The organism is uncultured Psychroserpens sp., from assembly GCF_947494225.1.
Lineage (GTDB): Bacteria > Bacteroidota > Bacteroidia > Flavobacteriales > Flavobacteriaceae > Psychroserpens.
This window is the reverse complement of the sequence record NZ_CANLUG010000008.1, coordinates 115,344-173,014: the sequence shown is the minus strand read 5'-3', so window position 1 is coordinate 173,014 and position 57,671 is coordinate 115,344. Positions and strand designations below refer to the sequence as shown.

Annotated in this window: 50 protein-coding genes (2 of these 50 cut by a window edge); 14 read left to right on the top strand and 36 right to left on the bottom strand. The window is 34.4% G+C overall.

What is annotated here, in order from left to right:
* Together Q0893_RS17060 and Q0893_RS17055 are read left to right on the top strand one after the other, a co-directional pair.
* On the top strand, positions 1-448 hold the final stretch of the coding sequence (locus Q0893_RS17060; RefSeq protein ID WP_299277936.1) for a hypothetical protein. The gene continues 653 nt to the left of window position 1, outside the view; 448 of the gene's 1,101 nt are visible here — the last part of the coding sequence; its start codon lies beyond the left edge, outside the window; the stop codon is at positions 446-448.
* A gap of 9 nt (positions 449-457) precedes the next feature.
* A complete protein-coding gene (locus Q0893_RS17055) occupies positions 458-1,069 on the top strand; it encodes a DUF6705 family protein (RefSeq protein WP_299277934.1) in 612 nt (203 codons plus the stop codon).
* Between the two features lie 16 nt (positions 1,070-1,085).
* On the opposite strand, the gene Q0893_RS17050 is transcribed toward Q0893_RS17055, so the two are convergent.
* The 12 genes from Q0893_RS17050 to Q0893_RS16995 all read right to left on the bottom strand — a co-directional run bounded on the left by Q0893_RS17050 (position 1,086) and on the right by Q0893_RS16995 (position 17,734).
* Positions 1,086-2,624: a YifB family Mg chelatase-like AAA ATPase gene (locus Q0893_RS17050; RefSeq protein WP_298903839.1), complete on the bottom strand. Its 1,539-nt coding sequence runs from the start codon at positions 2,622-2,624 to the stop codon at positions 1,086-1,088.
* Between the two features lie 106 nt (positions 2,625-2,730).
* Positions 2,731-4,065, bottom strand: a complete 1,335-nt coding sequence (gene preA, locus Q0893_RS17045) for an NAD-dependent dihydropyrimidine dehydrogenase subunit PreA (RefSeq protein ID WP_298903840.1) — start codon at positions 4,063-4,065, stop codon at positions 2,731-2,733.
* A 93-nt stretch (positions 4,066-4,158) separates the two neighbouring features.
* Complete coding sequence (locus tag Q0893_RS17040) at positions 4,159-5,481, bottom strand: FAD-dependent oxidoreductase (RefSeq protein WP_298903841.1); 1,323 nt, start codon at positions 5,479-5,481, stop codon at positions 4,159-4,161.
* Positions 5,482-5,484: 3 nt separating this feature from the next.
* Positions 5,485-6,351 (bottom strand): nitrilase-related carbon-nitrogen hydrolase, encoded by an 867-nt coding sequence (locus Q0893_RS17035; RefSeq protein WP_299277928.1) that lies wholly within the window; start codon positions 6,349-6,351, stop codon positions 5,485-5,487.
* An 11-nt stretch (positions 6,352-6,362) separates the two neighbouring features.
* Positions 6,363-7,748, bottom strand: a complete 1,386-nt coding sequence (gene hydA, locus Q0893_RS17030; RefSeq protein WP_299277925.1) for a dihydropyrimidinase — start codon at positions 7,746-7,748, stop codon at positions 6,363-6,365.
* 49 nt (positions 7,749-7,797) lie between these two features.
* Positions 7,798-9,312, bottom strand: a complete 1,515-nt coding sequence (locus tag Q0893_RS17025; protein ID WP_299277922.1) for a sodium/proline symporter — start codon at positions 9,310-9,312, stop codon at positions 7,798-7,800.
* Position 9,313: 1 nt separating this feature from the next.
* Complete coding sequence (locus Q0893_RS17020) at positions 9,314-10,999, bottom strand: NCS1 family nucleobase:cation symporter-1 (protein ID WP_298903845.1); 1,686 nt, start codon at positions 10,997-10,999, stop codon at positions 9,314-9,316.
* A 3-nt stretch (positions 11,000-11,002) separates the two neighbouring features.
* The gene (locus Q0893_RS17015; RefSeq protein WP_299277919.1) at positions 11,003-12,337 is read right to left on the bottom strand and encodes an aminotransferase class III-fold pyridoxal phosphate-dependent enzyme; all 1,335 of its coding nucleotides are present in this window, start codon (positions 12,335-12,337) and stop codon (positions 11,003-11,005) included.
* A gap of 55 nt (positions 12,338-12,392) precedes the next feature.
* The gene (locus Q0893_RS17010) at positions 12,393-13,862 is read right to left on the bottom strand and encodes a CoA-acylating methylmalonate-semialdehyde dehydrogenase (RefSeq protein WP_298903847.1); all 1,470 of its coding nucleotides are present in this window, start codon (positions 13,860-13,862) and stop codon (positions 12,393-12,395) included.
* Positions 13,863-14,091: 229 nt separating this feature from the next.
* Positions 14,092-14,913 carry a hypothetical protein gene (locus tag Q0893_RS17005; protein ID WP_299277914.1) on the bottom strand — a complete coding sequence of 274 codons (822 nt, stop codon included), beginning with the start codon at positions 14,911-14,913 and terminating at the stop codon, positions 14,092-14,094.
* Between the two features lie 78 nt (positions 14,914-14,991).
* Positions 14,992-15,975 (bottom strand): alpha/beta fold hydrolase, encoded by a 984-nt coding sequence (locus tag Q0893_RS17000; protein WP_299277911.1) that lies wholly within the window; start codon positions 15,973-15,975, stop codon positions 14,992-14,994.
* 10 nt (positions 15,976-15,985) lie between these two features.
* Positions 15,986-17,734, bottom strand: coding sequence for a CocE/NonD family hydrolase (locus Q0893_RS16995; protein ID WP_299278054.1), 1,749 nt, complete (start codon positions 17,732-17,734; stop codon positions 15,986-15,988).
* 272 nt (positions 17,735-18,006) lie between these two features.
* Between Q0893_RS16995 and Q0893_RS16990 the strand changes: the two genes are divergently transcribed.
* On the top strand, positions 18,007-19,146 hold the full coding sequence (locus Q0893_RS16990) for a sodium:calcium antiporter (protein WP_298903850.1): 1,140 nt from the start codon (positions 18,007-18,009) through the stop codon (positions 19,144-19,146).
* Positions 19,147-19,151: 5 nt separating this feature from the next.
* Here Q0893_RS16990 and Q0893_RS16985 read toward each other — a convergent pair whose 3' ends face one another.
* The 5 genes from Q0893_RS16985 to pabB all read right to left on the bottom strand — a co-directional run bounded on the left by Q0893_RS16985 (position 19,152) and on the right by pabB (position 26,209).
* Positions 19,152-21,089 (bottom strand): hypothetical protein, encoded by a 1,938-nt coding sequence (locus Q0893_RS16985; RefSeq protein WP_299277907.1) that lies wholly within the window; start codon positions 21,087-21,089, stop codon positions 19,152-19,154.
* 35 nt (positions 21,090-21,124) lie between these two features.
* Positions 21,125-21,751 carry a TerB family tellurite resistance protein gene (locus Q0893_RS16980; RefSeq protein WP_298903852.1) on the bottom strand — a complete coding sequence of 209 codons (627 nt, stop codon included), beginning with the start codon at positions 21,749-21,751 and terminating at the stop codon, positions 21,125-21,127.
* A 57-nt stretch (positions 21,752-21,808) separates the two neighbouring features.
* A complete protein-coding gene (gene ade, locus Q0893_RS16975) occupies positions 21,809-23,431 on the bottom strand; it encodes an adenine deaminase (RefSeq protein WP_299277903.1) in 1,623 nt (540 codons plus the stop codon).
* A 9-nt stretch (positions 23,432-23,440) separates the two neighbouring features.
* Complete coding sequence (tilS, locus tag Q0893_RS16970) at positions 23,441-24,721, bottom strand: tRNA lysidine(34) synthetase TilS (protein ID WP_299277900.1); 1,281 nt, start codon at positions 24,719-24,721, stop codon at positions 23,441-23,443.
* A gap of 186 nt (positions 24,722-24,907) precedes the next feature.
* Positions 24,908-26,209, bottom strand: coding sequence for an aminodeoxychorismate synthase component I (gene pabB / locus Q0893_RS16965; protein ID WP_299277896.1), 1,302 nt, complete (start codon positions 26,207-26,209; stop codon positions 24,908-24,910).
* An 85-nt stretch (positions 26,210-26,294) separates the two neighbouring features.
* Here pabB and Q0893_RS16960 point away from each other — a divergent pair, with 85 nt between their 5' ends.
* The gene (locus Q0893_RS16960) at positions 26,295-27,662 is read left to right on the top strand and encodes a DEAD/DEAH box helicase (protein ID WP_299277893.1); all 1,368 of its coding nucleotides are present in this window, start codon (positions 26,295-26,297) and stop codon (positions 27,660-27,662) included.
* Between the two features lie 218 nt (positions 27,663-27,880).
* On the opposite strand, the gene Q0893_RS16955 is transcribed toward Q0893_RS16960, so the two are convergent.
* From Q0893_RS16955 to Q0893_RS16930, 6 genes are all read right to left on the bottom strand, one after another.
* Positions 27,881-28,708: a hypothetical protein gene (locus Q0893_RS16955; RefSeq protein ID WP_298903857.1), complete on the bottom strand. Its 828-nt coding sequence runs from the start codon at positions 28,706-28,708 to the stop codon at positions 27,881-27,883.
* Between the two features lie 35 nt (positions 28,709-28,743).
* Positions 28,744-28,920, bottom strand: a complete 177-nt coding sequence (locus Q0893_RS16950; protein WP_298903858.1) for a hypothetical protein — start codon at positions 28,918-28,920, stop codon at positions 28,744-28,746.
* Positions 28,920-29,474, bottom strand: a complete 555-nt coding sequence (locus Q0893_RS16945) for a sigma-70 family RNA polymerase sigma factor (protein WP_298903859.1) — start codon at positions 29,472-29,474, stop codon at positions 28,920-28,922. The genes Q0893_RS16950 and Q0893_RS16945 overlap by 1 nt, the downstream gene beginning before the upstream one ends.
* Before the next feature lie 191 nt (positions 29,475-29,665).
* Positions 29,666-30,916 carry an alpha/beta hydrolase-fold protein gene (locus Q0893_RS16940; RefSeq protein ID WP_299277888.1) on the bottom strand — a complete coding sequence of 417 codons (1,251 nt, stop codon included), beginning with the start codon at positions 30,914-30,916 and terminating at the stop codon, positions 29,666-29,668.
* A gap of 1 nt (position 30,917) precedes the next feature.
* Positions 30,918-31,325, bottom strand: coding sequence for a MotA/TolQ/ExbB proton channel family protein (locus Q0893_RS16935; protein ID WP_298903861.1), 408 nt, complete (start codon positions 31,323-31,325; stop codon positions 30,918-30,920).
* 15 nt (positions 31,326-31,340) lie between these two features.
* The gene (locus tag Q0893_RS16930; protein WP_299277883.1) at positions 31,341-32,672 is read right to left on the bottom strand and encodes a serine hydrolase; all 1,332 of its coding nucleotides are present in this window, start codon (positions 32,670-32,672) and stop codon (positions 31,341-31,343) included.
* Positions 32,673-32,861: 189 nt separating this feature from the next.
* Between Q0893_RS16930 and Q0893_RS16925 the strand changes: the two genes are divergently transcribed.
* The 3 genes from Q0893_RS16925 to Q0893_RS16915 all read left to right on the top strand — a co-directional run bounded on the left by Q0893_RS16925 (position 32,862) and on the right by Q0893_RS16915 (position 35,290).
* Complete coding sequence (locus tag Q0893_RS16925) at positions 32,862-33,923, top strand: sensor histidine kinase (RefSeq protein ID WP_299277880.1); 1,062 nt, start codon at positions 32,862-32,864, stop codon at positions 33,921-33,923.
* Positions 33,916-34,632, top strand: a complete 717-nt coding sequence (locus Q0893_RS16920) for a LytTR family DNA-binding domain-containing protein (protein ID WP_298903864.1) — start codon at positions 33,916-33,918, stop codon at positions 34,630-34,632. The genes Q0893_RS16925 and Q0893_RS16920 overlap by 8 nt, the downstream gene beginning before the upstream one ends.
* A gap of 67 nt (positions 34,633-34,699) precedes the next feature.
* Positions 34,700-35,290, top strand: a complete 591-nt coding sequence (locus Q0893_RS16915) for a hypothetical protein (RefSeq protein ID WP_298903865.1) — start codon at positions 34,700-34,702, stop codon at positions 35,288-35,290.
* Here Q0893_RS16915 and Q0893_RS16910 read toward each other — a convergent pair whose 3' ends face one another.
* The gene (locus Q0893_RS16910) at positions 35,291-35,614 is read right to left on the bottom strand and encodes a hypothetical protein (RefSeq protein WP_298903866.1); all 324 of its coding nucleotides are present in this window, start codon (positions 35,612-35,614) and stop codon (positions 35,291-35,293) included.
* 169 nt (positions 35,615-35,783) lie between these two features.
* Between Q0893_RS16910 and Q0893_RS16905 the strand changes: the two genes are divergently transcribed.
* On the top strand, positions 35,784-37,511 hold the full coding sequence (locus tag Q0893_RS16905; RefSeq protein ID WP_299277874.1) for a tetratricopeptide repeat protein: 1,728 nt from the start codon (positions 35,784-35,786) through the stop codon (positions 37,509-37,511).
* 14 nt (positions 37,512-37,525) lie between these two features.
* On the opposite strand, the gene Q0893_RS16900 is transcribed toward Q0893_RS16905, so the two are convergent.
* The 6 genes from Q0893_RS16900 to Q0893_RS16875 all read right to left on the bottom strand — a co-directional run bounded on the left by Q0893_RS16900 (position 37,526) and on the right by Q0893_RS16875 (position 44,570).
* Positions 37,526-38,251, bottom strand: coding sequence for a DUF6090 family protein (locus Q0893_RS16900; protein ID WP_299277871.1), 726 nt, complete (start codon positions 38,249-38,251; stop codon positions 37,526-37,528).
* A 235-nt stretch (positions 38,252-38,486) separates the two neighbouring features.
* On the bottom strand, positions 38,487-40,271 hold the full coding sequence (locus Q0893_RS16895; protein ID WP_299277868.1) for a serine hydrolase: 1,785 nt from the start codon (positions 40,269-40,271) through the stop codon (positions 38,487-38,489).
* A 166-nt stretch (positions 40,272-40,437) separates the two neighbouring features.
* Positions 40,438-40,710: a hypothetical protein gene (locus Q0893_RS16890; protein ID WP_299277865.1), complete on the bottom strand. Its 273-nt coding sequence runs from the start codon at positions 40,708-40,710 to the stop codon at positions 40,438-40,440.
* A 6-nt stretch (positions 40,711-40,716) separates the two neighbouring features.
* Complete coding sequence (gene lpdA / locus Q0893_RS16885; protein WP_298903871.1) at positions 40,717-42,117, bottom strand: dihydrolipoyl dehydrogenase; 1,401 nt, start codon at positions 42,115-42,117, stop codon at positions 40,717-40,719.
* Between the two features lie 97 nt (positions 42,118-42,214).
* Complete coding sequence (locus Q0893_RS16880) at positions 42,215-43,066, bottom strand: hypothetical protein (RefSeq protein WP_298903872.1); 852 nt, start codon at positions 43,064-43,066, stop codon at positions 42,215-42,217.
* An 85-nt stretch (positions 43,067-43,151) separates the two neighbouring features.
* A complete protein-coding gene (locus Q0893_RS16875; protein ID WP_299277860.1) occupies positions 43,152-44,570 on the bottom strand; it encodes a serine hydrolase in 1,419 nt (472 codons plus the stop codon).
* 202 nt (positions 44,571-44,772) lie between these two features.
* Here Q0893_RS16875 and Q0893_RS16870 point away from each other — a divergent pair, with 202 nt between their 5' ends.
* Together Q0893_RS16870 and Q0893_RS16865 are read left to right on the top strand one after the other, a co-directional pair.
* A complete protein-coding gene (locus tag Q0893_RS16870; protein ID WP_299277857.1) occupies positions 44,773-45,825 on the top strand; it encodes a sensor histidine kinase in 1,053 nt (350 codons plus the stop codon).
* Entirely contained in the window at positions 45,818-46,504 is a 687-nt protein-coding gene (locus Q0893_RS16865; RefSeq protein ID WP_299277854.1) for a LytTR family DNA-binding domain-containing protein, read from the top strand. The genes Q0893_RS16870 and Q0893_RS16865 overlap by 8 nt, the downstream gene beginning before the upstream one ends.
* Here the strand turns inward: Q0893_RS16865 and Q0893_RS16860 are convergent.
* Entirely contained in the window at positions 46,501-47,127 is a 627-nt protein-coding gene (locus Q0893_RS16860) for a type II CAAX endopeptidase family protein (protein ID WP_298903876.1), read from the bottom strand. The two genes, Q0893_RS16865 and Q0893_RS16860, sit on opposite strands and share 4 nt — an antisense overlap.
* A 22-nt stretch (positions 47,128-47,149) precedes the next feature.
* Positions 47,150-47,611 carry an Lrp/AsnC family transcriptional regulator gene (locus tag Q0893_RS16855; protein ID WP_298903877.1) on the bottom strand — a complete coding sequence of 154 codons (462 nt, stop codon included), beginning with the start codon at positions 47,609-47,611 and terminating at the stop codon, positions 47,150-47,152.
* 164 nt (positions 47,612-47,775) lie between these two features.
* Here Q0893_RS16855 and Q0893_RS16850 point away from each other — a divergent pair, with 164 nt between their 5' ends.
* A complete protein-coding gene (locus Q0893_RS16850) occupies positions 47,776-49,002 on the top strand; it encodes an aminotransferase class I/II-fold pyridoxal phosphate-dependent enzyme (protein ID WP_298903878.1) in 1,227 nt (408 codons plus the stop codon).
* A 53-nt stretch (positions 49,003-49,055) separates the two neighbouring features.
* Here the strand turns inward: Q0893_RS16850 and Q0893_RS16845 are convergent, their stop codons facing one another.
* On the bottom strand, positions 49,056-50,078 hold the full coding sequence (locus Q0893_RS16845) for a metal-dependent hydrolase (protein ID WP_299277849.1): 1,023 nt from the start codon (positions 50,076-50,078) through the stop codon (positions 49,056-49,058).
* A gap of 102 nt (positions 50,079-50,180) precedes the next feature.
* Here Q0893_RS16845 and Q0893_RS16840 point away from each other — a divergent pair, with 102 nt between their 5' ends.
* Positions 50,181-51,857 carry a Na+/H+ antiporter NhaC family protein gene (locus Q0893_RS16840; RefSeq protein WP_298903880.1) on the top strand — a complete coding sequence of 559 codons (1,677 nt, stop codon included), beginning with the start codon at positions 50,181-50,183 and terminating at the stop codon, positions 51,855-51,857.
* Between the two features lie 106 nt (positions 51,858-51,963).
* On the top strand, positions 51,964-52,602 hold the full coding sequence (locus Q0893_RS16835; protein ID WP_298903881.1) for a peroxiredoxin: 639 nt from the start codon (positions 51,964-51,966) through the stop codon (positions 52,600-52,602).
* A gap of 62 nt (positions 52,603-52,664) precedes the next feature.
* On the opposite strand, the gene Q0893_RS16830 is transcribed toward Q0893_RS16835, so the two are convergent.
* Together Q0893_RS16830 and katG are read right to left on the bottom strand one after the other, a co-directional pair.
* Positions 52,665-53,132: an ankyrin repeat domain-containing protein gene (locus Q0893_RS16830; RefSeq protein WP_298903882.1), complete on the bottom strand. Its 468-nt coding sequence runs from the start codon at positions 53,130-53,132 to the stop codon at positions 52,665-52,667.
* 72 nt (positions 53,133-53,204) lie between these two features.
* Entirely contained in the window at positions 53,205-55,415 is a 2,211-nt protein-coding gene (katG, locus tag Q0893_RS16825) for a catalase/peroxidase HPI (RefSeq protein WP_299277844.1), read from the bottom strand.
* Positions 55,416-55,826: 411 nt separating this feature from the next.
* Between katG and Q0893_RS16820 the strand changes: the two genes are divergently transcribed.
* Entirely contained in the window at positions 55,827-56,063 is a 237-nt protein-coding gene (locus Q0893_RS16820) for a DUF2007 domain-containing protein (protein ID WP_298903884.1), read from the top strand.
* 17 nt (positions 56,064-56,080) lie between these two features.
* Here Q0893_RS16820 and Q0893_RS16815 read toward each other — a convergent pair whose 3' ends face one another.
* Positions 56,081-57,671, bottom strand: partial view of an ABC-F family ATP-binding cassette domain-containing protein gene (locus Q0893_RS16815; protein ID WP_299277841.1) — the 3' portion only. The gene runs 35 nt beyond the window's last position; only the last 1,591 of its 1,626 coding nucleotides appear in the window; the start codon falls outside the window, past its right edge — the gene reads right to left on this strand; its stop codon occupies positions 56,081-56,083.

Sequence of the window (57,671 nt, the reverse complement as noted above, 5' to 3'; positions counted from 1 at the left end):
TGAAGGAGGAAAATTAGCTACTGTTTTTAGCATGGAAGATATTGTAAAGACGGTTGGCTTTTATAAAGAAAAAAGTGTAGCTAATTTAGGAAACCTTATGAAAGCGGGAGGAAACATTTCTAATATTTTAGTCTCTCGAAGAGGGTTGTATGCATTGAGAGTAAATGACACTCAAAAGGCACTAGATTTTTACGATGCTATGACTGACCCATCTCTAAAAAATTCTGAAGGTCAAACTTTTCAAGAATTTGTCCTCAAGTCATTTGAAAGAGAAGTCATTAAAAAAACTCAACTCCAATGTGGGAGCTGTACTGAGGAACAAGAAGAAGCTCTTTTTGAATTAAACTTTACTAATTTCTTTAAAACACTTGACTCAGGTTTAAGTCTCTTTGTATCTTTAAGTACAGATTTCAACGGGGATTTTATTTGGGTCTTTTTAACTAATTAAAATACACTAATGATGAACACAAAAATATTAATTATAGCATTTCTTATTTCATGTGGAGCATATTCCCAAGAAACCATAGTGCCACTTGAAAACTTACTTGGCTACGAAAGTGAGCAAAATGAGGTAGTCTATTTTAAAGACGTAAATAATCTTTTAAATAAATATACTGGTAATTGGATATATGATGACGGTACTCATTATCTTAAAATTACTGTCACAAAAAAAGAACATCTTCCACAAGATTTTTTTGGTAAGTTATTAAACCCGAACTATGAAGATAATTTATCCATTAAGATGATATATAAATTGAATGGAGTTGAGCAATATAACACGACATCATTTGGGGCAACTACAGCTTTAATCAATGGAAACGTAATTGAATCAACAAATAAAATTTCATTAGAATATTACGAGCCGACTTCTAGCTGTAGAAGACAAAAACATGCGAACTTGACGCTTGAGTTCAATCCAAGTAATACCTTAGGAGGGAATGATACATTAGGATGGACTAGGACTAGTAGAATAAGTTATGTTTCACCTAATACAGAATGTCCAGATGGTACACTTGTGGATTCTTCAGATTTTATAATTCCTGCAAATTTAGTTCTTAGTAGAGAATAATAACATAATTTAACCCTTAACCCAACCAACCTTCTCTATCCATGCTTCGATACTGAATGGCTTCGGAAATGTGAGCTCCTGTAATAGTTTCCGATGCTTCCAAATCGGCAATAGTTCTCGACACCTTTAAAATACGATCATAGGCTCTAGCTGATAAATTTAACTGCTCCATGGCGTGTTTTAAAAGACTAAGCGAAGCATCGTCCAGTTTGCAGTAAGTTCTAATCTGCTTGGTGTTCATTTGCGCATTATAATGAACTGTATTAGAGGTTGCAAAGCGCATGGTCTGAACAACTCGAGCTTGAGTAACACGCTTTCTTATCTCTACCGAAGATTCTCCTTTTCGGTCATCAGATAGTTTATCAAAAGGAACAGGTGTTACCTCAATATGAATATCTATACGATCCAATAATGGTCCAGATATCTTGCTCAAGTAGCGTTGCATTTCAGCAGGAGAAGATGTGACTGGCGCATTCGGATCGTTAAAATAACCACCCGGACTTGGGTTCATACTAGCCACTAACATAAATGACGACGGATAAGTAACGGTAAATTTTGCTCTAGAAATAGTCACTTCTCTATCTTCCAAAGGTTGTCGCATCACTTCTAAAACCTCTCTTTTAAACTCTGGGAGCTCATCTAAAAATAAAACACCGTTGTGTGATAACGAGATTTCTCCTGGTTGTGGGTAACTCCCTCCTCCTACTAAGGCAACATTAGAAATGGTATGATGCGGACTTCTAAATGGCCGTTGCGCCATTAAGCCCGTATGGGCTTTTACACGACCAACAACAGAATGAATTTTAGTCGTCTCTAAGGCCTCATGCAATGTCATTGGCGGTAATATTGAAGGTAGTCGCTTGGCTAACATTGTTTTTCCCGCACCAGGAGGACCAATTAAAATAATATTGTGTCCTCCAGCAGCCGCTATTTCCATACATCGTTTAATACTCTCTTGGCCTTTTACATCACTAAAATCGAATTCTGGAAAATCTAAGTTTTTATAAAACTCCTGACGCGTATTGATAATGGTTTGTTCTAGGTCAATATTTTTATCAAAATAATCAATGACTTGTTTTATTGTATTTACTCCATAAACTTCTAAGCCATCAACAATAGCCGCTTCTTTTGCATTTTGTTTAGGGAGAATAAACCCCTTAAACCCTTCTTCTTTAGCCTTTACGGCAATTGGTAAAGCCCCCTTAATAGGTTGAAGATTTCCGTCTAGGGATAATTCACCCATAATGAGATAACGACCTAGATGCTCAGCTTTAATTTGTTTGGATGCTACAAGAATACCAATGGCCAAAGTAAGATCATACGCCGATCCTTCCTTTCGTAAATCGGCAGGTGACATATTGATAATTATTTTCTTTCCTGGAATTTTATAACCGTTATTTTGAAGTGCAGCGGCAATTCTAAAGTTACTTTCCTTTATTGCATTATCAGGCAAACCTACCAGATGATAACCAATACCTGAATCGACATTAACTTCAACGGTTATTGTTGTGGCTTCAACACCAAAAACAGCACTACCAAAAACTTTTTTGAGCATACACAGAATATTTTTCTAAATATAGAAAATATTCTACACAAAATATCAAAATCAAATCAAAATATAAAAGTCAGTAAATTCAGAGTATTAATTACAGGTTCATAACTTAGCGCTTCTTCTTTAACGCATCTGAAGGTTCAGGTACAAAATGCCCTTTTCCTCCTGCTCTGTCATCATCAAAACTTACAGGAATATCATCATTAAGCGTACGCTCATTCCAAGTGATACTCTGTGTACCATCATCTTTCTTAACCATTGTGATACAGTCTTCAACAGGACAAACCAATGAGCATAAATTGCAACCCACACAGTTCTCTTCAATGATACTAGGAATCCTATTGGTAGGATCATCAGATAGTGCTATAGCCTGATGTGCACCATCATCACAAGCAATATAACATAGATCACATCCAACACACTTATCGGCATTTATTTCAGCAACTACTTTATGTTTTAAATTCAAGTGTTTCCATTCGGTTACATTAGGCAACGCCTTGCCAGCAAAATCATAAATAGTATTGTATCCTTTATCTTCCATAAATTGACGCAAACCTGCTTCCATTTCACGTACTATTCCAAAACCATAATGCATTACTGCAGTACACACCTGAACAGAAGTTGCCCCGAGTAAAATAAACTCCACAACGTCACGCCAAGTTTCAATACCTCCAATACCTGATAGTGGCACTTTACTTATTTCAGGATGTTGCGCTAAATCTTTAAGCATGTGCATTGCAATAGGCTTAACCGCTGGTCCGCAGTAACCTCCATTAGTTCCTTTACCATCAACAATAGGATATGGAGCATATGAGTCTAAATCAATGCCCACAATACTCTTAATTGTATTTATTAATGAAATAGAATCTGTTCCTCCCTCAACTGCAGCTAGTCCAGGATCTGTGATATGCGAAATATTTGGTGATAATTTTGTGATTACAGGAATATTAGCAGCCTCCTTGACCCAACCAACAATCGTTTTTAAAACATCTGGTTCTTGACCAACTGCAGAACCCATTCCGCGTTCACACATTCCATGTGGACAACCAAAATTAAGTTCAATGCCGTCTGCTCCGGCATTTTCAACGTCTTTTATAATTTGTTCCCATTCGGCTCTGCTTTCTACCATTAAAGACGCAATAACCGCATGGTCAGGGAAATATTTTTTAACCTCTTCAATTTCTCTTAAGTTGTCGGCCAAAGGTCTATCTGTAATAAGTTCAATATTATTGAAACCCATCATTCTGGTATTTCTATAATTCACAGAACCATAGCGACTTGAAACATTCACAACTGGAACGCCCAAAGTTTTCCATACAGCTCCTCCCCAACCCGCTTCAAATGCTTTCATAATTTGATAGCCTGAGTTTGTTGGTGGTGCCGACGCTAACCAAAAAGGGTTTGGTGCTTTTATTCCTCCGAAATTTATTGATAAATCAATCATATTATTTGCTTCTTTTGACTTTCCTGCGAAAGCAGAAATCTATATTATTATGTGTGTCTATTCCATATCAAATATCGAATGACAATCCTTATTCTATTTGTTTAACCAATTGTGAATGCCTTGAGCAGCCATTTTTCCATCGTACGCAGCGTTAACAACCTCAGCTCCTCCATTTATAGCATCTCCTCCAGCAAAATACTGGGGATTTGATGTTTGAAACTCATTGTTAATTATAATTCTAGTTTTATTATCTATGTCTAGGCCATCTATTAAGCTATACAAGTGGCCTTGTTTTGCCTGTCCAGTAGCCTTAATAACCAGATCACAACGTACAACAAATGTGTTATTCATATTCGTTTGTAGCTTACCTTCAATGAGTTCTGTTTTAGCAAATTTTACACCTTCAACAGTTCCATTACCTACAATTGCAATTGGTGTCACATTAAACAAACTATCAACACCAGCACTAATCGCGAGGTCATATTCAAAACCATAAGCTCCCATGTTTTCTTTAGAATTTCTATAAGCCAGAACTGTTTTACGTGCTCCCATTCTAGCGGCTTCGGAAGCAGCATCCATAGCCGTATTTCCACCACCAATAACAACAACTTTGGCAGGCACTTTAACCTCGTGATGCTTCATTCTCAATTCTTCAATAAACTCAACCGCACCAACAACGCCTTTTTTATCTTCCCCATCCAATCCTAAATGTCGCGTTGCTCCTAAACCAACACCAATAAAAATAGCATCATACTTCGTTTCGAGCGCTGCCAATTCATTTTTTGACGTAATGGCATTATTGTATTTAATATGAAACCCCAGTTGATCTTGCAGATATGCAACTTCCTTCAAGACTTCTTCATTTGTAATCTTATAAGGCGCAATACCATAAACTGTTAATCCAGATGGTTTTTCTTTAGCTTCAAAAATATCTACATCATAACCTAAAGTGCGGGCTTCACAAGCACATGCAATTCCTGCTGGTCCAGCCCCAATAACTGCGATCTTTTTACCATTAGATTGACCTGCCTTAAATAGCTCTTTTTTGGAATCTATTGATGTATTTGTAGCATAATTTTGAAGTCTACCTATTTGAATTGGAGGCACATCTTGATGATTATATACGCAAGCACCTTCACACAATACGCCTGTTGGACATACAACACCACATGCATTACCTAACCAATTAGCATCAAAAATGGTCTTAGATGCTCCAGTAATATTATCTGTATGGATTTGCTTTATAAACAATGGAATGTCGATACTTGTAGGACATGCTTGAACGCATGGTGCATCATAGCAAAATAAACAACGTGATGCTTCGTAATACGCCTCAGTATCGTTCATTAAGGGTTTCTTCTGTTTGAAATTCTTATCGAATTCCGCTTTTGTTGTTGGTCTTTTATATTCTGCCATATTCTATAAATCTGTTAATCTACCATAAGTTTCTGGGCGTCTATCTCTAAAAAATTGCCATATAGATCTTACTTCCTCTATAAGATCTAAATCAAATTCGGCAACGAGCAATTCGTCATCATCGCGTGATGCCTCAGCAAATATTTGTCCTCTGGGATCCACAAAATAGGATTGTCCGTAAAACTTTCCTAAGTTCCATGGTTTCTCTTCACCAACACGATTTATACATCCCATAAAATAACCATTAGCCGCCGCATGAGCAGGTTGTTCCAATTTCCAAAGATATTCGCTCAATCCAGCCACTGTTGCCGACGGATTATAAACGATTTCTGCTCCATTTAAGCCTAAGGCTCTTGCTCCATCAGGAAAATGCCTATCATAGCAGATATAAACACCAACTTTAGCGTACTTAGTTTGAAACACTGGGTATCCCATATTTCCAGGTTTAAAGAAGAACTTTTCCCAAAACCCTGTTGTATGTGGAATATGATTTTTTCTATACTTACCTAAATAGGTTCCATCAGCATCAATTACTGCTGCTGTATTATACAACACACCAGGTGATTCCTTTTCATAAATTGGTACTACAATTACCATATTATGTTTCTTCGCTAATACTTGCATTTTTTCAGTTGTTGGACCAGGAACCGGCTCTGCAGATTCATACCATTTTTTATCTTGTCCTGGACAGAAATACGGCGTGTTGAATATTTCTTGCAAGCATAATATTTGAACCCCTTGTCGTCCTGCTTCTTCAATATATGGAATATGCTTATCATACATTGCATCCATAATTTCTTGAATGGTTCCTTCTCCTTCCGTCATTGGAAGGCTCATTTGTATCAATCCTGACTTTACTTTTCTTGGCATAATATATCTTTCTAAATTACTGTTTTTGATGTTTTTCCTCGTGGAATAAATTGTCCGTGCCCTGCACTTAAAAGGCATTCTTCATTTTCAATAGCGACTTGCCCTCTTAAAATTACCGTTTCCGTTTTTCCCGTGACTTTTTGACCTTCATAACTTGAGTAATCACAGTTCATATGGTGGGTCTCGACTGAAATAGTATGTTCCTTCTTAGGATCGAATATGACGATATCTGCATCACTGCCAATAGCTATCGTTCCTTTTCTAGGGTACATACCAAAGATTTTTGCTGCATTCGTAGAACTTACTTCAACATATTTAGTTAGTGAAATTTTTTCTTTATGTACACCTTCGGAAAACAATAATTCCATACGATGCTCAATAGCTGGATGCCCATTAGGTATTTTTGAAAAATCATCTTTACCCATTTTCTTTTGTTCCCACATAAAAGGACAATGATCTGTTCCTACCACCTGAACCAAACCCTGATTAATTCCTGACCAAAGTGCTTCCTGATCTTTCTTTTCACGTAAAGGTGGGCTCATAACCCATTTTGCACCTTCAAAGTCATTTTCGTAGAGCGATGCGTCAAGCATTAAATATTGTGTACAAGTTTCTACAAAAACCTTCTGATTACGTTGGGTTGCTTTTCTAACAGCGTTTAAAGCACCTTCGCATGTCATATGAACAATATAACCTGGACAGCCTGTATAGTTTAACATATCAGCAAAACGTGCGGATGCTTCGGCCTCGGTTACTTCTGGCTGGGACAAATAATGATACAATGGCGATAAGTTTCCTTGCGCTCTATTTTTAGCGATTAACGAATCTATCATATCACCATTAGTAGCATGCACTGTTACCAAACCACCATGTTTTTTTACAACCTTCATGAGTTGCACCATTTGACCATCATCAATCATTAATGCACCTTTATAAGCCATAAACGTTTTAAAAGAAGAAATCCCTTCATTCTCAATCATGTCTATAACTTCTTTGGCTACATTAGTATTAAAATCGGTCACAGCCATATGGTATGAGTAGTCTCCAATAGCCTTTCCATTTGATTTTTGCTGCCAAGTCTTTAATGCATTGTGAAGCGTATCACCCTGAGTTTGCAATATAAAATCTATAACCATAGTTGTACCGCCATGCAATGCCGCCCTTGTACCCGTTTCATAATCATCACTAGAATATGTGCCCATAAATGGCATATCAAGATGTACGTGCGGATCAATCCCACCAGGAAACACCAGTTTGTTGGTGGCGTCAATCACTTTATCTGCTTGATAATTTAAATCTTTTCCAATAGCAACTATTTTCTCATCTTCGGTATATACATCAGCAATATAAGTTTCTGATGCAGTAACAACTCGACCATTTTTTATTAAAATTGACATTTTCAGTATTGCTTTTATAAATTAATCTTTGTCTTAAATTTACGTGTTTTTAATTAGTATTGTCACTATTTCCCTGACTTATTGGTTCTTTCTTGGCTGAAATTTTGCTTATAACAATTCCAACGATTATTGCCAAAACAAATGATGGTCCTAATTCCCCAAGTTTCTCGAAATAGACGCCTATTGTTTCCAAAGAGGTAAATCCGAACTTGAAAAGGGGAACTGATAAAAAGCCAGTTATCATAGAAGCAATTGCACCTTTTTCATTGAACTCTTTCCAAAACAACGATAAAATAATAGTCGGGCAAAACGTGGCTGCAATGCCAGACCAACCAAAAATAACAAACCAAAAAATTGTTCTTTCTGGTGTTGTGACGGCCACAAGCATTGCTATTAATAGAGCGAATATTGCTAATAAAAATGTGATAACTTTTGATGTTCTAGCGAGCTGTTTTTCAGTTTTATTGGGTTTAAATATTTGCTGATAAAAATCTCTAGATATCGCACTAGAAGCAACAACCAGCAACGAATCTATAGTAGACATGATTGCCGATAAAACCGCTGCTATATAGATTCCAATTAAAGTAAGTGGCATTATTCTTTCGACCAAAAGAGGAAGCACATTTTGTGCACCATTACCTAAAACCACTTCTGGATCTGCATCTACAGATGTTAGAAGATACCGTCCAAAAATCCCAATAAGTACTGCACAAGAATCTGTTAGTATCGTAAAAACTACAGCCACCCATCTTCCTTTTTTTATTTCGGCAGTGCTCTTTATAGACATAAATCTCACGAACAACTGAGGAGATCCCAAAAAACCTAAGCCAATGCATAAAAATCCTAATATCGTAAAGAAATTTATAAGGTTAAAGCCACCTTCACCCCAAATATTTAAAAACGAAGGGTCTAAGGCTAGTAATCCCTGGGTGATTGAAACATCGGAGGATATTGAATAATAAGCAACCAATGGTAATCCAACCAACCCTAAAAGCATGATAAGTCCTTGAAATAAATCAGACCAAGCAACAGCCACAAAACCGCCCGAAAAAATATAGGTTAAAACAATAAAAAAGCCTACGATTGCTCCTGTAAAATAATTCCAACCTAGAAATGATTCAAAAGCAGAACCTGTAGCATCAATTTGGGCACTCACATAAATGATGACAAATAATGACAAAGCTGTTGCTGCAACAATTCGCAGTGTATTCGTTTTAGATTTAAATCGACTTACTAGATAATCTGGGATTGTTATTGAATTGTAACCATCGGAGAGCTTTTTGAATTTTTCGGCCATAAAAAACCAGGAGACTGTTACTCCAATTACTTCTCCAAGCACAACCCAAAAAGCCGAAACACCAACCATGGCTCCTAAACCGGTAAGTCCTAATAGCAACCAAGCCGATTCTCCTGTAGCTCTTGCCGAAAAAGCAACAACCCAAAAGTTTAATTTTTTTCCACCTACATAATAATCCTTGGTCGTTTTAATTTTTTTAGAGGCAACGTATCCAATTAAAAAAAGAATTGAAAAATAAAGGAATAATATGATGTATTTCGTAATCATCCTAACGCTTTTTTTTCATTAATAGATAGTACAACACAAATGAAATTATAAACCCTGAAAACCATGAAATGGCATAAAGGGAACTCATTGCAGGAATCCATTTTCCGCCTATTGCAACAAATGCTCCTATAATTAATGAGAAAATTGCAGCTTTATTTATTCCGCTTCCTCCATATGCATAAACTCCGTCTTCCTTATAGAGGTCTACAATTTGAATTTGTTTCTTTCTAATGAGGTAATAATCACAAACTAAAATTGCCAAAACAGGTCCCAAAACAGCACTAACATCAATTAGCAAACCTTGAATCTCATTTAGCAATAACCACGGAAAAATTAAAATTCCTATGATTCCAGTAATAAAACCTCCACCTCTAAAACTTATTTTTTTAGGAAATATATTAGAAAACGCATTTGCTGGTGCAATTACATTTGCTGCAATATTTGTACTTAATGTAGCTATGATCATAAAAACTTGAGCAATTACCACAACCCAAACACTATCAAACTTTGCAAGTAAAGCAATGGGGTCCCAAGGCGCATCGTTAGCTATTAGAATGTCATCAAAATTTATTACTGCCGCGCAGGTTACAAAAATGCCAACAAATGAGTATAACATCATTGTACCAGGCAAGCCTATAAATTGACCTTGTACTTGAGCTTTTTGTGATGACGAATATCTTGTAATATCGGCAATACTTAAAGACATAGTTGCCCAAAATCCAAGCATTGCGGTCAACCAAATAAGATATTTCCAAATTTTACTTCCAAAAGAAGCCTTATCTACTCTTGTTGATACACTTGCAATTGAAGATGTTGTTACATCATTTCTTAATTGAATCTCATAGGTATCGCTTGTCTTAACCTCTCCAATTGCCACATCTGTTTCAGAAAGCCTGTTCCAACCTAACCCATTTCCATTCAATATCAGTTGGTATTCCTTTGCTTTGGCAACACCTTGTTTATCTTTAATTGGATTAATATGTATGAAGTTATTTTTGGCGCTTTGTTCATTATGATAAATTTCAGCAACCGGAACTTCTAATTGTTTTCCTTGCTCTAATACAATTCCAAATCCACCAGCGTTCGAATATCCCCATCCAATTAATATTAAGCCCATTATAATGAGAATTGGAGCAGAATATTCTTCCAGCCACTTGATGCTCTCTGTTCCCTTCCAAATGAAAAACATATTAAAAAGCCAAAAGATTCCAAAACACACGAACTGACCGACAGAAAGCCCGATTGCCGCTTCAGTCCCTGAAATAGCAATAAATATTGAATACATCGCCATTCCACCCAACCAAGTATTGACACCAAACCATCCACAGGCAACCAAACCTCTAATTACAGAAGGAATATGAATGCCTTTAATTCCAAATGACGATCTCCCAATTACAGGAAAGGGCACACCATACTTTACACCAGCATGTCCATTAAGTACCATTGGAATGGTAATAATTAAATTTGCTACACCAATGATTAAGAGTGCTTCAATCCAATTTAAACCCGTTTTAATCATATATGAAGCCAAGAGATATGTAGGAATACAAACAGCCATACCAACCCAAATAGCGGCCAAATGCCATTTACTCCAGGTTCTTTGATTTAGTGGTACAGGTGCAAGATCTTTACTATATAAAGGCGAACTAGAAACGTCTTCTTGTAATTCTACTATATCTTTACTCATAAATTAATTACAGTATTCGTCAGCAATAGCAATAGCTTGAGAAATAATTTTTAAACCTTCATCTACTTCCTCTTTGGTTACATTTAAAGGAGGAGCAATAAAAATCCAATTCCATCTTACGAATGTGAACATTCCTAATTCTCTAATTTTTGAAGCCATCCTAAGTGTTGGTTCCATTTCACTTGGCTTAGCATTCCAAGGTGTTGTGGGTTCCTTAGTATTTCGGTTTTTAACGAGTTCTATGCAACCTAATAATCCTGTATTTCTAAAGTCACCAATTGACGGATGTTTCATTTTTAATTTTTCCACTTCCGTTTCAATGTATTGTCCCATTTCAGCGGCACGATTAACTAAGTCTTCTTCTTCTATAATTCGTATATTTTCTAGAGCGGCCGCACATAGTGTTGGATGCGCTGAATATGTTAGTCCAATTGTCATAGGAACCTCATTAAAATATTCTGCAATTTCATCGGTTACTACAAGTCCGCCTAACGGTAAATATCCTGAAGTCAATCCTTTAGCAAGACACATAAAATCTGGTGTCACACCATGATGATCAATTCCAAACATTTTACCAGTACGTCCAAAACCACTCATGACCTCATCATCAATCATCATAATACCATAGGTATCACAAAGTTCACGAACACGTTTTAAGTACATAGGAGGATATTTTAAACATCCTGAAGAACCAGATTCGCCTTCAAATAGTATAGCCGCAACGTTATCGGGGTTTTCAAATTGAATGACCCTTTCTAAATGCGCTAATGCCCTTTCTCCACATTCTTGCATTGAAGAAGAATTCCATGGACAACGGTAAGCATAAGGGTTTTCTACATGCACTACATTAGGCATGGCCTGACTATCAACAGGAAATCGTCTAGGATCTCCTCCTGCAGTAATTGCACCATAAGTTGCGCCATGATATGCTCTATAGTGCGTAATAATTTTATGTCGCCCTGTATACATTCTAGCCAATTTAATTGCATTCTCAATGGCTTCTGCTCCTCCAAGAGTGAAGAATGTTTTTGTTAAGTTTCCAGGTGTAATCTCTGCAATTTTTTTTCCAAGTTTTCCTCTCACATCTGTAGCCATTCCAGGATAAACATAACTTACCTCTTTCATTTGTCTAGCCACAGCTTCTGTAATTCGTTGATCACCATGTCCAATATTGACATTCATTAGTTGAGATGTGAAGTCTAAGTATTTTTTACCATCTCTATCATACACATATGAGCCCTTTGCATGAGATGCATTTATTGGATTTAGCCCACCTTGTTTTCCCCAAGAAAATAAAGTGTAATCTAAATTATCTTTTATAATTTGATTATTATTCATTAAATGTAAAATATTGATTAACAATGAGTTAAAATAATTTATTTTAACAATTTAATTAACTCATCCAATTGGTTTGTGCTTCAGGGTTCCACTTCGTTGTGGTCTTTTTATTTTGTGTCCAAAATTCGATTGAACTACGACCAGTAATGTCACCTACACCAAATTTAGATTCGTTCCAACCACCAAAAGAAAAAGGTTCACGAGGCACTGGAACTCCAATATTAACACCAATCATTCCAGCGCTTGCGCGCTCCATTACTTGTTTAGCCAAGCCTCCACTTTGGGTAAAGACGGCAGCGGCATTTCCATAATTAGAACCGTTTTCAATTTTAATCGCTTCATCTAAATCTTTAGCGCGAATAATTGAAATGACTGGACCAAAAATTTCTTCCCGAGCTACAGACATATCTGTTGTCACATAATCTATAATTGTAGGTCCAACATAAAAACCGCCCTCCTTACCAGGCACTGTGGCATGGCGTCCATCTACTAATATTTTAGCCCCGTTTCTTTCAGCTTCATCAATATAACCTTCGATACGTTCTTTAGCTTCTGCCGTTATAACAGAACCCAGATTATCACCAGGAACAATGGTTTTAGCCTCATCAACCATACGATCAATAATGTGCTGCACTTTATCTACGCCAACCATTACAGAGGCAGCCATACAACGTTGTCCTGCACAACCAGACATAGAAGCCACTACATTAGATGCAGTCATTTCTGGATTTGCATCAGGCAATACTAAAAGATGGTTTTTAGCGCCACCAAGAGCCACACAACGTTTCAAATTAGACGTTGCTCTTTTGTATACAATTTTAGCAACCTTTGTAGATCCTACAAATGAAACTGCTTCAATTTTTGGATGATCACAAATAGCTTCAACGACATCTTTGCCTCCATTTACAATGTTAAAAACACCATCAGGAAGCCCAGCTTCTTTAAGAAGTTCTGCCATTCGAACGGTACTTAATGGTACCAATTCTGATGGTTTCATAACCATGGTGTTTCCTAAAACCAAGGCATTAGGAATCGTCCAGTGCGGCACCATATTAGGGAAGTTAAAGGGTGTAATAGACGCCACAACTCCTAAAGGTTTGCGTTCTATTCGGCATTCTACACCTTTACTCACTTCTTGTACTTCATTAACAACAATTTGAGGCATAGACACGGCAAATTCACATAACTCCATGCTTTTCTCAACCTCTGCTTTGGCTTCACCATAGGTTTTACCGTTTTCGAGTTGTACTAAATTTGTAAGTTCGTCAATGTGTTGCTCTAATAGATTTCTATATCTAAAGAATATTTGAACACGTTCTTTAAAGGTCATTCCTGACCATTTGGGAAATGCGTTCTGTGCCGCTTTCACTGCAGCATCAACATCTTGAGTTGTAGACATTGGTATTGAAGAAATTTTACTACCATCTAACGGACTTAAAACATCCATTGAATTTTGTCCATTTCTTTCAAATTTACCGTTAATATAATTTTTTACTTCGGAAAGTGTATCACTCACATTCATCATCAGCTTATCAGATTAATTTTATTAATATTTAAACAAAAAATAAGAATGCCATAAAAATCACAATATAACATTGCGGATTTTTAATCACACTCTAATCAAATATATGAAATATATATTAAAACAAAGGTTTTACTGAGGTATCATTAATTATTTAAAACCTACATTGAATAATTATCAAAAAACCTAAATCAGTTATTAATTTCCAAAGCACACTTAAACCAAGTAATTACTAGCCAATTACACCATCAATAATCGTTTCTAAATTGTGATTCTCTGTAATTCCATTAAGCCAACTCGACGTGTCTTCATGCATTAAAAAGGAGTTTAAAGCTTGGCTTACGGCATGTTTACTCGTTACTGGTAAGCCCTCAACTACAGTTTCTAAATTATCCAGCAACTGTAAAGGTGTAACTTTATCTTCACTAAGTTTAAACGCAATCTTACCAGTAAGGTCTAAAAATTTCAAGTAGTTTACTTTCGTTGTTATAGGTGTGCTAATATTTAATCTCTCAAACACTTCTCTAGTTGAGGCTCTGGTTTGAGGTCCTGAGACACCATCTATAATAATTGATTTTCCGTAGATATATCTAAGCACCATTTGTAAGTATAATGTTTCAGATTGGGAAGACTCATGATAATCAACGATAACACTTGTATCAAAATGCCAGTGATCGGCATGGTTTGGATACAAATGATTAAGTACAATACCAAAGTGTTTTCGTAAAAACGATTCCATGCCTAAGTACAGTTCTTTATGATGAATAAAATTATTGGTAATTAAAGTGAAATCATCCCAAAAAACAGCGTCTAAATCAAAGGCTTTTCCTAAACCATGCTGTCCTGGTTTGTTAACCAATATCCCTGCACTTGTAATAACATTAGGCTTTCCTAAAGGACAATGTGCAAATACTTCATCGAAAGCAGTTTTGAGTTTTTCAAGAAACTCATTTTCAACTTTAAAGTCCTGCTGTTTTCCTATAGTTCCGTATGGATGTTGCGGTAATCTTGCATAATGCAAAGCAATACCATTAATAGTATTAATTGTTTTCATAAGTAATGATTTAAAAGATTAATAATCTATTAATTAGTATTATAAGGGAGAACTTAAATTTACAAAAACTTTTTAAGTTTAAAGGCTCTGAGTGCTGGTTAAGTTTATTTTTTTTATGAAGTCAAAAGCACGTTTTTCATTGTAATATATGTTCCCTTTTTGAATAAAACCTACATGCCCTCCATGCTCTGGCATTTCTAGATAAATATTTTCATTTTCTTTCGCTTCTTTAATTGGAAAACATTCTGGTGTTAAGAAAGAATCATTAAGTGCATTAATAAGCAATGTAGGTGTATTTATGTGCTTTAAAAATTGTAGACTGCTACATTGCTCATAATAGTCTTGTGCATTTTTAAATCCATGTGCCTTAGACGTATAGACTTCATCAAAATCACGTAAGGTTTTAATGGATTTTAAGGACTCATGAGTTATTTTGTCTGGAAATCTTTCTGCTTTTTTCTTGAGCTTATCAAGAAGGTGTCTTAAGAAGCGATTAGCAAAAGCCTTGTTCTTCAACTTATGCAATTCTACCGAAGAACTTATGAGATGAACAGGAACAGAAACGGCAATTGCAGCTTTCACCTGACTTGGAATATCTCTTTTCTCACCTAAGTATTTGAGTGTGATATTTCCGCCTAAACTAATGCCTTTAATATAAATTTTAGAATACCCTTTTTGTTTAATACAATGTTGTACAACATCATCAAGATCATTTGTTGCTCCAGAATGATAACTATTATAAAATCTATTATCCTCTCCACTACACCCTCTAAAATTTACTGCTACTGCATCTATACTATTTTGATTAAAGAGTTTTGCTGGGCCTGTAATATAAGGTCGCTGCCCATGTCCTTCTAACCCATGAAGTAGAATAATGACGGCATTAGAATTATCATTGGCATAACTCCAATCCAAATCTAAAAAATCGTTATCGCGAGTGTCTATGCGTTCACGCTCTTGTGTAAGTCCCTTAACCTTTCGGAATAAACCAGAATACACTGTAGCAAGAAACCCGTTTTTAAACAAAAACGGAGACTTAAAAGTTGACTCTACTATTGGCATTAGGCGTTAGTTATTTTAAAACCGTGAACTCGATTGAAGAATCGTTATAAACCTTATGAGTTTGCGCCTTAAAATCTTCTTCTTTTGCCTCAAAGATATTGTCTACATAAGTTTGCGGATTTGCATCTATATAAGGGAAAAACGTACTTTGAATTTGCACCTGAATTTTATGTCCTTTTTTGAACGTATGAAACACATCCTGAAGTCCTAAATTTACAGCTGTTTTCTTATTAGGAACGAAAGGCTCAGGGCTACTCATACTATTTCTAAAACGACCTCTAATAGTTTCACTTCTAACGAGCATATGATAATTGCTAAGTTTTAAATGATCTTGCACATCTTCATTGTCTTCAGGTGTTTCGATATCAGGTGGAAACACATCAATCACTTTTACAATCCAGTCTGCTGCAGTTCCTGTTGTAGACACATTAAGTTTCGCTAAAATATCTCCAGCAAGGGTAATATCATCCTCTAATATTTCGGTCTCAAACACTAAAACATCTGGGCGTCTAGCAGCAAAACGCTGGTCGTCTGTCATAAACTTACGTGGTGTAAACACCACTTTGATATCTTCAGAATACGGAACTGGCTTTTTAGGATCACTAACAAAATCGGATGTTGCTATCATGCGATTAGCGCGTTTGGTCAAACGTTCATAGGGCTGCATAAAATAGCTTTCTTTACTTGTATTTGCAGGAGGCCAAGTTTCAAAACTCACCCATTCCATCTTACCTGTATCAAACATATGAGCCTCTGGCAAATCTACTTTTCCGTTGGCATCACCTTTAAGGAAATGGTTAAAGAAAGGAGTTTCGATATCTTTCTGAAAGTAATCTGAAATGTTATCTCCAAAATAAACATTACCAATCACTTGTCGTTCTTTTGTTCTTGCCCAATCACCATGACTCCAAGGCCCGAACACTACGGCATTAAAGTTATCGCTATTCTTTTCAATACTCGAATAGGTATTGAATGGCCCATACAAATCTTCGGCGTCAAACAAACCACCAACAATAAGCGTTGCGGGTTTAATATCTTTTAAATGTTGTATGATTCCTCTGCTCTGCCAGAATTCATCATAATTTGGATGCGCTTTTATCTGCTCATAAAATACATTATCTTCGTCATAATATTTATCAAGATTGCTTAATGGTCCTGCATCTAAAAAGAACTGATACTGATCTTCTGTACCTATATCTGGGAATTCATACCAAGCCTCTGTTGTAGGTGTTTCTTTCATATAACCAAAAACCGAAGTAGCTCTCCAATAGCTCAATAAAAAAGCCCCATTATGAATAAAATCATCAAAATAGAAATCACCTATACAAGCCTGTGGCGAAGCAGCTTTTAACGCAGGATGACCAGATAACACAGAGTATGTGGCATAAAACCCTGGATAAGAAATACCATATGTGCCCACATTTCCGTTATTGTTATCAATATTATTGATGAGCCATTCTATCGTGTCATATGTATCACTTGCCTCATCTGTTTGAGTGCCTGTTTTATTTGGAATAAAAGCCCTCATGTTATCATAAACGCCTTCACTATTCCAACGGCCTCTCACATCTTGATACACCATGATATTACCTTCTTCCATAAGGTACTTATTTGGTCCAATTTTTTCGCTGAATTCATTTTCGCCATAAGGCTTACAACTGTAAGGCGTGCGTTTTAATAATATGGGATATGCTTTAGAAGCGTTCTTTGGTGTATAAATGGTTGTGTGAAGCTTTATGCCATCACGCATTTCTATCATCACCTCTTTTTTATCGTAGTTATCTTTTACATAAGTATTTTCTACTTTTTCCTTTTCAATGTCTTTTACTTCAGACGTTTCGGAATGCTTACAATTTATAAGTGTACTTGCTATAAATACAAGAAAAATTAATCGTTTCATACTGGCTGGTGATTTTTAATGTTTAAAGATAATCTATTCTAAATTTATTGAAAGCCTAATTTAAGATTAGATGAATTAAAATAAAAGTTAATCTCATTTATTAGTTTAAATTTGCCAAACAATTTTAATCTATGGCAATGCTCTCTTCTCTTGGTTTAATTCTTATAACTTGTGTTGTTATTTGGCGCGCTTGTGATGGTTTTGAAATGGCTTCTAACTATTTAGGTCGACATATGAAAGAAGGGATTAAAGGCGCGACTATTAATGCAATAGGAAGTAGTTTACCTGAACTTTTCACGACATTGTTTTTTCTATTTGTACTAAAAGATAAGGATGGATTCTCTGGAGGTATTGGAACAACTGCTGGAAGTGCTGTTTTTAATGCAATGATCATTCCAGCTGTTGTTATTTTGGTGGTCATAGGAAAAGGGATTTCGTCAAAAATTGAAATTTCTCAAAAAGTAATCTTACGCGATGGTATTGCATTAATACTAGCCGAATTAGCTTTAATATTTGTTATTACTGGGACCTCTTTAAATTGGGGTCATGGATTAACTTTGATGCTTCTATACATTGTATATGTGAGTTACATGCTATTAAGTCAGGGGTCTGGAGATGTAGAAAATGAGTACGAAGAAGAAGCCGATGGTGGCAATAGAACCATAGCACTTTTTAAGGGCGATTTAGCCACAACCATTCTTGGCGATTCTAAAATTAATACAACTAAAGCTATTTTATTATTAGTTATCTCAGTGTTTTTTATTGGAATAGCATGTTTTTGGCTAGTTGAAGCCTGCGAGCAATTTGGTACTGCCATTGGTATGCCAATATATTTTGTATCTGTAGTATTAGCCTCTGCAGCAACGAGTGTACCAGATACTATAATTTCGTATAAAGATGCCATGAAAGGGAATTATGATGATGCCGTTGCAAATGCCTTAGGAAGTAACATTTTTGATGTATGCTTTGCGTTAGGGTTCCCTCTTTTTCTATTTACACTAATTTATGGTCCTATAGAAATGAGTGCCGAAACTATAGAAAACGTAGGACAGCTTAGGGTATTATTACTTCTCCTAACCATAGTGGTGTTTTTAATTTTTGTGTTTGCAAAAAAAGGAATAAAGCGATCACATGCCAAATTACTTATTACACTTTATATCGTTTTTGTTGCGTATTCAATTGGTAAAGGCATCAATTATGATCTTCCAGTTATTAGAGAAATCTCGGCCTTCTTATCGGCAATATCACATTGGTTTACATCATTATTTTGATGATTCTATAATTCGTCCTCGCTTAACACGATTAGGAAATCATTTTCGTTGAATTCAATATCCATATTTTTATCTGGATTTAAAACAATGCCAAAATTATCTTCGAGTGATTTACACTGTGCTCCTTTTCTAATACCTAAGCATATTTCATCTCTTTGCTGTGCACAAAATATGGCATCTGCAAATTTGATGTTCTGTGGAAATGTGTCAAAATACAAACTGACAGGCTTGACATAAATCTCACTACCATCTTCAGAAAAGATATCGTCATAAAAAGTCTTCATTAAAGATTCTTCACTCAATTGTGCCAGAATCATCGTGATTAACTTGTTACTAATAATAAAATCATCCACATTAGTTTGCGTTATTATTTCTTGATTCTCAGAATTTAAAACCTGCGTAATAATATGCAAACCATCGTCTTCACTTACTACTTTTCGTAACAACAATAAGATAATCAAGGTGTCTGAATCAATTTTATCGGCAGATTGTTCTTCCATACTTTGAGAAAGAATAACTATTGTATTATAACTTCCAGGATTCATAGCCTCTACACTCTTTAAATCCAATGGATTTGCATCATGCAGTTTAATATTAAAATCTGAAAATTCTGAAGAAATCTCTGTTATGGTATCTTTTAATTCATCGGTTGGCCCATTAAACATAATATCAAAATCAGAATCTTCTAACAAGTAATCTGTTGCTTCTTCAATAAATACTTCGGCCACTTTGTGCCAGCCTAAAATAAGAATACGTTTTTTCTCTTGTTCTAAACGTTTATCTATAATTCTCTTGTCTTTATTTGGAAAATAATATTGTTTATTTTCATAAGCTATTGTAGAGTCGTCTTCAGCTAAAATAACGACACTATCGCCATCTTTGACAACGGTTTCTTTTGGAGGTCTCAAAACTAACCCGTCTTCATCAGAGTAAATCCCTAGAGGAATCCCATCCTTTAAATAATAGCTCAAATCACTAAATAAGACATTATTCCAGTTATCCTCGTAGAAATAGACCTCGCAACCATCAAAAGACAAAATCTCTTTATAAACAGTGTCTAACCCACTAGTTAAAGATGTCTGAATAAGTAGTTTACCCATGATATTCCAGCTATCAATAGCAATAATATTATCGTCCTCGAAGAAACTTATGATATCTCTTTTTTCTTTCGTAAATATTTCAGCAATTATAGGTAATTCATTCGTTCCATTTTGACATGCAGTAATGGCTAAAATCGACTTAACAGATTGCACATCACTAGCTACTTTTTTGTCAATTGTAGCACTTTCTGAGCAATTAGCTAAAATAATGACAGATCTCGCCTGCTCTAGGTTTATACGCTTTAACTCGTTTATATTTGCGTAATCACCTTGAGTTGTAATGACCTCAGTAGTCATCATATCAGGAAGACGCTTTGTGATTAGATTATCCATGGTTTCTTTATCCTCTCCAGATAAAATAACCACTGAAGCCTTAGATTCACTTTCGTTTGCTAAAATAAGTTCTCGTATAACATCAACAACGCGTTCATTCCAACCTAAAATTATGGTATGATTGTTTTCTATGACTTTGCCTCTTCCTTTTCTGAAATCATATAGCATGGTATCTAAGGCCGTAGTTATGAAACCAATTAGCATAGACAGTAAAATGACACCAGTTAAACCCGAAAGTACTGTTAGCACCTTAAGATATGTAGGAGCTTCGTTATCTTGATTCATATTTCCTGGATCTGTCATTTCCAGAAAAGTGACCCATATATCTCTAAAAACATTACCTGTGTAATTGAGGCTTGGAAAAATATGTATGAGTAATAAACGTAATCCAACGAGGACTATAAAAACGACAATAAATATAATGAGAAGGCTTTTAAATATAGACGAACCGCCTTTACTTAAAAAACGTTCAGCCTTATAGTTTAAACGTTCTCTAAACGAATTTTTCATAAATGATTGGTTGATGGTTGATTTTTAATAAAGACTTAGTTGAGTTGTTCAACAAACTCGGCCATAATACCTTTAATATGAGCCGAAGACATCTCCATTATAGTTCCCATATCAAGAATCATTTTTCTTTCAGATTCGTCAAAATGACCATCAGAATAAGCCACATCTAAAGCACATTTAATTAAAAGTTCTTTACCATGCTCATTTAAAGCAGGACCAACGTGTTTCAAGTAAGTAGAAATATCACTACGATCTGCCTGCACTTCTTTAATATAGTCATCTAATTGAAATGACGACATATCATTATGTCCATACTTATTGATAATGGCAAGAACAGCCACTTTCTCATTATTATCAATAACACCATCTGCAAGCATAATTTTAACCATAACATGTCTAATGGCCTGTTCATACATTGCCATAAATGCCTCTTTATCGGTAGATTTAGAAGAATCTAAAACACGTGTAATGAATGTTCCTTTACAATGATTACATTCCACATATTCGCCCTTATTTCCTAATGGGATTAACGGAATAAAATAAAGCGTAAAAAACTGAGTCACTTTTCTATGTCTATAGCCGCGATCTGCCTCGCATTGTGGGCAATCAAAATTTCCAGTAGCTTTTGTAGAACGAACTCCACGTGTTCCAAATATGATCATAAGTTAGGTTTTTAATAATAGTTTAGATTCTAAATATAATAATCTTAATTAAATTATCTAAACTTCTAAACTTACAAACTTAAAGTCCTTGCCATTGAAAAGCCCCTTATCACTAAGTTTTAACGCAGGAATAACCAACAAAGCCATAAACGACAATGTCATGTATGGTGCATTTAAAGTACTTCCTAACGTTTTTGCTTTACAATCTAAGATAGCATAGTCCTTTCCAATGGTCTCCCCATCTTGATCACTCATGATTCCTGCTATTGGAAGCGGCACGATATTGGATTCAGAATCAGAAACAGCACAAATTCCTCCTTTATTTTCTATAATAAGATTAACAGCTTTGCATATCATTTCATCTGAAACACCTACTGCAATTATATTATGAGAATCATGGCCTACAGAAGATGCTATAGCGCCTTCTTTTAATCCGAAATTTTTAATAAACGCCAAAGCAGACTTATCATTATTATAGCGGTTAACAACCGTCATTTTTAGGATATCTTTTTCTACATTAGATATCAAATTACCTGCTTCAACCTTGGCACTTTCTATTAATTCATTAGTAACTAACTGCCCTTCTAAAGCCTCAATCACTCTAATCTGTTTTGCGTTTGAAGCCACCCGAAAATCCAAAACTTCTTTTTTCTGAGTGTTGAAATTATTAAGCACTTCAAAGTCTATAGGTTTTATATTTGATTGACCGTTTTCACTTACCAATTGGCCATCTATATACGTTTGAAGCACCTTAAACTCTGTTAGATTTTCAACAACAATGCAATCGGCTTCATCTCCAACCTCAAGTAATCCAACATCAAGATTATAGTGTTTAACAGGGTTAATACAAGCTGCTTGTAATACTTTAAAAACATCAATCCCCTTAGAGACAGCTCTTGCGCAAAGTTTATTAATATGATTAATAATTAAATCATCTGGATGTTTATCATCACTACAAAACATGATATGATCATAATACTCGGGAAGTAAATCAATTAGTGCTTCAAAATTTTTAGCAGCACTTCCTTCTCTAATTAGGATTTTCATTCCTTTTTGAAGCTTCTCTAAGCCTTCTTCGTAAGTAAAACATTCATGATCGGTAGAAATACCAGCAGCAATATATTTTGTAATATCGTCACCAAGTACGCCAGGCGCATGACCATCTATTGGTTTTTTATAGTGTTTGGCCCAAGCTAATTTTTTAAGTACCTCATCGTCATCATATATGACTCCTGGGTAATTCATCATTTCGGCTAAATATTTAATATCGGGATTAGCCAAAAGTTGTTTAATCCCATCAGAATCTATAACAGCTCCTGCCGATTCAAACGTAGTTGCAGGCACGCAAGAAGGTGCTCCAAAATTGAATTTAAAAGGCGTTTTTTTTCCATTCTCAATCATAAAATTAACACCATCAATTCCTAAAACATTTGCAATTTCATGAGGATCAGACACTGTTGCGACCGTTCCATGATTTACAGCTATACGTGCAAATTCACTAGGCACCAACATAGAACTCTCAATATGAATATGAGCATCAACAAACCCAGGCAATATATAATGTTCTACATCATGTTCTTTCTCTTCTATAGCAACAATTTTTCCTTCTGAAATAGAGACTTCCCCTTTAAAAATGCGTTTGTTTTTTATGTCGACTATTTGACCTTGAATGCGTTTCATAGAATTATTTTAATTTGAATCTAATGTAATCTGTACAATATTGGTAGTTTTATCTCTAACTTTAAATCTCTCATCTCCGCGTTTTCCAATAACCCAAACAATGGCACCTTTAGAGCAAAGTAGCCAAATATTTTCTTTATCTACGAGAGATAGTTTTTCATCTTTAAAGTACTTACTAAGTTTCTTTTTACCATCCATTCCTGAAGGATAAAAAACATCACCTTCTTGCCATTGTCTTAAATTCAAAGGAAATGTCAAGGTATCTTTATCCACAAAAATAGAAGTGCTGTCTGTTTTTATAGGAGTATCAGCTTTTTCAAATACCAACTGACCCAACGGCATATTAAAGTGTAAGTCGTTTTCACGAATCTCGAATGAATTTAAACTTTCAGAAGGTATTTCGGTTAAAATAAGATGATTTCTATCCTTTAAAAGTCGGTGTGTTTTTGAAAATAATTGTTTACCCGATTGCGCATCCAGTAAATTAGTCACATCATTCCATTCTGAAAACCCATAACCACTAAACAGTTCGTATAAATATGCTTTAGGATTACTCAGTTCTTTAAATTCTGAAATTTTAAATTGTATATAATTATCGGTCTCACCTTCAACTGCGTTTTCAGTGAAAGCCTTGATTCCATCGTCAACGATATCGACAGTATCCTTTAAATTGCTGATGGTTTGTCTGAAATTTGACAATAATTCCGGATTGGTTTCTTTTAAAACAGGAATGACATGATGACGCAATTTATTCCGTAGATATTTATCGGATGTATTACTACTATCTTCTCGCCACTCAATTCTGTTGTCGCTGGCATACATTTCTAATTCTTCTCTTGAAAAAGGAAGCAATGGCCTTACAATATTACCATTAACTTCAGGAATGCCAATCAACCCATTTAAACCTGTTCCTCGTGTTAGATTAATTAAAACAGTTTCAAGATTATCGTCGGCATGATGTGCTGTAAGTATATAATCAAATTTTAAATCTTCGGCTAAATCAGAAAACCAATTGTAACGCAGTTCCCTTGCTGCCATTTGAATAGATAGTTTTTGCTGCTTAGCATGATTTTCGGTATCAAAATGCTGTGTAAAGATTTCCAAATCCAGTTGATTGGCTAAAGCTATTACAAAGGTTTCATCTGTATCGCTCTCGGCACCACGTAAATTAAAATTACAATGCGCTAGTGTTATATTTAACTTAAGCTGATGACATAAATGCACTAACATCACACTATCCAACCCACCAGAAATAGCAATGAGGATTTTGGCTTCATGTAGAAACGGCATTGTCTTTTTTATATGTAGGTTGAAACGATCTAACATCAAATTCACGACTATTAATTGAATTTATAATAAAAATAAAAGCACCAAACCAATTAAACTAAAGCACCATACAAATAGTCAATCATATTTTATAATTATATTCAAATATACCAACAGATTTTTTGTCCCCGAAGGTTAGCAAAGCTAAACTTAATTTTCCAAGACCTCACGCATGGCTTTTGCCTTGACTAAACACTCCTCATACTCCTTTAAAGGATCACTCTTTGCTGTAATTGCTCCTCCAACCGAATACGATACATACTTATTGGTTGCATTATATAAAATACTGCGAATAACCACGTTAAAATCGAAATCATCATTAGGAGAAAAATAACCCACTGCTCCAGAGTAAAGCCCTCTTTTTGTTGCTTCTAAATCTTCGATTATTTTCATTGCTGAAATTTTAGGTGCTCCAGTCATGCTTCCCATTGGAAAGGTTGTCTTAATCACATCTACAGGATGTGTACTTTCATTTACTTTTGAAGTCACTGTCGAAATCATTTGATGTACCTGATCAAATGTATACACCTTGCATAGTTCTTCTACCTTAACACTTCCTTTGGTTGCTGTTTTTGATAGATCATTTCGTACTAAATCAACAATCATTACATTCTCACTACGCTCCTTTTCATCTTCAGAAAGCTGTTGCCTCAACTTTGCATCTTCTTCTTTATTTTTCGAGCGTTTTGCTGTCCCTTTTATAGGCTGAGAAGTAATCTTTAAACCTTCTTTTTTTATATATCGTTCTGGTGAAGCCGACAACAAATACTTGTCATATACTCTAAAAAACGTTGCAAATGGAGGTTTTGAAATTGCATTAAGTTTGTCATAGGTTTCAAGGGGATTAAGCGTTGTGTTTTCAGCGTAAAACTCCTGACAAAAGTTGGCTTCATAAATATCTCCTCTGTGTATATGTGTCAACATCGTATTCACTTTTTCAAAATACTCATCTTTATGTATTCTTAGCTTAATTTTTATCTGCTCTCCTTTGAGGGAAGCTGTGTTGGTATTAAACAAAGTTTCAGCACTTATTGATTTTAAATCATTATCTATGTCATCAGCAACTACGTTTAAATAGTGTACTTCAAGAAGATCACCTTTTAAAAAAAAGAGTTTCTTAGGCTGAAAAAAGAACAACTCAGGAAATTGTAAACCATCAAAATTTTGAGAAGACAAGTGTTCAACATCATTTTTTAAGTCATAAGAAAAATAACCAAAAATCCAATCATCTACTGAAGACTGATACTCTTTAAACTGATTAAAGGCGTCATAATAATCTGTTTGAAACACTGTAAATGCATCTACGGCCAAAACCGCGTCATAACTAGCATACTTTTGATCATAATCATTACTATCTAACCAAACAACTTCATCAAATTGCTGACTCCATATAAGGAGTTGCTGCTTAAAAACTTTAGGGTTAGGGATGTGATGTGTAGTGTGTGTTCTCAATGCAATACTAATGTATGCAAATAACCGAATTAAACCTGTCAATAACAAGTCTGTTTTTCCGAAGTAAAAAAATTACCTTTGCACCATGGAACAGCAAATCTCTTTTACAGATTTAAATCTAAACACACCACTTTATAATGCATTGGGTGATTTAGGTTTTGAATACCCAACTCCAATTCAGGCACAAGCATTTAATGTTGTGGCATCTGGAAAAGATGTTGTAGGTATTGCACAAACTGGTACAGGTAAAACATTTGCTTACATGCTACCAATTTTAAGACACCTTAAATATTCGACTCAAGATAATCCTAGAATTTTAGTTTTGGTACCTACTCGAGAGTTGGTCGTACAAGTGGTTGATGAAATTGAAAAGTTGGCAGCTTATATCAATTTAAGGGTTTTAGGCGTATATGGTGGGACAAACATAAACACTCAAAAGCAAGCTGTTGCACAAGGGCAAGATGTTATTGTAGCGACACCAGGGCGTTTATTTGATTTGGCTGTAAGTCGTGTTTTACAACTAAAGTCTATCCAAAAATTAGTGATAGACGAGGTTGATGTGATGCTAGATTTAGGCTTTAGACACCAACTTCTCAATATTTTTGATGTACTGCCCGAGCGTCGTCAAAATATTATGTTTTCGGCAACAATGACTGAAGATGTTGACGATTTAATAAGTGATTTCTTCATTAAACCCCAACGTGTTACTATTGCCGTATCTGGAACGCCACTTCATAATATTAAACAGCAACGTTATGACGTTACTAACTTTTATACAAAAGTTAATCTCTTAGAATACTTACTTCACGATCCTGGCACCTATAATAAAGTGCTCGTATTTGTGGCTTATAAAAAATTAGCCGATATGCTTTTTGCCGAGCTTGAGGAACGCATTCCTGATCAATCTTGCGTGATTCATTCTAACAAAACGCAGAACTACAGGTTGAGAAGTATAGAACAGTTTAGATCTGGTGAACATCGTATTTTAATTGCTACAGATGTTATGGCTCGTGGATTAGATATAGAACACATTAGCCATGTTATTAATTTTGACACTCCAAAATATCCCGAAAATTATATGCATCGTATTGGTAGAACTGGTCGTGCAGAACATGAAGGACATGCCCTTACGTTTTCTACGGAAAAAGAACAGGAAGATCTCCAAACTATTGAAGATTATATGGGTATAAAAATTGAGCAACTTAATTTTCCTGACGGTGTTGAAATTTCTAAACAATTAATTGAAGAAGAGCGTCCTCAAATTAGAGAACGTAACAATCCTACTAAACAGCGACAAGATGAAGATGCTCCAGGACCAGCATTTCATGACAAAAAAGATAAAAATAAAAAAGAGAATCTCGGCGGTTCTTATAAGTTTAAAATTGCGGCTAAATATAAGAAGCCTAAAACTAGAGGTGATAAAAATTATAACAAGAGAAACAAACGTAAATAGTTTAATCTTTCAATAGAACCAGCTGTTTCTAATCACAATCATCACATTTACAAACACTTAAACATTCTCTAGCATTTCTTATAAAAATTCGATTATTTTTACACGGCATTAAGGTAATGTGGTAAAAAAATCCCTTTCCAAATACATGGAAAGGGACTATAGAAAACCCAGTAGACTAGATCGTGTAATTGACATAATTAATCTATAACCCTAGATATCTAGTCTACAACCTTAATGTGGTTTTCTACGATATCTTTAACAGGTACAACAAGTTTACCTTCTTCATTTTTTAACACTACTGAAATATTTTCGATAGCATCAATTTCATAAATTTTATTTTGAAATTCTATCTTCTTTCCTACTTCAAACGTCTTTCTGGTATAAAATGTTTTCAACAAACTGCTCATAACTTCCTTTGCTCCTAACCCAAAGGCTATGGCGAAAGCTAACAAGAAAGCAGCCAAAATCATTGTAAAATTACTTGTGATTATATCGGTATCTACGCCTGCTTGATTTAGAGCTGTAATGGAAATAAAAACAAGCAATAGAAAAAAGACAATCTGGCTTATAATTTTTGCACCAGATAAATCCATGGATTCAAAAAAGGACCTCAATCCCTTTTTAACAAAGTTTGCAAACAACAAACCTCCAGTAAAAATGACAAGAGCAACAAACAATTGCGGTAAATAACTTAAGAAGTTACTAATTTGTTCTGAAATGACTTTTAAATCAAGCATATCAGAAACTATAATAAGTAACATGATATAAATAATCCATTTCACAAACGAACTAACAATCTTTATGGTATCAAATTTGAGCGTCTTTCCTTCTATAAACTCAATTTCATTTAACTTATCATCTAATTTGTTGGCTTTTGCCAGCTTAAGTGCTTTCTTAACGATTTTAACGACAATTTTTGCCACTAACCATCCAATAATTAAGACAACTAATGCGAAAACAACATTCATAAAAACTCTTGATATTTCAGGCCACATACCCGAAAGAGAATCCATCGCTGCATTTTTGTAATTTGTAATTTTATCCATGATTTATTAATTATTAATAGCTTGATTTTAATTCTTTATTTTTTATCCCTTTTGCTCATTACTGTTTCAATAACATCTCCTAAATTATATGAAAATAGCTCGGCCAATTCCATTAATAATTTTGCAATGGCAATATCATTCATAACCTTAGACTTCAATTCCTGCGGAACTGACTTCAATGGCTTATCTATATCTCTGAAAGGATTTTCCATTAGTTAAGGTTATTAGCATATACGGTTAATAATTTATCTTTAGCCCGTTTAATTCTCATTTTAACGGCACTTTCTCCAATTCCTAAAACACTTTCAATCTCCTTTATAGAAAGGTTATCTTGATATTTTAGTAATAGTATCATCTTTTCATCAGGTGATACAAGTTCTAATGCTCTTTTGAGTTTATCAACTCTCATATCGCTAAAATCTGATGATTCATCATAATCTTCAGAAATATTTTCAATATCTGCATAATCTACAGACTGTTTTTCAAATTTCTTAGCGGTATTTCGTGTCACATAATTTACGCAATGATTATAAGTAAAGGCATATAACCATGTAGAAAATTTAGACTTTCCTTTAAAACTAGCGAGCTTCACAAAAAGTTTCAAAAACACGTCTTGTGTTAAGTCTTTTGCTTCGTCTTCATCTTTTGCAAAACCGTAACATTTATTGTACACCAAAGTAGCGAAACGATCATACAAAACTTCAAAAAGTAATGTATCATTATTCTTTACAATAGCACTTACCAGCTCTTCGTCTGAAAGTTTCATAATGTTACCAGAGGGTTGCAATAATCTATAGATTGGTTTTAGTGGTTTGTTTTAAGACACCAACATTAGTATTAAGTCACATTTTTTTTAACTTAAATGTTAAATTTATAAAAATTAACATTGGAAAACCTATAACCTGAGTATAAAAAAAGCGAACCTTTTAAGGTTCGCTTTTAATCTTATTTTGTTTTTTACTTTTTCAAAGCGTCTAGCTTTTCCTTGTAATAAGAATTGCCACTTATGGCAAACGCTTTTTCCACAAACTCAATGGCCTTGATTTTATCCTTTTGATCTATATAATAGTCAGCCATGGCATCATAAGCATTTGCACTTTCGGGATAATACGAAATCGCTTTATTAAAAAATAAATAGGCTTTTTCTGGTTGCCCCATTTGTAAATTCATATAGCCATAACCGTTAAAAAGCTCCTCAATCATTGGAGGTACTTTATAGCCAAAGTTTTTAGCGTAGATCTTTTCTTGATTGTCCAACAATGTTTGTAATAGTTCTACTGAACTCTCAGGGTTATTATACGTTTGTGGTGCTTTAAACTGATACCACTTAAATAACTCAATTAATCCATCTCTCATAGCAGGTAATGGTACTGTGCCATGTAAATCTTCTGGATATACTTTCCAACTGAAATTTAATTTATTTTGCTTTTGCGAGTTTGCAAATTGAGAAAACTCTACAATAGAACGTGCAAACAGGCTATACTCTGAAGTATCCTCCATGATATTATCCATAGTAACCGATGCATTTTGCATATGCAATTGCTCGGCTGCTAAAGCAACAAAAAGACCTTTACCATCAAATGAGTTTGATTTTAATTTCGATTTGGCTTCTTTCAATAATTTTTGATTGTCCCATTCAATACTAGGATCGATAGCTATATAATTCGTAAATAAATGGGGATGATGAATTAATGTATGAATTGTAAATAAACCCGCATACGAATGTCCAATTAAAGTTCTATAATTCGTTGTACGATGCGTTTTATTTATTTGAGGTATTAATTCCTCTTCGATAAAAGCAACAAATGTTTCTGCACCACCAGAATCGGTTTGCATAGGTGATCCACGGTTTGATTCTACTTTTGAAATGGTTAAATCTCGAGTTCTATTCGTTCTATTCGAAATCCCTACTAAAATCATATGAGGCATATAATGTCCCCAGTAGTTATCATATACAATCTCTAAATTCGATTTTAATGAAAAACCATCTAGTAAATAAACTACCGGATATTTTATTTTACTTTTTGGGTTATAATTATCGGGATATTTCACCCAAAACTGTTGATAACTATGTAAAGACTTAGAATAAATGCTATCAATAATTTCATTGCTATTTTGTGCTAATTCATTGGCATTAGATTGTGCACTAGCAACAGAATTAAAAAGGATAAGAGCAATAAGGACTATATAACGGGTAATTTCTTTCATATTATTTGTCATTTGTATTCGACATCATTCTTAATATTATAATTCCAATTCTGGCAACAACAAATGTAAACAAGCCAAATGAAGCGGTCAACAACGAAATTTTAAGTCCGCCTGCAAATATAGAAGGGTCAGGATCTCCCATTGCCTCTACCGAATCAAAGGCAGTAATTAAGCCTATAATGGAAGCCAAGAACCCCATAACTAAGCCTAGCAAACTCGCATCTGAGGCCAATTTCAGCATTTTATTGGAAATCTCTAATGATTTTTTAACATTAGCAAATCCTCTAACAAGAAAAAATAACGATGCCAATAAGCAGATTAAAATTAGGGTCATAAATAATGGTCCGCCATCAACAAACATATTAGCTGTAATTGATAGACTTTTCGATGTCATTGTAAGTGTGTTCATAATGTTTAAATTTAGTTATAGTTTTTTAAATAATAATGGTTTGTTATCTCCTCTTGTAAATTTAACCAAGCCTGTTTCGGGATAAAAATCAAGCACAACACCTAAGCTATCAAACGTGAATTGATGCTGTTTGGTAGGTGTAAGCTCTTTAAGGTTGCTTTGTTCTGGCGCTCCAAGTAAGACATTTCCCTTTGCCTTAAAAACAAGTTTATAGGGCACTTCTTCACAGGCGTATTCGCCCACATACTGTTTTACCTGTGCTTCGGTAAGGTCTATTCTTGTGAAATTTGGAAGTATAATAGGCTGTCCATGACTAGCTGCAAACGCCGCCAACATGATTCGCATTTTACTAAAATCTAATCCATTGGCCACTAAGGCAATTGTGGTTTTAGTTAATGGAACATGTACAAGCATAGACTGAAAGCCGTCAATACCACCTTCACTTGCATATAAATCAACGTTGTTCATGTTGGCATAAAAAAGACCATGACATGTATCATCATTATTTGTCTTTTTCATAGCTTCAAAGCTAGAGCCAGACATTAATTTTCCTTCAAAAAGTGCATTCATGAATTTTGACAAATCTTTAGATGTAGATACCACAGCTCCGGCGCCTCCAGGATTAGACATATCGGTTTCAGGATGAAGGTTCCAAGCTTTACCTTCAAAAACATAAGATTGGCTTTCATTAGCCTTTGCGCCTATTTTACCACCATAATAGGTATTCTTTAACCCTATTTTTTTTAAGATTCTACGCTGGAGACACTGTGGATATAAGTCTTTGTCTAGTGCTTCAACGATATACCCAAGTAAAAGATAATTTGTATTGCTATATTCGGTTTTTTCACCAGGATTAAAATCTAATGAGTACTTTTTAATTCTTGCTAACATTTCACCCTTTGTTGAATGTTTCAGCATCCAATCTCCAAAATTAGGATCATTAGTAATGTTATACAATCCGCTACTATGATTTAAAAGGTTTGAAATTTTAATATTTTCAGAACCAGGAATTTTTGGGTAAAACATTGAAAGCGGTGTATTTAACGTTATGCGTCCTTCATCAATTAACTGAAAAATCATAACAGCTGTAAATGCCTTAGATATTGAGCCTATTCTAAATTTAGTCTTGTCATTGTTTCTTATGCCTTTTTCAACATCAGAAAGCCCAATAGCTCTGTTATAAACCTCTTCATTGTTTTTGGTAATTGTCATGGTAGCCATGAGTTTATCGTGCTTATCAAGGATGTCAAAAAATGAATCGAGCTGTTGATAATTTTGCTCTTGTGAAAAGCAAAGATTAGATAAAAGCAGGCTAATTAGGGTTATCTTTTTTAGTAAGGATATCATGATCTGTTGTTTTTTGATTATGAGCCAAAACTAAAAACAAGAATCTATCAAAATTAACTTTTGCGACCAACAACCTTTTTAAAGCTGGATATGACATCAATGTCAAAACCCTTATTAAATTGGTCGTTCATCTCTAATTAATACTAATGAGGGTAAAATTGTATTATTATTGTATTGAGAATATTAAATATGTTTACAAAACAGTTCATTCTAAAAAAAATCGGACAAATCCTTTTGCACCTCCTCTTTTGGGTTGCTGTTCTATTTTTCTACACCTATTTTTTTGGGATTAATGGTTCTAAATTTGACGACACATTGCAATTTTCTCTTTTTCTTATGCCAATAACGATAGCAACTACGTATGTAATAACCTATAAATTAATTCCAGATTATCTTATTACAAAACAGTATTGGCGTTTTGTACTATATAGTTTTTACACACTTATCATTTCAGTATACCTATTAATGGTATCCATTTTTTTTAGTTTGATCTACCTATCAAACTTTGAATATGATGATATGAATCCTGCCACAAAAAACCTTATTTTCATTAGTACTGCTGTATATTTAGTTGTTATTATTGTGAGTGGGTTTAAACTCTTAAAACTCAATTTAAAACAGGCATCGAATACACGGTTATTAGAAACAAAAATTTTGGACGCGCAACTTAAACTTAAGGAACAAGAACTTAATTATTTGAAGATGCAAATTCATCCGCATTTTCTCTTCAACACGCTCAATACCATGTATGGTTTTGCCTTAAAAAAAGCAGATCAAACTCCAGACATGATATTAAAACTGTCTAATCTACTAGATTATCTTCTATATCAAGCCGAGAAACCTTTTGTATTACTTTCGGAAGAAATAGCACATATTAAAGACTACATAGCCCTTGAAAAGATGCGATTTAATGATACGCTCAAAGTTAATATCAATATTTCAACCACTTCAGAATCCATTACAATTGCACCAATGCTTCTTATCCCTTTTATTGAAAATAGCTTTAAGCATGGGGCGATCATCAACGGAATATTAAAAATTGACATTCAGTTATCAGCCACATTAGAGGAGATACATTTCAGCATAAAAAACTCAAACGCTGAAGGTACGTCATCCAAGTCTGGTATAGGCTTAGAAAACATTAAGAAAAGGTTAGAGCTTCTATATTCAGAAAAACACGAGTTATTTATAAATAATACGCCCAACACGTTCGATGTAGAACTCCGACTAAAACCAGTAGGACATGCATAAAACACATCCCATAAATTGTTTGGTAGTAGATGATGAAACTATTGCAAGAGAAATTATTGAGACACATCTCTCAAAAATTGAAAACGTAACAATAGTTGCAAGCTGTAGTAATGCTATTGAGGCTTTTAATTATATAAGCAATCACAATATTGATTTGGTGTTTTTAGACATTAACATGCCCGAAATATCTGGAATATCATTTGCTAAATCTATCAATGCCAATGTCAAAGTAATTTTTACAACAGCTTACCGAGATTACGCTGTTGAAGGTTTTGAACTTAAAGCTGTTGACTACTTGCTCAAACCCATTTCATTAGAACGTTTACAAAAAGCGCTTAATAATTATTTTGAAATTTACGGAAAACAGGAAGCGCAGCAGACCTCATCTATTGAGAAATCGAATTTTATGTTTGTACGTTCTGAGCGCAAAATGATTAAGATTGATTACAACGCCATTATTTATATTGAAAGTTATAGTGATTATCTTAAAATTCATATCGAAGACAAAACAATAATTACAAGAGAAACTATTAGTGCTATTGAAGCTAAGCTACCCAAACAACAGTTTATAAGGATTCATAGGTCGTATATTATTTCAATAGCTCACATACAATCCTTTACAAATGAACACATTACCATAAACAAAAAAGCATTTCCAATTAGTCGAACTTATAAAAAAGAAGTGTTAAAGCATTTAGAAAAATTTTAAAAGTTATTCAATAAAAACGTATATTAGACGTTGCCTTATAAATCACTTTTTTGAAAAAGTCCGCTAAATGAAAGAATACCTACACAAGACTATTCCGAACTTACAGCCTTTTGATTATTCACGTCATCATGATGATTTGTTTATCAATCAGCAGTGGGTTTTAGTGAATGGTATCTCTAAAAAGAAATCTGTTTACACCTTTAAGAAAGATAATATACTCGAAATATCTAGGAAACAATCGGTTATTGAGACCTCATGGACTATTAATATTCAAAACATCTTTTCTATTGAAACCGAAGACGGGCTTATTACAGTTAAAGCCTACTTTAAAGACGATGATGTCCTTGTTCTTAATCATCAAAACAAGAAAGAATTTGCATTATTTATTAATACAACGAAGTATTCAGAAGATCTAAATTCTGTAGAGGATGTTCAAACATTTTTAAGAGAAAAATACAAACAAAAAGTCACCAACTTGATTTATGATCACGAGTTCTATTATATTGAAAAATCTAAGGAATTTGGTCCATTTACAGTTGAGGAGCTCTCAGAAAAAGTAAATAATGGAGACATCAGTGTATACTGCTTTGTTAGGGATGTCAACGAAGATGATTACAGTAAACGACTTCGGATTTATGATCTTATAAAAGAGCTGTAATTACTTAGGTTTTAATGTCATCACGTACTTATAACTTTGATTAAAATAATCTACAAGAAGTTGAGTTTCACTATATAAAGATTCAGGCACTTTTACATAATCTCTCATCACTGCGCCATAAGACCTATATTCTGTGGCATTATATTTTTCTTTAAATGCTTTCTGAGATTCTTTAGATAGCCGAATACCTATTTCTGCATCTTTATTTAATAGTGTAAACATATAGCCATTGGCAGAAGTGTAAATCATTTTTTTTCCTTTTCGCTCAAAATCTGGGCATTGCGCCACAATGCTATCGTAAAATTCAAGTTGTTCTTCCCACATATTACTATACTTATTGGATTTAAATATACAAAAAGTAATGCTTCAATATCTCCTTTTATCACCAACTATAACTCATTTCATCCCAACCACACAAAACTCGTTGTAAGCAAGGCTTCTCTATCCTACTTTAGCGATTTATATAGCATTGCTAACTTTAAATAATACAAAGATGAAAAACATAATTTTTTTTCTGCTTTGCCTCAGTATTTGTTTTGTTTCCTGCAAAACTGACAAATCAAACCAACAAGACATTATTACAAAAACACCTCCATTGGCTAAATATACCTGCGCTCCAAGAATTACGGATGCCGATTGGTATAAGATTGATAATAAAGCACCTCTTTTTGAAGGTTTAGGACACCTCAATTATCCTATTACAACGCATAACGATTTGGCACAAAAGTATTTTAATCAAGGTTTAACCTTGGCCTACGCTTTTAATCATGCCGAGGCCGCACGATCGTTTTTCTATGCTACCAAATTAGATCCTAGTTGCGCTATGGCATTTTGGGGCTATGCCTATGTGCTAGGACCAAACTACAACGCTGGTATGGAAGATGACCATTATGAGCGCGCATACAATGCCATTCAAAAAGCGAAAGAATTATCTACAAACTGCACTGAAAAAGAGAAAGCCTTAATTAAGGCTATGGCAGAACGTTACGCTCCTAAACCTCCAGAAGACAGATCTCAATTAGATATCAATTATTCAAATGCATTAAAGACAATTCATGCCAATTATCCAGAGGATTCAGAAGTCTCTACAATGTATGCAGAATCTGTAATGAATCTACATCCATGGGATTTAAATGAAAAAGATGGCACCGAAAAACCGTGGACTCCAGAAATTGTATCGCTTTTAGAAACCATTATAAAAGACAACCCCACTCACCCTGGAGCAAATCATTTTTACATTCATGCCGTTGAAGCGTCTAGTACTCCAGAACGTGCCTATTCATCAGCTAAAGTATTTGATGATGGTACAATTCCAGGTGCTGGTCATTTGGTGCATATGCCATCGCACGTTTATATACGCACTGGCGATTATCATAAAGGCACAGTATCTAATATTAATGCTGTTAAAGCAGATAGCACCTATGTAACATTATGTCATGCTCAAGGCGCTTACCCTCTTGCCTATTATCCTCATAATTATCATTTCATGGCTGCAACTGCTGCTTTAGAAGGCAATAAACATTGGGCCATGATTGGAGCTAATAAAGTATCGGAACATGTGCATCCAGATATTATGGCCGAGCCAGGCTGGGGAACATTACAGCATTACTATGTGATTCCTTATTATTCTATGGTAAAATTCGGAATGTGGGATGAAATTCTCGCTAAAAAAGAGCTTAGCGCATTAAAATATCCGTTAGCCATGCAGCATTACGCTAAAGGAATGGCTTATGTGGCTAAAGATCAATTAGACGAAGCTAAAACAGCATTAGAATCTTTAAGTGTTTATGCTAATGATGATAGTATGAATGACATTACCATTTGGGATATTAATACTGTAGGTACATTAATTGGTTTAGCTGAAATGGTCTTGGAAGCAGAAATACTATCCGCTAATGGAGATTATAAGGCAAGTATAACATTGCTTCGAGACGCTATTGTTATAGAGGATGCTCTTAACTATAACGAACCGCCTGATTGGTTTTTCTCTATTCGTCATCACCTTGGTGACGTCTTAATAAAAAATGGGCAATACGAAGAAGCTATTGCAGTTTATAATAACGATTTAAAGCGTTTGCCTAAAAATGGTTGGGCACATCACGGACTCAAATTGGCCTATGAGAAATTGGGCGACACAGACAATGTCTCAAAAATGGAAGATCTCATAAAAAACAGCTGGGCTACGGCTGATATAGAGTTGTTTGGGTCGAAAGTGAAGTAATGCTGAGGGAGAATTTAATCATTGTTTAGTTCTTTCTTAAGTAAAACAATTACATCATTAATTCTAACTAAAGCCTCTTCAAAAGAACGGAATTGAGATTGTGCGTTGTAAGTAATCCCTACAATACCATTAATAAATTCTTTATCATTTATTAATGTTATTAAATCTCTTTGAAATTGATTAAAATAAATTCCCATTTCTTCTTGAGGAAGTTTACGTTTAATCACATTTCGCTGATTTGGGTCTATAACAAAAGCATTACTTGTATTTATGATTTTCATTGTGGGTCCATGTAATCTATCGTTATGTTCAGCTTTTAATACGTCTTGATTATTTAAAATTGCTTTGTAAAGTTTATCTAAATTTAATAGCTTTATTTTTATAGAATCATTAGATATTAGATTTAAACTTCCACTACTTACCATTTCATTAAATGTAACTTGGTTAATATTAATATCTTTCCAAGTTCCTAAATTTTGAAAGTGAGGTAAAATTTTAATTATAGTATCTTGATTTTTACTAAATCGAAAATTTAAAAAAATGTGAGCTGCATCTAGCTGCTTTTTCTTACGCTGTAATGTTTTTTGCCAAAGTGTTTTATTTTCTTCAAGATCTATTACTAGCCTATTTAAATAGCTTAATTCTATAGTTCTTTCTTTTCTTTCTTCATTCCAGTTATTAATCTGAAGTGCAATCAAAATCCCAATCACCACAAGAATGATTTCACCTATGGCATACAAGAGGTATTTCGAAAATTTATTCTCGGAAAGAAGTCGTTGACGGATTCGCCTAAAAAACTTAATCATTTACTTTCTCAAATTGAAAGCAAATTAGGTTGATGGATAGTTGAGGTTGGTTAACTATATGTGCTTAAAGATATTAAAATGTTACAAGCCATAGAAATATCCTACAAAAAAAGCGAACCAAATAGGTTCGCTTTATAGTTTAGAAAATTAAAAATTTTAATTGTTGTGCCTATTCTTTTATCTTCTTACCAACAAGGCTTCTACCATTTTGAAATAATGTCATACTCTCTACAACACCATTGGCATCTCTACTAAAACTAACTTCTGCTTCGACTTCTTTGACATAAAACCTATCTTCAGATTTAGGGTGGATTACTACTTTTCTTTGTCCGTTAGGCTCGGCAGTAAGGCTGTTTTCTTCTCTTGCAATTGTAATAACAAGTTCTGGAGCCATCTGGTACTTACCGACATAATCGTTCAATTTTGCAACATCAATTTCAAATGTTTTTATATTACTAACATCCACATTTAACGTCTTTAAAACCTCAATACCATGCGTGTTTCCAGGATTGAGTTCAATAGATTTTTTGTAATTAACAATAGCTTCTTCCTTATTTCCGTTTTCCAATAATGCCTCAGCATAGCTATCATAAACGTTTGATGACTCTGGATGTTGATCAACATTTAACTTAAAAACAGCTAAAGCATTTGTCAATTCTTTTTTTCCCATATAATAATATCCTAAATTATTTATAGCACGTTCGGAAAAATTATAATCTCCCGATTTATTTGTTTTCAAATCATTATAAGCTGATGCTACATTAGACGCCCCTTTAGCATCGATAATCGTCTTTAATTTAGCCGCTATCGAAGGTTTAATAACGCATCTGCTCCCCATAGATTCTCCTGTTTTCCATTGAATCCAATCGCAATATACTTGCCTATATATATTATGACCAGCTCCTCCATTCGTAATCATAATAAAACCGTCGTTAGTCTCTGGGTTTACTCTAAAAAATGCATGCCAACCAGTATTTGCTCCACCATGACCTTTCAGTTTATAGGTTGTGTTAGGAATGGTTTCAACTTGATAACCCAATCCATAACTATCATTTGAAACTGGAGCGGGTTCCATCATACTTTCAACAGTTTTATTTGCTAAAACTTTATTATACTTTTTGTTGTTTTTATGGGCATATAGACTGGCATAAGCAAATCTGGTAAAATCCTCGATGGTCGTGTGTAATCCAGCTGCTGCTTGAGCCGTAAACAATTCAAAATCTATTTGTTCTCCAAAATTGTCATACTCTAGAGATGAGTTCTCCAAGATGTCTTTATCAATTTTATAGCTACTATCTTTCATCCCTAAAGGATTTAAAACTTGCGTTTGGATATAGTCTTCAAATTTCTGCCCTGTAACCTCTTCTACAATCAATTGTAAAATAGTATATCCTCCTCCAGAATATTTCCATTTCGTACCTGGCTCCATTATCATTTCTACTCTACCTGGTCCATTATTTCTACCATTTAAAGATTCTTCAATTGTAGACAATCGGTCATTGGGCGTCCATCCAGGATAACCATGAAGTGACAATCCTGCAGTGTGGCTTAACAATCTTCTTATCGTCACCTTTTCAGCATCGAAATCTGATTCTGGTAATGTCCATCGTGTTAAGTATTTTTCGGCAGGAGCATCTAAATCAATTTTACCGTCTTCAACTAATTTCATAATTCCCCATGCTGCAATTGTCTTTGAAATAGAACCTATATTAAACCCTGTTTTGGTGGTCACTTTCTTGCCTTTAGCAACATCTGCATAACCATAGGCTTTCTCTAAAACAATCTTACCATCATCAATAATGGTGATTGCTGCCCCTGGGACAACGAACTCTTCTAATAATTTTGGAATTTTTTGGTCTAATTCTTTAGTAAAACTACTGGCATCTTGCGATTTATTTTGACCTGACAGTGTCAGTGATATCAAAAGGAAGAACAATGAGAATTTTTTAAACATGTCTAATGAATTTAAATGATTACTACAGTTAGGTATGCTTTTATGACGACAAACTAATAACTTCGTTACAATAACTAACTGTCAATAAAGATATTAAATAGTAACTGAGTATGCTATTTAAACGAAAAAAAAGCGAACTCAATGAGTTCGCTTTTTTTGTTTTACTTTATATCTTTTCTGAATGGACTTCCAAATGGCAGGTTACATGATTTTTAGCAATGTCATCTGGTAAAATTTTAATATAATTAATAATTTCAGTTACACTAAAAAAAACCCTATCCTCAATAAATTTTAATTTTTTTAATTCCTCAACGGCTTCTGGTATATATACTTTTTCTCCAATTCTTGGAATATAATTCATTTCTAAAACCAGCGTAGAGCATGGGCTTACGCCATTATCAAAATCATCATGAAAAACTTCAAATGTAACCCTTGTCATCGCTTCTTATATATGCAAAGCAATATCATCTGTTGCTGCCAAAGCAGCTTCTTTAATAGCTTCTGTAAATGTTGGATGCGCATGAGACATACGCGATATATCTTCGGCAGAGGCTCTATATTCCATAGCAACAACAGCTTCGGCAATCATATCGGCAGCACGAGCACCAATCATGTGTACACCCAAAATTTCATCTGTATTTTTATCGGCTAATACTTTTACAAAACCGTCAATATCCATACTCGCTCTACTTCTTCCTAAAGCACGCATTGGAAACTGTCCTGATTTGTATTCAATTCCAGCTTCTTTTAACTCCTCTTCTGTTTTACCCACAGCGGCTACTTCTGGCCAGGTATAAACAACTCCAGGGATTAAGTTATAATTAATATGTGGTTTTTGTCCAGCTAAAGTTTCAGCAACCAATACACCCTCTTCAGAGGCTTTATGAGCAAGCATTGCTCCTTTTACCACATCACCAATAGCGTAAATATTACTAGCACTTGTTTGTAAGTGATCATTTACCTCAATTTGTCCTCTATCGGTTAATTTCACACCTGCTGCCTCTGCGTTTAATCCATCAGTATATGGACGACGACCAACAGACACCAAACAATAATCTCCTCTAAATTCTACCTCTTCACCTTTTTTATTATCGGCTTTCACGACTACCTCATCACCATCACGTTCTACAGATTTCACTTTGTGAGACATATTCATCTTAAACTTGGCTTTTTTAAAGACTTTGTTTAACTCTTTCGATAAGCCTGCATCCATTGTTGGAATGATACGATCCATATATTCTACAATCGTAACTTCAGATCCTAAACGTCTGTAAACTTGACCAAGTTCTAAACCAATAACACCGCCTCCAATCACTATCATGTGTTTCGGTATTTCTTTTAGTTTTAAGGCCTCGGTAGATGTTATGATGCGTTCTTTATCTAATGTTATAAAAGGCAAACTAGATGGTTTAGATCCCGTAGCTATAATTGTGTTTTTTGCCTCGATTTCTCCAGCATCCTTTCCATCAATTATAATGTGGGTTGCATCTTTGAAACTACCTACACCTTCATAGACATCAATCTTATTTTTTTTCATTAAAAAATCAATACCACTTGTAGTTTGGTCAACAACAGCTTGCTTACGCGCAATCATCTTTTCGATGTTCACTTTAACATCACCTGGAATTTCGATACCATGGTCTTCAAAATGCTTTACTGCATGCTCGTAATGATGAGACGAATCTAAAAGTGCTTTACTTGGTATACAACCAACGTTTAGACATGTTCCTCCAAGCGTAGAGTATTTTTCGATTATTGCTGTTTTCATCCCTAATTGAGCACAACGAATTGCCGCTACATACCCACCAGGACCAGAACCTATTACTGCTACATCATATGATTTCATAAAAAAATATTTATCCGTTTTTAATAAAATGAGTACAAAAATACGAATGTTTTATGGGAAGACAATAAAAAGAGAAGTCATAAATAGTAATGAAAAATTAAATTTTCTTTGCAACTAAAGTTAAGTCTGGTTCATGAACAGTTAAAGATTTTACAACATTATTTTCTATCTGAAATGTGATATAAACCGATGAAATCCCGTTATATAGAAACTTATTCTCGCCTACTCTAATTAAACCACCACCACCTTTTCCTAATTTACCTAGTGAAATCACTTTTCGCATATTAAGGGAAATGGAAAACCCATCATTCTCTCCTTCTCCATATCTATAGTCTCCAATGTATTTTTCTTGCTCTTCTTTAGTTAAGGCTTTATAAGTGGTTATATCTTCGGCTTCAAATGTTTTTAAGAAATCTATGAGTTTTTCAGAATTAATAATATCATCGTTAGTCATCGCATCTTTCATGCGCAAACCTGCCTTTGCATGCTGGAGTAAACTAATGCCATGAGGACCTGGTTGCGACTGAATACCTGGCGTCATCTCAACCATAGCTTTTACAATGTCAAAAGCGCCTAACATAGCATAGGTAAACATTGTAGGCCTTGCACCTTTGCTCATAAGGTAATTTACAATATCGCGTCGTCCAACATGAGAAGCAGCTCCTATAGCCGATTCCCAATCACCAAAACTCCAATCCCAACTGGCACGTGCTAATTCTGGTCGTTTATCTACCATTTTTTTTACGGTTTCGATATCGAAATGTGATTTCCCGACAATTTCATTAACCACAGCATCGTCTATTGAAGGGTAACGATGGCAAGGATTTTTAATAGTCTCCTCTCCAATTGCTATTGATTTGGCATAACTAATACTAGGTATAGAAACAGCTAAAAGCCCAAATATTGAACTCTTAACAGCCGCGCGTCTGGTTATAACATTTCCTTTCATGATAATATATTTGTAGAAAAGATAGATATAAATTTGCAGCGTATATTGTGCTTTAACATTGTGTTATGTTAAATATTATCAATGTTTAATCTAATGACATACCTCCTATTTTCATGTGGGCATCGGCTCCTTTTTCCAAAGTTATAAGCAGGCTGTTATTCTCAAACTTGATTTCAATATTGTCATCTTGAGTAAGCATAACACCTTTTACACTTTGTTCTTTAAGCTCGTTATGTATTTTCTTGAACATGGCAATATGATCATTCATTGGCATTAAGTTTAACATTTCTTCTGAAAAATTCTCCTTGACAAAGGTTTCCCATGCTTTGGCATTATCGTCTTTAATCACCTCTAAAAAGCGGTCAAGAATCCTTTCTATTTGTCTTTCAGATTGAGCATCTGCTTGAGACTGTCTGAGTTTCGTATTTGGTCTAAAATCTGACTTTAGTACGATACCAGCCAAATTTGAATTAAGCATTCCATAACCACGATTGGCATGATTACTCATCATAATAATGATAATATCTTCATTGAGATATCGCCAAAAATCGGCAAAAAAGATTCCATTACCTCCATTATGTGCTATAAGTTCTGTTTGACGTGGTGTTGGAAAAATTGCCCAACCATAACCATAATGAGATTGCGCACCTTGACCTTCTTCGATATGCTTAGTATACATTTTTGCTTTAGACGTTTTAGATAAAATAGTATTGGTAGTTAATGCTTGATGCCATTTATACATATCTTCTACAGTAGATAAAATACCACCATTTCCTTTAAGGTGCCAAGAAATACCATCGTTCCATTTTTCATTTGGTTTGCCCCATTCGCCAGTATCCTTATACCCCATGGCTACATCATTTTTATCATATTTAGGTCTTATATAACCCGTTTGTTCCATTTGAGCTGGATTCCAGAGTTGCTTATATAAGAAATCCTCATAGCTTTCTCCCGAAATTTGCTCAATAATCATTGCTAATAAGGTATAACCAACATTAGAATATTCATACTGAGTTCCAGCTTTAAATAACATTTCTGACGCCAAAGCCTTTTCAATAAATTCGTCTTTAGAAATAATATGATAGTCATGCCCAATTCCTGGAGGAAGACCTGACGAATGCGTTAATAAATGATGAATGGTCACATCATCCCTGTTTGCAGGCACGTTTTTGAAATACTTAGTAATCTTATCATTTACTGATAATTTACCGAGTTCTTCTAATTTTAATATTCCAGCAGCTGTGAATTGTTTCGTTATAGACCCGATATCAAAAACAGTATTAGATTTATTTTTAATATTAGCTTTTTTATTTGCAAAACCATAACCATCGGAAGTAATAATCTCTCCTTTATGAGCTACAAGAACACTCCCAGAAAATTGATCGCTCTCCAATTGTTTGAGATAACTCGTTACCCGTTTTTGTAAATTTTGTTTGGTTTCATTTTGTGCTTGACAGCTTAGACATAAAAATAAAATAACTGTCAGTTTTAAGATTGATTTCATGATTTAAGTATTATAAATTTACATCAAACTTAGGCTTGTAAGGTCCATTTTAAAAATAAAAGTGACCAACACAACTGTGATGTGATTATTAGACGAAACTCATAAAAATTCGTGATTTCATAACATATAAACTCGTCTTTATCACAAATTTCAGTTCTTATCTTTAAGTTTAAAAATTTCAATATACATTTACCTTCAGTTTATGAAACGATATATAGAAATAGCTTTAAATATTTTATTTTGGCTCGTTTGTTTTTATTTGATTTTTTCGATTATTAGTCCCCAAAACAGAGAAGTTGAAATAATAAACGGTCGGGAAACGGTAAGAATCTCATATGATCATATGAGCATTTTAGGCACTATAGTTGGGTTTATACTGAAAATGGGATTGTATTATTTCAACGTCTATTTTTTGTCTAAATATTTTAATAAAAGACAGTTCAGAACCTACTTCATTTTACTTCTGCTTACCACCATAATTACCATTGGCATTGAGCTTCTAAAGAATCTTATAATTTATGGTGAAGAATTTGTTTTATTCGAAACATTTATTGCAACACTCTGGATGTATATGTTTTTCGTTGGAATTTCATTTGTGCATATAATTGTGCTACGTTGGCAGAAAGAGGAAGCATTAAAACAACAGCTAAGAGAAGACAAATTAGCCGCAGAATTACAACTATTAAAATCACAAATTAATCCGCATTTTTTATTTAATGCTTTAAATAACTTACTATCTATTGCAGAAAAACATAAGCAATCTGAAGTTTCAAAAGGGATTGCACAACTATCGGAGTTATTACGTTTTCTATTGCATGATACGTCAGAGCATCTCATTGCCTTATCTAAAGAAGTAGAGTTCATAGAAAACTACATTAAGCTCAATAAACTTAAGTTTGATGTTAATGACCCGCTCTCCATTTCATTTAAAACAAAAGGCCAATTTGATACTATTAAAATTGCTCCGGCTATATTAATTCCATTCGTAGAGAATGCCTTTAAGCATGGTATTGATATTTACAATACGTCTTTTGTAGATATACAGTTAACTACAAATGAAAAAGACATTCATTTTCTATGTAAAAACTCATTAGTAGAAAAAAAGAACCCAAATAGTAGTATAGGCAAAGATTCTGGTATCGGACTTCAAAATGTAAAACGCCGACTTGCAATTTTGTATCCAGACAAGCATCAGTTGCGAATTACTCAACATGATAATAACTATATTGTTGATCTTAAATTAACCTATGATTGATGCTATAATTATTGATGACGAGCCAAAAGCAATAGAATTATTGGAAAACTATTGTGCAAGATCCAGTGATCTTTACCATGTAAAGTCGTTTAGGAATCCTATTGAAGCCCTGCAATTTATTGAACATAAACCACCTCATCTCATTTTTCTTGACATTAATATGCCCAACCTCTCTGGAATACAGTTGGCCAAATTAATACCTAACGAGTGCCATATTATATTCACAACAGCTTATTCAGAATACGCTGTAGAAAGTTACAATCTGAATGCCATAGATTATTTATTGAAACCTATAACTCACCAACGATTTTTAAAAGCCATTGAAAAAGTGTCTTCTATTATAAAAACAAAACATGATCTTATTAGTAAGCATACGAAAGCAACCATTATGGTAAAAAGTGGTTATGAGAAACACCAACTTGTACTCGATGATATTTTATATTTAGAAAAAGATGGTAATTATATGGTGTATCATAACTTAACAAAAAAAATACTGGCCAGAGAAACAATAGGCGAAGCTCTAGAAAAATTGCCTAACACTTTTATTCAAACACATAAATCATTTATTGTATCAATTAAGCACATAGAAAAATTAAAGTCGAAATATGTATATATTAATGACATCAAAATTCCTGTGAGTAATCGTTACAAATCAATATTAGAAGACAAACTTTCTTAAGATGGAAACCCAAGCATCTCTCCCATTCCAACGGTAAACAACCAACAGCCATAGATAGCATGTTCTATAGAAACCAAAAGGGTAGATTTTGTCTTCTGAAATGTCAACGCAAATAGAATCCCTCCTATAAAAGTCAGTAACATTACAAGTCCATTTTTAAAGAAAATATGAGCTAAGGAAAATAGCATGGCATTCACAATTAGAAAAAGCGTATTACTTTTAAATAACTTAATATATCGCTTAAAAAAGAAGGTTCGATAAATTAATTCCTGAGGATATACTGAAAAAAAGCTATAAATAAATAAAATTCCTAGCCATAAGAGTGGTTTATTAAGAACCACGACAAAAAGATTCTCAGGATCAACAATCCACATGTAAAGTGCCGTTAAAACAGCAATTAGGACTAACTGAATAATTGTCCGTTTAAAAAACAATGTCCAGTTTAATTCAGGTGACATTTTAAACTTTAGTTTTTCAATTTTTAATAAGACAAAAATCACATATAAAAACCCTAAACATCCAATAACCATTTTAATCCAAACCGGATAATCAATAGCAAAGCTCACTGGTATTAATATGAAAATGACAAAAAATTCGGAAAGTTTATAGGTTGTTGATTGCATGCTCTAAATATAGACAATTAGTTTAGATACATATTGCTGTTGTATGTTTTACTTCGTTAATCATAAACGTACTATGCGTACTACCAATATGACTAATACTCGTTAGTTTTTTCACCATAAATTCTCTAAACTCATCCATATCGGCAACAAGGACTTTTAAAAGGTAGTCATAGTCGCCACTAATATGGTAACACTCCAAGACTTCATCTAACTTTGCAACTTCTTTTTCAAAATCGACAACAAAATTTTTGGTATGTTGAAGCAACTTAATACTACAAAATGTTACAAAACCTTTATCTACTATTTTTTTATCAATAAGTGCTACGTATTTAGATATGACTCCTTCGCGTTCTAATTTTTTAATGCGCTCATAAACCGCTGTAACCGATAAGTTCAATTTATTGGATAACTCCTTATTCGTTTGCTTACTATCCTGCTGAAGAAAGTGAAGTAATTTTTTATCGATAATATCTAATTGTGCCATATTGAAAAATTTTCGGTTTTACGAATTAAAACTCAACCTTGTTATTAAATTAAACTAGAAAAACACCATTATATAGTTTTATTTTCTAAATATAGTAATTATCATTGATTTATTATCTAAATAATACGATTTTTGATGTGATATTAACTAAAAAAAATAATCTAATGGCTTTTAAACCAGCTAATAACATTCAAGATCTTCAATATTTTGGTGAATTTGGAGGTGTTAATCCTTCTATTTCAGATTCGTCTACTTACACTTTTTTATCTGCTAAAACAATGTTCGATACTTTCGAAGGTAATGCAGATGGCTGCTATTTATACTCACGCCACTCCTCGCCCTCTAATTTATATTTAGGTGAAGCTCTGGCTGCCATGGAAGGCACAGAAACAGCTAATGTATCGGCATCTGGTATGGGAGCAATTACTCCTGTTTTAATGCAACTTTGTGGTGCTGGAGACCATATTGTATCAAGTAGAACAATCTATGGAGGCACATATGCTTTTCTTAAAAATTTCACACCACGCTTTAATATTAGTACATCTTTCGTAGATATTACAAAATTAGATGTTGTAGAGGCTGCAATTACTAAACACACAAAAGTTATATACTGTGAATCTGTGAGTAACCCGTTATTAGAAGTCGCAGACATTAAAGGTCTTGCCGCTATAGCTAAGCGCCATAATTTAAAATTAGTTGTTGACAACACCTTCTCTCCTTTATCAATTTCGCCTGCAAAATTAGGTGCAGACATCGTGATACATAGCTTAACCAAATTTATTAATGGTTCTAGTGATACTGTTGGTGGAGTGGTTTGTGGTACTCAAGAATTTATCAATGATTTGCGCAATGTTAATGATGGTGCATCTATGTTATTGGGATCTACTATGGATAGTTTACGCGCTTCTTCAGTTTTAAAAAACTTGAGAACCCTACATATACGCATGCAACAACACAGTCTGAATGCCACATATCTGGCTCAACAATTTGAAAAAGATGGATTAAAGACCGTATATCCAGGTTTGCCATCACACCCTTCACATGAATTATTTAAAAACATGATGAACGAAAAATATGGTTTTGGTGGCATGCTTACTATTGATGTTGGAAGTTTAGATAAAGCCAATGAGCTTATGGAAATGATGCAGGCGAAAAACTTAGGTTATTTGGCTGTAAGTCTTGGTTTCTATAAAACCTTATTCTCTGCCCCTGGAAGTTCTACCTCTTCTGAAATTCCAGAAGATGAACAACAGGCTATGGGATTAAGCGATGGCTTAATTCGTTTTTCCATTGGATTAGACGCAGATATCGAACGCACCTATAAAATGATGCGAACTTGTATGGAAGCACTTCATATTTTAGAAAAAGAACAAGAGGCAATTTTAGCTTAAACCTCTTTTAAATCACGTTATAAAGAGCCTTTTGGACAGTGTTCAAAGGGCTTTTATTTTCCTTTTAACCGCTCCCATAGCGCAGACATAGTAAAACTAAAATCATCCATTTCGGGAGTAAAAGGTTTCATATCTAAACGTTCACCAACTTTATACAACTTTAAATTAAAAACAGGTTTGTAACCTTGTTTCGTTTTTACTAACGGATAACGCAAATCCTTATAAAGGTAATCACCATTATCCAAAGATTCTATGCTATAATAATCATTGCTAAACCATGCCAAATCAGCAATGTCTTTATAATCTTCAGGTCGTAAAGCTCTATCCTTTGGAAGTATTTGCCATTCCGAAAAGTGATTAGATTGATCTAATAAAGAATAAAACGCCACATGGTAATTGTTTTCAGTTTCTGCAATACCATACCATAATACGTTGTTTAATATTGAAGGTTGAACACTAAAGCGTTCATAGACTATATCTTCTTTGATCAAAGATGATTTAAAAGCATGTTGAACATATAACTTATTAAAAATAGTAAATAGCATATACGCTGAACTGAGACCCAAACCTAATTTTAACCAAAATCGACGTCGCTTATTTTGTCTTTTATAAAACATTAAAATAATCATGCATAATAAAAAAGGTATGGTGTACATGGGATCGGCAACTGCGATATTATTAAAGGCCACACGATAATTAGAAAATGGAGCAAATAGTTGCGTCCCATAAGGCGTAAAGCAATCTAAAATTGGGTGTGTAAACAGCGACCAAAAAAACAGAGCTGTCCAATTTTTTTGAGTTGTAGTACCCAATCGTTTTCCCCGATCGTATAACTTATGCACTAACCAACCTAATAAAAAAGCGGCTAAAACAGAAAATAAAACAGAATGCATAAATCCTCTGTGGAATAACATAGCATCTATTTCATTACGATGAAATAGACTTCCTATAAATACATCCAAATCTGGAATAGTTCCGCCTATCGCACCAAACAATAAGGCTTTATTTCCAATTTTTTTACCCAAAACCGCTTCTCCGCAAGCAGCACCTAAAACAATTTGAGTTAATGAATCCATTTATATTTTCAGAATTGAAACGCAAAAATACGGAACAATTATGATTTGCACATTAGGTAACATTATCGTAACATTACAAGAACAAATAGTCACTAAAATCAAATGAGCGAAGACAATAACATTTCAGAATTTAAAGCTAAAGATCAGAATATAGTTGAAAATAAAGAACTTAATTTCTATGAAGCACTTATTCCAGTTATCATATTAATGGCTTTATTGGCTTATAATATCTTTTTTGTTGAAAGCCAAGAGTGGTTTGGTACTTATACCAATCAAATTATTCTCCTCCTTGGTGGATTGGTTGCGGCTGCAGTTGGTTTCTTTAATAAAGTGACTTTTGGAGGGATGCTCAAAGAAATATGGGAAAATCTAAAAAGTGTATTTGTACCAATTATGATTTTATTTCTGGTTGGCGCTCTTGCTGGTACATGGCTCATTAGTGGTGTTATTCCAGCAATGGTTTATTACGGTTTACAAGTGTTGAGTCCAGAAATATTTTTACCAGCTTCTGTTATTATTGCTGCAGTAATTTCTATTGCCACTGGTAGCTCATGGACGACGTCGGCTACTGTTGGTATTGCCCTTGTTGGTATTGGAACAGCATTAGGCATTCATCCTGGAATGATCGCAGGTGCCGTTATTTCGGGGGCGTATTTTGGTGATAAAATGTCTCCTTTAAGTGATACAACCAACCTTGCTCCTGCCATGGCTGGAACAGATTTGTTTACACATATTAAATATATGGCCTATACAACGGTTCCAACCATTATTGTAACCTTAATTGTCTTCGGAGTTATAAGTGCCACAATAGAAACCTCAGGTAATGCTGATGTCTCTCAGATTCTTGACACCATTGGCACAACTTTCAACATCACACCTTGGTTATTTTTAGTCCCTGTAGCTGTTGTTGCTTTAATATTACTGAAAACCAAGCCGCTTATTGCGCTTAGTTCTGGAGTAATTTTAGCTATAATTTTCGCCCTAATCTTTCAAGGAAACATTGTAGATAAGATTACTGATTCTAAAGGAAAAACTATTGTTAATGCTGTCTTTACAGATACAAATATCCCTATAGATGACGCTACTTTTATGGCTAATCTTTCAGAAAGAGATCTGCAAACCATTAAAGAAAATGAAGACATATCACCTCTTTTTGATGCTGATAAGGATATAGAAAAAAACTTCTCAAATGAAGAATTAATAGGGTTGTTCGCTTTTGCAAACTATGATGACGCAACTCTTAAAACAAAGGTGGATAGTTTAAGTAGATTATTAACTATTGATAAGCTCAAAAAATTATTTAACTCTGGTGGAATGAATGGTATGATATGGACCATTCTATTAATTGTTTGCGCTATGGTATTTGGCGGTATTATGGATGCCATTGGTGCTTTAGCAAGAATTACTAAAGCTTTACTATCTGTAGCCACAACAATATTTGGGTTGTTTGCCAGTACTGTCGTTAGTTGTCTTGGTCTTAACGCTATCGCTTCCGATCAATATCTTGCCATAGTCATTCCTGGAAAAATGTTTAAAAAGGCTTTTGACGACAAAGGACTAGCTCCAGAAAACTTAAGTAGAACGCTAGAAGATTCTGGTACTGTAACGTCTGTACTCATTCCTTGGAATACTTGTGGTGCCTATCAGTCTGGTGTATTAGGAGTTGAAGTAAGTCAATATTTCATGTATGCTATTTTTAACTGGATGAGTCCATTTACAACATTATTGTTTGCCGCTTTCCGAATAAAAATAAGGCAAATTTCGGGTAAATTGAACTAAACTATAGCAGCATAAAATTAAATGATATTCATCATTTTTTAGGAAGGTTTGATTAACTATATTTGCAGCCAAATTTAAAATTTAACTCAAAAAAAAATATTAAAAAATGGCTGTATTAGTAGGAAAAAAAGCACCTCAATTTAATGCACAAGCGGTTGTAAATGGTCGCGAATTTGTAAGCAACTTTTCTTTAGATCAATTTATTGGAAAAAAACACGTGGTATTGTTCTTTTACCCAAAAGACTTTACGTTTGTTTGCCCAACCGAATTACACGCATTTCAAGAAAAATTAGAAGCATTCCAATCTAGAAACACAGAAGTTATTGCGGTATCTACAGATACTGAGCAATCGCACTGGGGATGGTTACAATTAGACAAAAACAATGGTGGAATTAAAGGTATTACTTATCCGCTAGTTGCAGATACTAATAAAACCATTTCTAAAAACTATGATGTTTTAGCAGGTGATTATTTTTATGATGAGAACGATATGCTACAGGCAGAAGGGGAATTAATTGCTTATAGAGGATTGTTTTTAATTGACAAAGAAGGTATTGTACGTCATCAAATTGTAAACGATTTACCATTAGGAAGAAATGTTGATGAAGCATTACGTATGGTGGACGCACTTCAGTTTGTTGAAGAAAATGGAGAAGTTTGTCCAGCCAACTGGAATAAAGGAAAAACAGGAATGCAAGCTACTCATGAAGGCGTTGCAGAGTTTTTAGAAAAGCACGTGAACTAAACCACGTTATAGATCAAAAAAAAGCCACTTGTAGTTATAAGTGGCTTTTTTTTTGACTAAGATTACAACAATCTTTCTAGATTTTTAAATTCTTTTTCTCTTGCATGATCGCGAGCAGTTCGACCTTCGTTATCTTGAATAGATTTATCTGCTCCTCGTTCTAGTAACATTTTAACAATGGACACTTTGTTATACATTGTTGCAAAAATCAAAGGGGTTGTCCCTAAATTATTTCTAGCATTGATATGTGCACCATGATCTAATAACAGTATTGCCAATTTTTCATTTCCTTTGAAGCATACACCAATAAGCGCAGTATTACCTGTACCATCTTTCGCATCAATTTCGGCATTCTTATCTATTAATATTTTGGTTGCGTTTTCGTTATCAAAATACGTAGCAAAAATCAACGGTGTAAATCCGCGAGAATCTTTACCATTTACCAAATTAGAATTGGCCTTTAAGATACTTTCAAGTTCGTCGCTCTTTTTATTTCGTATTGCTTCAAAAAGTAAATCCATGTCTTTCATATTAGCACTTATTATTTAAAAGGAATTGGTATATGTCTATATCAATTCCCTTTAAGTATGCATTGTATTATATTATTTCAAATCAAATCGATCTAAATTCATCACTTTTGTCCAAGCGGCAACGAAATCATTAACAAATCTCTGTTCTCCATCATTCGCACCATAAACTTCACAAACTGCTCTTAATTCAGTATTAGAGCCGAATATAAGATCTGCACGTGTTCCTTTAAATTTAACCTCACCAGTTCTACGATCACGCCCTTCAAAAATTCTATCGTCTTGTGAAGTAGCGCTCCATGTATAAGTAAAGTCTAAGATATTTGTAAAGAAATCATTACTCAAATTTCCAATATTATCTGTAAATACCCCAAGATTAGAACCATCATAGTTAGCTCCTAGCACTCTTAAACCACCAACTAATGCGGTCATTTCTGGAATTGAAAGCGTCAATAGATTCGCTCGATCAACTAACAAGTCTTCGGCAGCAACCTCAAGATTAGGATTCATGTAGTTTCTAAATCCGTCTGCCAAAGGTTCTAAATAACCAAACGATTCTAAATCTGTTTGCTCTTGAGAAGCATCTCCTCTACCTTGCGTGAAAGACACCGAAATACTATAACCTGCATTTTTAGCTGCTTCTTCAATTCCTGCATTACCTGCTAAAACAATTAAATCTGCCATGGATATTGTACCACTGAAATCATTTTGAATACCTTCTAATACATTTAAAACTTTGTTCAACTCTGATGGATTATTAACCTCCCAACTTCTTTGTGGTTCTAAACGTAATCGACCTCCATTGGCTCCTCCTCTCATATCAGAACCTCTATATGTTGATGCAGACGCCCAAGCCGTAGTTACCATTTGTGACACAGAAAGCCCTGAAGCTAAAACCATTTTCTTTAATTGAGAAACATCGGTATCTGTTAAATTATAGTCAACACTAGGAATAGGATCTTGCCATAATAGTTCTTCCATTGGTACCTCTGGACCAAGATATCTAGATATTGGCCCCATATCTCTATGAGTTAATTTATACCATGCACGAGCAAAGGCATCCTCAAATGCTTTATGATCTTTATGAAATCGTTCCGATATTTCTAAAAACCCAGGATCTACTTTTAAGGCCATATCTGCTGTGGTCATCATTAATGCTTGCCTTCCATATGGATCTCCAGCTTTTGGTGCCATTGGCGCATTAGAACCTGCTGTTGGTGTCCATTGGTGCGCTCCAGCTGGACTTTTAGTTAATTCCCATTCGTTATTCAATAATACATCGAAAAAGTCGTGATCCCATTGAATTGGGTTTGGTGTCCACGCACCTTCCAGCCCACTTGTAATGGTATCGTCTAAAACTCCAGAACCAAAAGTGTTTTTCCATCCAGTACTCATTTCTTCTATTGAAGCTCCATGCGGTTCTGCTCCAACGTATGTATCTGGATTTGCCGCTCCATGCGCCTTACCAAATGTATGTCCTCCTGCAACTAAAGCTACAGTTTCCTCATCGTTCATAGCCATACGTCCAAAAGTAATACGAATATCATGAGCAGATTTCAATGGATCCGGATTCCCATTTGGTCCTTCGGGGTTAACATAAATTAATCCCATGTGAACAGCACCTAAATGCCCTTCTAAGTCGCCATCACTGGTGTCATAACGATCATCGTTATCTAACCAACCTGTTTCACTTCCCCAATAAATATCTTGCTCTGGTTCCCAAACATCTTCTCGTCCTCCAGCAAAACCAAACGTTGTGAATCCCATAGATTCTAAAGCACAATTTCCAGCTAAAATCATCAAATCAGCCCATGAAATTTTGTTTCCATATTTCTTTTTTACTGGCCATAATAATAAACGTGCTTTATCTAAGTTACCATTATCTGGCCAACTGTTTAATGGTGCAAACCTATGAGTACCTGTACCTGCACCTCCTCTACCGTCACCAACACGATAAGTACCCGCACTATGCCAAGCCATCCTAATCATAAACCCTCCATAATGACCATAATCTGCCGGCCACCAATCTTGTGAATCTGTCATTAAATCGATAACATCTTGCTTTAGAGCGGCAAAGTCAATACTATTAAACGCCTCTGCATAATCGAAATCTTTACCCATTGGATTTGATTTAGATGCATGTTGACGCAAAATATTTAACTTTAATTCATTAGGCCACCAATCTCGGTTTTTGGTTCCGCCTCCAGCTGTTTTCTTTTGTGTTCCACTTAAAAAAGGGCATTGACCTGCATCACCATCCATATGGTGATTCTCATGATTATCCATAATTATATTGTTTTAGAAGATTTTTGATGTTATAAAGTTAGAAAATTTACGACCCAAATTTTAGCATATGAGCATTTTTTAAACTTATAAGACAATAGCTAAAACTTATCACGTACAGAGATGGTCATTAATTTTGATTATAATAAAGACGCGTTAGGTTTTAAATAAAAATGAAAAAACCATATTCTAAGCGAATATGGTTTTTTAACAACCTAACTAAATCAATCAAAATATTATCTAGCGATAATCACCTTGTTTGTTTAACAAATATAATAAAAGGTTAAACAAAAATTAAAACGTTATAAAATATTTAACGTTTAAACTCACAATATATCAATTGATTAAATGGTACATTTTTTGTAACTTATAGAATAATAAAGAACCTATTTAATAACTATAAATCTTAATATTATGTCAGATACAACATATACAAAAATTTTTTCGGGAAGTTTTATCATTGTTCAATTAGCAATGGATAGACTGAAAAGCGCAGGAATCAATGCAATTATTAAAGATGAATCCGAATCTGGTAGACTCGCAGGTTTTGGTGCGTCAATTCAAGGGTATCAAGAACTTTATGTAAGTGACGACGAATTAGAACACGCTCAAGCCATCATTGATAGCGTCAACGAAGAACTACAACCATAATATTATATTTCTGGTGTTTACACTGTTACGGTATACATTTTTTCGCGAAGCTCTTTAATCTTCTTATCGCTCATATATTCGTCAAAGGTCATATAGCGGTCTATGATACCACTTGGTGTTAGTTCTATAACTCTATTGGCCACAGTTTGAGCAAACTCATGATCATGAGTTGTAAACATCACAGTTCCCTTGAAATTTTTAAGCGAATTATTAAACGCTGTGATACTTTCTAAATCTAGGTGATTTGTTGGTTCATCTAACATAAGTACGTTAGCTCTAACCATCATCATACGACTTAACATACAACGTACTTTTTCTCCTCCAGATAATACATCTGATGTTTTGAGGGCTTCTTCTCCACTAAAAATCATTTTTCCTAAAAAGCCTCTTATATAAACTTCTTCACGTTCTTCTTCAGTTGTAGCCCATTGGCGCAACCAATCAACTAAAGACAGTTTATTATTAAAATACTCGCTATTATCGAGAGGTAAGTAAGACTGAGAGGTTGTAACTCCCCAAGCATATTTTCCTGAATCGGCCTTTTGATTGTTATTTATGATTTGATAAAAAGCTGTTGTTGCTCTTGAATCTTTAGAGAACACTACGACTTTATCTCCTTTATTTAAATTGATATCTATATTTCTAAATAAAATGTCACCTTCTATAGAAGATGCTAATCCTTCTACATTTAAGATTTGATCTCCAGCTTCACGATCACGCTCAAAAATGATGGCAGGATAACGACGACTCGATCGTTTTATATCTGCAATATTCAATTTTTCAATCATTTTCTTTCTACTCGTGGCTTGTTTAGACTTGGCAACATTGGCTGAAAATCGTCTAATAAATTCTTCAAGTTCCTTTTTCTTCTCTTCAGCTTTTTTATTCTGCTGTGCATGTTGCCTAGCGGCAAGCTGAGATGATTCATACCAGAATGTATAATTTCCAGAAAAGTGATTTATCTTACCAAAATCAATATCAGAAATATGAGTACAAACCGCATCTAAAAAGTGTCTATCATGCGATACAACAATAACACAATTATCATAATTTGCTAAAAAGTTTTCTAACCAAGCAATCGTTTCATAATCCAAATCATTGGTAGGCTCATCCATTATAAGCACATCAGGGCTTCCAAACAATGCTTGTGCTAAAAGCACACGAACTTTTTGTTTACCATCTAAGTCTTTCATTAAAGTGTAATGAAACTCTTCTCTAATTCCTAAGTTGGACAACATTGCAGCTGCATCGCTATCAGCATTCCAACCATTCATTTCTTCAAACTCTACTTGAAGTTCTCCAATTTTTTCAGCGTTCTCATCAGTATAATCTGCATAAAGTGCATCAATTTCAGATTTCAATTTATACAAGGGCTTATTTCCCATTATAATGGTCTCCAAAACTGTATGCTCATCATATAAATTATGATTTTGTTCTAAAACCGACATTCGTTTGCTAGGCTCTAAATGCACATGCCCAGAAGTTGGGTCTTGCTTCCCTGCAAGAATCTTTAAAAATGTAGATTTTCCGGCGCCATTGGCTCCAATAATCCCATAGCAATTCCCATTGTTGAATGTTGTATTAACTTCATCAAAAAGAACTCTTTTT

What these genes read in the sequence shown, in the direction of transcription:
- Q0893_RS17055 (WP_299277934.1), top strand. Translation starts at nt 458, where the DNA reads ATGATGAACACAAAAATATTAATTATAGCATTTCTTATTTCATGTGGA.
- Q0893_RS17050 (WP_298903839.1), bottom strand. Translation starts at nt 2,624, where the DNA reads ATGCTCAAAAAAGTTTTTGGTAGTGCTGTTTTTGGTGTTGAAGCCACA.
- preA (WP_298903840.1), bottom strand. Translation starts at nt 4,065, where the DNA reads ATGATTGATTTATCAATAAATTTCGGAGGAATAAAAGCACCAAACCCT.
- Q0893_RS17040 (WP_298903841.1), bottom strand. Translation starts at nt 5,481, where the DNA reads ATGGCAGAATATAAAAGACCAACAACAAAAGCGGAATTCGATAAGAAT.
- Q0893_RS17035 (WP_299277928.1), bottom strand. Translation starts at nt 6,351, where the DNA reads ATGCCAAGAAAAGTAAAGTCAGGATTGATACAAATGAGCCTTCCAATG.
- hydA (WP_299277925.1), bottom strand. Translation starts at nt 7,748, where the DNA reads ATGTCAATTTTAATAAAAAATGGTCGAGTTGTTACTGCATCAGAAACT.
- Q0893_RS17025 (WP_299277922.1), bottom strand. Translation starts at nt 9,312, where the DNA reads ATGATTACGAAATACATCATATTATTCCTTTATTTTTCAATTCTTTTT.
- Q0893_RS17020 (WP_298903845.1), bottom strand. Translation starts at nt 10,999, where the DNA reads ATGAGTAAAGATATAGTAGAATTACAAGAAGACGTTTCTAGTTCGCCT.
- Q0893_RS17015 (WP_299277919.1), bottom strand. Translation starts at nt 12,337, where the DNA reads ATGAATAATAATCAAATTATAAAAGATAATTTAGATTACACTTTATTT.
- Q0893_RS17010 (WP_298903847.1), bottom strand. Translation starts at nt 13,862, where the DNA reads ATGATGAATGTGAGTGATACACTTTCCGAAGTAAAAAATTATATTAAC.
- Q0893_RS17005 (WP_299277914.1), bottom strand. Translation starts at nt 14,913, where the DNA reads ATGAAAACAATTAATACTATTAATGGTATTGCTTTGCATTATGCAAGA.
- Q0893_RS17000 (WP_299277911.1), bottom strand. Translation starts at nt 15,975, where the DNA reads ATGCCAATAGTAGAGTCAACTTTTAAGTCTCCGTTTTTGTTTAAAAAC.
- Q0893_RS16995 (WP_299278054.1), bottom strand. Translation starts at nt 17,734, where the DNA reads ATGATAGAAATGCGTGATGGCATAAAGCTTCACACAACCATTTATACA.
- Q0893_RS16990 (WP_298903850.1), top strand. Translation starts at nt 18,007, where the DNA reads ATGGCAATGCTCTCTTCTCTTGGTTTAATTCTTATAACTTGTGTTGTT.
- Q0893_RS16985 (WP_299277907.1), bottom strand. Translation starts at nt 21,089, where the DNA reads ATGAAAAATTCGTTTAGAGAACGTTTAAACTATAAGGCTGAACGTTTT.
- Q0893_RS16980 (WP_298903852.1), bottom strand. Translation starts at nt 21,751, where the DNA reads ATGATCATATTTGGAACACGTGGAGTTCGTTCTACAAAAGCTACTGGA.
- ade (WP_299277903.1), bottom strand. Translation starts at nt 23,431, where the DNA reads ATGAAACGCATTCAAGGTCAAATAGTCGACATAAAAAACAAACGCATT.
- tilS (WP_299277900.1), bottom strand. Translation starts at nt 24,721, where the DNA reads ATGCCGTTTCTACATGAAGCCAAAATCCTCATTGCTATTTCTGGTGGG.
- Q0893_RS16960 (WP_299277893.1), top strand. Translation starts at nt 26,295, where the DNA reads ATGGAACAGCAAATCTCTTTTACAGATTTAAATCTAAACACACCACTT.
- Q0893_RS16955 (WP_298903857.1), bottom strand. Translation starts at nt 28,708, where the DNA reads ATGGATAAAATTACAAATTACAAAAATGCAGCGATGGATTCTCTTTCG.
- Q0893_RS16950 (WP_298903858.1), bottom strand. Translation starts at nt 28,920, where the DNA reads ATGGAAAATCCTTTCAGAGATATAGATAAGCCATTGAAGTCAGTTCCG.
- Q0893_RS16945 (WP_298903859.1), bottom strand. Translation starts at nt 29,474, where the DNA reads ATGAAACTTTCAGACGAAGAGCTGGTAAGTGCTATTGTAAAGAATAAT.
- Q0893_RS16940 (WP_299277888.1), bottom strand. Translation starts at nt 30,916, where the DNA reads ATGAAAGAAATTACCCGTTATATAGTCCTTATTGCTCTTATCCTTTTT.
- Q0893_RS16935 (WP_298903861.1), bottom strand. Translation starts at nt 31,325, where the DNA reads ATGAACACACTTACAATGACATCGAAAAGTCTATCAATTACAGCTAAT.
- Q0893_RS16930 (WP_299277883.1), bottom strand. Translation starts at nt 32,672, where the DNA reads ATGATATCCTTACTAAAAAAGATAACCCTAATTAGCCTGCTTTTATCT.
- Q0893_RS16925 (WP_299277880.1), top strand. Translation starts at nt 32,862, where the DNA reads ATGTTTACAAAACAGTTCATTCTAAAAAAAATCGGACAAATCCTTTTG.
- Q0893_RS16920 (WP_298903864.1), top strand. Translation starts at nt 33,916, where the DNA reads ATGCATAAAACACATCCCATAAATTGTTTGGTAGTAGATGATGAAACT.
- Q0893_RS16915 (WP_298903865.1), top strand. Translation starts at nt 34,700, where the DNA reads ATGAAAGAATACCTACACAAGACTATTCCGAACTTACAGCCTTTTGAT.
- Q0893_RS16910 (WP_298903866.1), bottom strand. Translation starts at nt 35,614, where the DNA reads ATGTGGGAAGAACAACTTGAATTTTACGATAGCATTGTGGCGCAATGC.
- Q0893_RS16905 (WP_299277874.1), top strand. Translation starts at nt 35,784, where the DNA reads ATGAAAAACATAATTTTTTTTCTGCTTTGCCTCAGTATTTGTTTTGTT.
- Q0893_RS16895 (WP_299277868.1), bottom strand. Translation starts at nt 40,271, where the DNA reads ATGTTTAAAAAATTCTCATTGTTCTTCCTTTTGATATCACTGACACTG.
- Q0893_RS16890 (WP_299277865.1), bottom strand. Translation starts at nt 40,710, where the DNA reads ATGACAAGGGTTACATTTGAAGTTTTTCATGATGATTTTGATAATGGC.
- lpdA (WP_298903871.1), bottom strand. Translation starts at nt 42,117, where the DNA reads ATGAAATCATATGATGTAGCAGTAATAGGTTCTGGTCCTGGTGGGTAT.
- Q0893_RS16880 (WP_298903872.1), bottom strand. Translation starts at nt 43,066, where the DNA reads ATGAAAGGAAATGTTATAACCAGACGCGCGGCTGTTAAGAGTTCAATA.
- Q0893_RS16875 (WP_299277860.1), bottom strand. Translation starts at nt 44,570, where the DNA reads ATGAAATCAATCTTAAAACTGACAGTTATTTTATTTTTATGTCTAAGC.
- Q0893_RS16870 (WP_299277857.1), top strand. Translation starts at nt 44,773, where the DNA reads ATGAAACGATATATAGAAATAGCTTTAAATATTTTATTTTGGCTCGTT.
- Q0893_RS16865 (WP_299277854.1), top strand. Translation starts at nt 45,818, where the DNA reads ATGATTGATGCTATAATTATTGATGACGAGCCAAAAGCAATAGAATTA.
- Q0893_RS16860 (WP_298903876.1), bottom strand. Translation starts at nt 47,127, where the DNA reads ATGCAATCAACAACCTATAAACTTTCCGAATTTTTTGTCATTTTCATA.
- Q0893_RS16855 (WP_298903877.1), bottom strand. Translation starts at nt 47,611, where the DNA reads ATGGCACAATTAGATATTATCGATAAAAAATTACTTCACTTTCTTCAG.
- Q0893_RS16850 (WP_298903878.1), top strand. Translation starts at nt 47,776, where the DNA reads ATGGCTTTTAAACCAGCTAATAACATTCAAGATCTTCAATATTTTGGT.
- Q0893_RS16845 (WP_299277849.1), bottom strand. Translation starts at nt 50,078, where the DNA reads ATGGATTCATTAACTCAAATTGTTTTAGGTGCTGCTTGCGGAGAAGCG.
- Q0893_RS16840 (WP_298903880.1), top strand. Translation starts at nt 50,181, where the DNA reads ATGAGCGAAGACAATAACATTTCAGAATTTAAAGCTAAAGATCAGAAT.
- Q0893_RS16835 (WP_298903881.1), top strand. Translation starts at nt 51,964, where the DNA reads ATGGCTGTATTAGTAGGAAAAAAAGCACCTCAATTTAATGCACAAGCG.
- Q0893_RS16830 (WP_298903882.1), bottom strand. Translation starts at nt 53,132, where the DNA reads ATGAAAGACATGGATTTACTTTTTGAAGCAATACGAAATAAAAAGAGC.
- katG (WP_299277844.1), bottom strand. Translation starts at nt 55,415, where the DNA reads ATGGATAATCATGAGAATCACCATATGGATGGTGATGCAGGTCAATGC.
- Q0893_RS16820 (WP_298903884.1), top strand. Translation starts at nt 55,827, where the DNA reads ATGTCAGATACAACATATACAAAAATTTTTTCGGGAAGTTTTATCATT.